The 55684-nt window shown below is 61.0% G+C and carries 57 protein-coding genes (2 of these 57 cut by a window edge); 23 read left to right on the top strand and 34 right to left on the bottom strand.

Translation table 11 applies throughout. The features are described 5' to 3' along the window. A protein-coding gene (locus OOZ52_RS05775) for an NAD-dependent deacylase (RefSeq protein ID WP_274697551.1) crosses the window boundary here: on the top strand, position 1 shows a 1-nt sliver of it. It extends 695 nt beyond the left edge of the window; a 1-nt sliver of its 696-nt coding sequence is all that appears in the window; the start codon falls outside the window, past its left edge; the stop codon is cut by the window's left edge — 1 of its three bases falls inside, at position 1. 80 nt (positions 2 to 81) lie between these two features. Beyond that, positions 82 to 1089, top strand: coding sequence for an alpha/beta hydrolase family protein (locus OOZ52_RS05770; RefSeq protein ID WP_274697550.1), 1008 nt, complete (start codon positions 82 to 84; stop codon positions 1087 to 1089). Here OOZ52_RS05770 and OOZ52_RS05765 read toward each other — a convergent pair. From OOZ52_RS05765 to mutM, 4 genes are all read right to left on the bottom strand, one after another. After that, positions 1078 to 1863, bottom strand: a complete 786-nt coding sequence (locus OOZ52_RS05765) for a HesA/MoeB/ThiF family protein (protein WP_274697549.1) — start codon at positions 1861 to 1863, stop codon at positions 1078 to 1080. The two genes, OOZ52_RS05770 and OOZ52_RS05765, sit on opposite strands and share 12 nt — an antisense overlap. A gap of 173 nt (positions 1864 to 2036) precedes the next feature. Next, the gene (gene dnaA / locus OOZ52_RS05760) at positions 2037 to 3440 is read right to left on the bottom strand and encodes a chromosomal replication initiator protein DnaA (RefSeq protein ID WP_342454936.1); all 1404 of its coding nucleotides are present in this window, start codon (positions 3438 to 3440) and stop codon (positions 2037 to 2039) included. Between the two features lie 518 nt (positions 3441 to 3958). Further along, complete coding sequence (gene rpsT, locus OOZ52_RS05755; protein ID WP_274697548.1) at positions 3959 to 4219, bottom strand: 30S ribosomal protein S20; 261 nt, start codon at positions 4217 to 4219, stop codon at positions 3959 to 3961. Positions 4220 to 4347: 128 nt separating this feature from the next. Then, on the bottom strand, positions 4348 to 5163 hold the full coding sequence (gene mutM, locus OOZ52_RS05750) for a bifunctional DNA-formamidopyrimidine glycosylase/DNA-(apurinic or apyrimidinic site) lyase (protein ID WP_274697547.1): 816 nt from the start codon (positions 5161 to 5163) through the stop codon (positions 4348 to 4350). Between the two features lie 56 nt (positions 5164 to 5219). On the opposite strand from mutM, the gene OOZ52_RS05745 reads away from it, so the two are divergent. The 6 genes from OOZ52_RS05745 to dut are packed head-to-tail and all read left to right on the top strand — an operon-like array spanning position 5220 to position 11997. Further along, the gene (locus OOZ52_RS05745) at positions 5220 to 5951 is read left to right on the top strand and encodes a class I SAM-dependent methyltransferase (protein WP_274697546.1); all 732 of its coding nucleotides are present in this window, start codon (positions 5220 to 5222) and stop codon (positions 5949 to 5951) included. A 3-nt stretch (positions 5952 to 5954) separates the two neighbouring features. Then, complete coding sequence (ubiB, locus tag OOZ52_RS05740; RefSeq protein WP_274697545.1) at positions 5955 to 7511, top strand: 2-polyprenylphenol 6-hydroxylase; 1557 nt, start codon at positions 5955 to 5957, stop codon at positions 7509 to 7511. A gap of 53 nt (positions 7512 to 7564) precedes the next feature. Next, positions 7565 to 8620: a hypothetical protein gene (locus tag OOZ52_RS05735; protein ID WP_274697544.1), complete on the top strand. Its 1056-nt coding sequence runs from the start codon at positions 7565 to 7567 to the stop codon at positions 8618 to 8620. A gap of 40 nt (positions 8621 to 8660) precedes the next feature. After that, positions 8661 to 9764 carry a hypothetical protein gene (locus tag OOZ52_RS05730; RefSeq protein WP_274697543.1) on the top strand — a complete coding sequence of 368 codons (1104 nt, stop codon included), beginning with the start codon at positions 8661 to 8663 and terminating at the stop codon, positions 9762 to 9764. Positions 9765 to 9812: 48 nt separating this feature from the next. Continuing rightward, positions 9813 to 11546, top strand: a complete 1734-nt coding sequence (locus tag OOZ52_RS05725; protein WP_274697783.1) for a bifunctional phosphopantothenoylcysteine decarboxylase/phosphopantothenate synthase — start codon at positions 9813 to 9815, stop codon at positions 11544 to 11546. Further along, on the top strand, positions 11539 to 11997 hold the full coding sequence (gene dut, locus OOZ52_RS05720; protein ID WP_274697542.1) for a dUTP diphosphatase: 459 nt from the start codon (positions 11539 to 11541) through the stop codon (positions 11995 to 11997). The genes OOZ52_RS05725 and dut overlap by 8 nt, the downstream gene beginning before the upstream one ends. Positions 11998 to 12060: 63 nt before the next feature. On the opposite strand, the gene OOZ52_RS05715 is transcribed toward dut, so the two are convergent. From OOZ52_RS05715 to secB, 4 genes are all read right to left on the bottom strand, one after another. Continuing rightward, positions 12061 to 12753 carry a DUF4136 domain-containing protein gene (locus OOZ52_RS05715; RefSeq protein ID WP_274697541.1) on the bottom strand — a complete coding sequence of 231 codons (693 nt, stop codon included), beginning with the start codon at positions 12751 to 12753 and terminating at the stop codon, positions 12061 to 12063. Positions 12754 to 12904: 151 nt separating this feature from the next. Then, positions 12905 to 13933, bottom strand: coding sequence for a tryptophan--tRNA ligase (trpS, locus tag OOZ52_RS05710; RefSeq protein WP_274697540.1), 1029 nt, complete (start codon positions 13931 to 13933; stop codon positions 12905 to 12907). After that, positions 13930 to 15513, bottom strand: a complete 1584-nt coding sequence (gene murJ / locus OOZ52_RS05705; RefSeq protein WP_274697539.1) for a murein biosynthesis integral membrane protein MurJ — start codon at positions 15511 to 15513, stop codon at positions 13930 to 13932. Before murJ ends, trpS begins: the two co-directional genes overlap by 4 nt. 28 nt (positions 15514 to 15541) lie before the next feature. After that, positions 15542 to 16093, bottom strand: coding sequence for a protein-export chaperone SecB (gene secB / locus OOZ52_RS05700; protein ID WP_274697538.1), 552 nt, complete (start codon positions 16091 to 16093; stop codon positions 15542 to 15544). A gap of 252 nt (positions 16094 to 16345) precedes the next feature. On the opposite strand from secB, the gene OOZ52_RS05695 reads away from it, so the two are divergent. From OOZ52_RS05695 to OOZ52_RS05685, 3 genes are read left to right on the top strand one after another with little or no spacing between them, the layout of a single operon-like run. After that, positions 16346 to 17011, top strand: coding sequence for a Tim44/TimA family putative adaptor protein (locus OOZ52_RS05695; protein WP_274697537.1), 666 nt, complete (start codon positions 16346 to 16348; stop codon positions 17009 to 17011). A 57-nt stretch (positions 17012 to 17068) separates the two neighbouring features. Further along, entirely contained in the window at positions 17069 to 18211 is a 1143-nt protein-coding gene (gene mltA, locus OOZ52_RS05690; RefSeq protein ID WP_274697536.1) for a murein transglycosylase A, read from the top strand. Continuing rightward, positions 18208 to 18777, top strand: a complete 570-nt coding sequence (locus OOZ52_RS05685) for a Smr/MutS family protein (RefSeq protein WP_274697535.1) — start codon at positions 18208 to 18210, stop codon at positions 18775 to 18777. Before mltA ends, OOZ52_RS05685 begins: the two co-directional genes overlap by 4 nt. A 4-nt stretch (positions 18778 to 18781) precedes the next feature. On the opposite strand, the gene OOZ52_RS05680 is transcribed toward OOZ52_RS05685, so the two are convergent. Then, positions 18782 to 19342 carry a DUF2306 domain-containing protein gene (locus OOZ52_RS05680; RefSeq protein WP_274697534.1) on the bottom strand — a complete coding sequence of 187 codons (561 nt, stop codon included), beginning with the start codon at positions 19340 to 19342 and terminating at the stop codon, positions 18782 to 18784. A gap of 158 nt (positions 19343 to 19500) precedes the next feature. Here OOZ52_RS05680 and OOZ52_RS05675 point away from each other — a divergent pair, with 158 nt between their 5' ends. Further along, the gene (locus OOZ52_RS05675; protein WP_274697533.1) at positions 19501 to 20304 is read left to right on the top strand and encodes a LytTR family DNA-binding domain-containing protein; all 804 of its coding nucleotides are present in this window, start codon (positions 19501 to 19503) and stop codon (positions 20302 to 20304) included. Here OOZ52_RS05675 and OOZ52_RS05670 read toward each other — a convergent pair. Together OOZ52_RS05670 and katG are read right to left on the bottom strand one after the other, a co-directional pair. Further along, the gene (locus tag OOZ52_RS05670) at positions 20301 to 20930 is read right to left on the bottom strand and encodes a Pr6Pr family membrane protein (protein ID WP_274697532.1); all 630 of its coding nucleotides are present in this window, start codon (positions 20928 to 20930) and stop codon (positions 20301 to 20303) included. The genes OOZ52_RS05675 and OOZ52_RS05670 overlap by 4 nt on opposite strands. A 130-nt stretch (positions 20931 to 21060) precedes the next feature. Further along, a complete protein-coding gene (gene katG / locus OOZ52_RS05665; RefSeq protein WP_274697531.1) occupies positions 21061 to 23265 on the bottom strand; it encodes a catalase/peroxidase HPI in 2205 nt (734 codons plus the stop codon). A 250-nt stretch (positions 23266 to 23515) separates the two neighbouring features. Here katG and OOZ52_RS05660 point away from each other — a divergent pair, with 250 nt between their 5' ends. Continuing rightward, complete coding sequence (locus OOZ52_RS05660; RefSeq protein WP_274697530.1) at positions 23516 to 24280, top strand: hypothetical protein; 765 nt, start codon at positions 23516 to 23518, stop codon at positions 24278 to 24280. A 26-nt stretch (positions 24281 to 24306) separates the two neighbouring features. Next, the gene (locus tag OOZ52_RS05655; protein ID WP_274697529.1) at positions 24307 to 24666 is read left to right on the top strand and encodes a hypothetical protein; all 360 of its coding nucleotides are present in this window, start codon (positions 24307 to 24309) and stop codon (positions 24664 to 24666) included. Positions 24667 to 24717: 51 nt separating this feature from the next. Here OOZ52_RS05655 and aroC read toward each other — a convergent pair whose 3' ends face one another. Then, complete coding sequence (aroC, locus tag OOZ52_RS05650) at positions 24718 to 25794, bottom strand: chorismate synthase (RefSeq protein ID WP_274697528.1); 1077 nt, start codon at positions 25792 to 25794, stop codon at positions 24718 to 24720. Between the two features lie 273 nt (positions 25795 to 26067). Here aroC and ruvA point away from each other — a divergent pair, with 273 nt between their 5' ends. From ruvA to ruvB, 4 genes are read left to right on the top strand one after another with little or no spacing between them, the layout of a single operon-like run. Further along, positions 26068 to 26673, top strand: coding sequence for a Holliday junction branch migration protein RuvA (gene ruvA / locus OOZ52_RS05645; RefSeq protein ID WP_274697527.1), 606 nt, complete (start codon positions 26068 to 26070; stop codon positions 26671 to 26673). An 8-nt stretch (positions 26674 to 26681) separates the two neighbouring features. Continuing rightward, positions 26682 to 27227 (top strand): DsrE family protein, encoded by a 546-nt coding sequence (locus tag OOZ52_RS05640; protein ID WP_342454935.1) that lies wholly within the window; start codon positions 26682 to 26684, stop codon positions 27225 to 27227. Then, positions 27224 to 27895, top strand: coding sequence for a hypothetical protein (locus tag OOZ52_RS05635; protein WP_274697526.1), 672 nt, complete (start codon positions 27224 to 27226; stop codon positions 27893 to 27895). Before OOZ52_RS05640 ends, OOZ52_RS05635 begins: the two co-directional genes overlap by 4 nt. Then, positions 27892 to 28920 carry a Holliday junction branch migration DNA helicase RuvB gene (gene ruvB, locus OOZ52_RS05630; protein WP_274697525.1) on the top strand — a complete coding sequence of 343 codons (1029 nt, stop codon included), beginning with the start codon at positions 27892 to 27894 and terminating at the stop codon, positions 28918 to 28920. The genes OOZ52_RS05635 and ruvB overlap by 4 nt, the downstream gene beginning before the upstream one ends. 577 nt (positions 28921 to 29497) lie before the next feature. On the opposite strand, the gene OOZ52_RS05625 is transcribed toward ruvB, so the two are convergent. After that, entirely contained in the window at positions 29498 to 30790 is a 1293-nt protein-coding gene (locus OOZ52_RS05625) for a hypothetical protein (protein WP_274697524.1), read from the bottom strand. Here OOZ52_RS05625 and OOZ52_RS05620 point away from each other — a divergent pair. Then, entirely contained in the window at positions 30789 to 30887 is a 99-nt protein-coding gene (locus OOZ52_RS05620; RefSeq protein ID WP_274697523.1) for a PEP-CTERM sorting domain-containing protein, read from the top strand. The genes OOZ52_RS05625 and OOZ52_RS05620 overlap by 2 nt on opposite strands. An 86-nt stretch (positions 30888 to 30973) precedes the next feature. Here the strand turns inward: OOZ52_RS05620 and OOZ52_RS05615 are convergent, their stop codons facing one another. Further along, positions 30974 to 31423, bottom strand: coding sequence for a rhodanese-like domain-containing protein (locus OOZ52_RS05615; protein WP_274697522.1), 450 nt, complete (start codon positions 31421 to 31423; stop codon positions 30974 to 30976). 2 nt (positions 31424 to 31425) lie between these two features. After that, positions 31426 to 34098 (bottom strand): aconitate hydratase AcnA, encoded by a 2673-nt coding sequence (acnA, locus tag OOZ52_RS05610; protein ID WP_274697521.1) that lies wholly within the window; start codon positions 34096 to 34098, stop codon positions 31426 to 31428. Positions 34099 to 34265: 167 nt separating this feature from the next. Here acnA and OOZ52_RS05605 point away from each other — a divergent pair, with 167 nt between their 5' ends. Next, a complete protein-coding gene (locus OOZ52_RS05605; protein ID WP_274697520.1) occupies positions 34266 to 34442 on the top strand; it encodes a hypothetical protein in 177 nt (58 codons plus the stop codon). Here the strand turns inward: OOZ52_RS05605 and OOZ52_RS05600 are convergent. Beyond that, on the bottom strand, positions 34439 to 35335 hold the full coding sequence (locus OOZ52_RS05600; RefSeq protein ID WP_274697519.1) for a DMT family transporter: 897 nt from the start codon (positions 35333 to 35335) through the stop codon (positions 34439 to 34441). The genes OOZ52_RS05605 and OOZ52_RS05600 overlap by 4 nt on opposite strands. A 143-nt stretch (positions 35336 to 35478) precedes the next feature. Here OOZ52_RS05600 and OOZ52_RS05595 point away from each other — a divergent pair, with 143 nt between their 5' ends. After that, positions 35479 to 36834, top strand: a complete 1356-nt coding sequence (locus tag OOZ52_RS05595) for a L,D-transpeptidase family protein (protein ID WP_274697518.1) — start codon at positions 35479 to 35481, stop codon at positions 36832 to 36834. On the opposite strand, the gene OOZ52_RS05590 is transcribed toward OOZ52_RS05595, so the two are convergent. From OOZ52_RS05590 to ispG, 6 genes are read right to left on the bottom strand one after another with little or no spacing between them, the layout of a single operon-like run. Then, complete coding sequence (locus OOZ52_RS05590) at positions 36835 to 37608, bottom strand: murein L,D-transpeptidase catalytic domain-containing protein (RefSeq protein ID WP_274697517.1); 774 nt, start codon at positions 37606 to 37608, stop codon at positions 36835 to 36837. A 51-nt stretch (positions 37609 to 37659) separates the two neighbouring features. After that, positions 37660 to 38586, bottom strand: coding sequence for a hypothetical protein (locus tag OOZ52_RS05585; RefSeq protein ID WP_274697516.1), 927 nt, complete (start codon positions 38584 to 38586; stop codon positions 37660 to 37662). 2 nt (positions 38587 to 38588) lie between these two features. Further along, positions 38589 to 39143: a retropepsin-like aspartic protease family protein gene (locus OOZ52_RS05580; protein WP_274697515.1), complete on the bottom strand. Its 555-nt coding sequence runs from the start codon at positions 39141 to 39143 to the stop codon at positions 38589 to 38591. Between the two features lie 31 nt (positions 39144 to 39174). Beyond that, complete coding sequence (locus tag OOZ52_RS05575; protein WP_274697514.1) at positions 39175 to 40116, bottom strand: histone deacetylase family protein; 942 nt, start codon at positions 40114 to 40116, stop codon at positions 39175 to 39177. 14 nt (positions 40117 to 40130) lie between these two features. Beyond that, positions 40131 to 40706 carry a thioredoxin family protein gene (locus OOZ52_RS05570; protein ID WP_274697513.1) on the bottom strand — a complete coding sequence of 192 codons (576 nt, stop codon included), beginning with the start codon at positions 40704 to 40706 and terminating at the stop codon, positions 40131 to 40133. Further along, on the bottom strand, positions 40703 to 41842 hold the full coding sequence (ispG, locus tag OOZ52_RS05565; RefSeq protein ID WP_274697512.1) for a flavodoxin-dependent (E)-4-hydroxy-3-methylbut-2-enyl-diphosphate synthase: 1140 nt from the start codon (positions 41840 to 41842) through the stop codon (positions 40703 to 40705). The genes OOZ52_RS05570 and ispG overlap by 4 nt, the downstream gene beginning before the upstream one ends. Positions 41843 to 41959: 117 nt before the next feature. On the opposite strand from ispG, the gene OOZ52_RS05560 reads away from it, so the two are divergent. Next, on the top strand, positions 41960 to 43705 hold the full coding sequence (locus OOZ52_RS05560) for a cation:proton antiporter domain-containing protein (RefSeq protein ID WP_274697511.1): 1746 nt from the start codon (positions 41960 to 41962) through the stop codon (positions 43703 to 43705). A 13-nt stretch (positions 43706 to 43718) separates the two neighbouring features. On the opposite strand, the gene OOZ52_RS05555 is transcribed toward OOZ52_RS05560, so the two are convergent. From OOZ52_RS05555 to OOZ52_RS05505, 11 genes are all read right to left on the bottom strand, one after another. Further along, entirely contained in the window at positions 43719 to 44969 is a 1251-nt protein-coding gene (locus tag OOZ52_RS05555; protein ID WP_274697510.1) for a sensor domain-containing phosphodiesterase, read from the bottom strand. Between the two features lie 63 nt (positions 44970 to 45032). Next, positions 45033 to 45551: a GNAT family N-acetyltransferase gene (locus OOZ52_RS05550; protein ID WP_274697509.1), complete on the bottom strand. Its 519-nt coding sequence runs from the start codon at positions 45549 to 45551 to the stop codon at positions 45033 to 45035. Positions 45552 to 45598: 47 nt separating this feature from the next. Then, the gene (locus OOZ52_RS05545) at positions 45599 to 46753 is read right to left on the bottom strand and encodes a mechanosensitive ion channel (RefSeq protein ID WP_274697508.1); all 1155 of its coding nucleotides are present in this window, start codon (positions 46751 to 46753) and stop codon (positions 45599 to 45601) included. Positions 46754 to 46841: 88 nt separating this feature from the next. Next, complete coding sequence (locus OOZ52_RS05540) at positions 46842 to 47717, bottom strand: RDD family protein (RefSeq protein ID WP_274697507.1); 876 nt, start codon at positions 47715 to 47717, stop codon at positions 46842 to 46844. 8 nt (positions 47718 to 47725) lie between these two features. After that, the gene (locus tag OOZ52_RS05535; protein ID WP_274697506.1) at positions 47726 to 48775 is read right to left on the bottom strand and encodes a stage II sporulation protein M; all 1050 of its coding nucleotides are present in this window, start codon (positions 48773 to 48775) and stop codon (positions 47726 to 47728) included. Then, positions 48775 to 50127 (bottom strand): DUF58 domain-containing protein, encoded by a 1353-nt coding sequence (locus OOZ52_RS05530; protein ID WP_274697505.1) that lies wholly within the window; start codon positions 50125 to 50127, stop codon positions 48775 to 48777. The genes OOZ52_RS05535 and OOZ52_RS05530 overlap by 1 nt, the downstream gene beginning before the upstream one ends. Positions 50128 to 50133: 6 nt before the next feature. Beyond that, positions 50134 to 51096 (bottom strand): AAA family ATPase, encoded by a 963-nt coding sequence (locus OOZ52_RS05525; RefSeq protein ID WP_446698115.1) that lies wholly within the window; start codon positions 51094 to 51096, stop codon positions 50134 to 50136. Beyond that, entirely contained in the window at positions 51093 to 52358 is a 1266-nt protein-coding gene (locus tag OOZ52_RS05520; RefSeq protein ID WP_274697504.1) for a DUF4350 domain-containing protein, read from the bottom strand. Before OOZ52_RS05520 ends, OOZ52_RS05525 begins: the two co-directional genes overlap by 4 nt. Beyond that, positions 52355 to 53017 (bottom strand): hypothetical protein, encoded by a 663-nt coding sequence (locus OOZ52_RS05515; protein ID WP_274697503.1) that lies wholly within the window; start codon positions 53015 to 53017, stop codon positions 52355 to 52357. The genes OOZ52_RS05520 and OOZ52_RS05515 overlap by 4 nt, the downstream gene beginning before the upstream one ends. Positions 53018 to 53086: 69 nt before the next feature. Beyond that, positions 53087 to 53569 (bottom strand): GNAT family N-acetyltransferase, encoded by a 483-nt coding sequence (locus OOZ52_RS05510; protein WP_274697502.1) that lies wholly within the window; start codon positions 53567 to 53569, stop codon positions 53087 to 53089. Next, the gene (locus OOZ52_RS05505; protein ID WP_274697501.1) at positions 53566 to 54462 is read right to left on the bottom strand and encodes a prephenate dehydratase; all 897 of its coding nucleotides are present in this window, start codon (positions 54460 to 54462) and stop codon (positions 53566 to 53568) included. The genes OOZ52_RS05510 and OOZ52_RS05505 overlap by 4 nt, the downstream gene beginning before the upstream one ends. Before the next feature lie 127 nt (positions 54463 to 54589). Between OOZ52_RS05505 and OOZ52_RS05500 the strand changes: the two genes are divergently transcribed. Then, on the top strand, positions 54590 to 55204 hold the full coding sequence (locus OOZ52_RS05500; protein ID WP_274697500.1) for a c-type cytochrome: 615 nt from the start codon (positions 54590 to 54592) through the stop codon (positions 55202 to 55204). Between the two features lie 72 nt (positions 55205 to 55276). Here the strand turns inward: OOZ52_RS05500 and OOZ52_RS05495 are convergent, their stop codons facing one another. Continuing rightward, positions 55277 to 55684: the 3' portion of an RlmE family RNA methyltransferase gene (locus OOZ52_RS05495; protein WP_274697499.1), read on the bottom strand. Its footprint extends 261 nt past the window's final position; the window shows 408 of its 669 coding nt (coding positions 262-669); the start codon falls outside the window, past its right edge; its stop codon occupies positions 55277 to 55279.

Here is a 55684-nt window from a genome sequence, read left to right as displayed (position 1 = left end):
ACCGACATGCAGGGTCAAGGCAGAGCAAGCGGCGGGGCATCTAATACTGACTGCGGCCATAACCGTAGGAAGAGAGGTATTATGCGGCTTTTTCTGGTGCTTGCGGCGCTGTTGCTTTCCCATCCGGTACAGGCAACCGAGGCTATCACTGCTGACGATTTCGACCATTTCAGCGCACGGGATCCTGCGATGGGTGAGGTGACTTGGCATCTCGACAATGCCAACGTCGAAACACGTGGGGATCTAGTTGTCTGGTTGCCTGGTTCCGGCGCATTCCCGCATTTCCAGAGTTTCGACGATGGCAGTGCCGGGTATTCGTTTCCACGGGAACTGTTCGCGTTCCGTGAAGATGCACACTTCATGCTGATCGATAAACCGGGCCTGCCATTCTTAGCCGACATGATCTTCGATGAAGAGCGCGGGCGCCCCGTGCAACTGGACTCGCCGGATTATCGGGCAGGCATCGAACTTCATAATCTTGTGGAGCGTAGTGCTTTTGCAATAGCCCAGGCGAAGCGTGCTTACCCGGATCGATTTGATCGCGTGATTGTGATTGGTGGTTCCGAAGGTGCGCAATACGTCTTCGCGCTAGCTCGCCTCGTTAATGCCGACAAAGCTGTGGGCTGGGGCGGTCTCGCCTTGCCGCAGTATTTCGATTTTGTGCTCGAGCAGAGACTGATGGCCGAGCGTGGCGAGATCACCCGTGAAGAAGCGCAGAGCAATGTTGAAGACATCTTGGGAGAGATTGCTTCGGTGCATGCCGATCCAACTTCGATCACGCCCGGCTTTTATGGCGAGGCCAACCGTCGATGGTCTAGCTTTGGTCCATACGCCGCCATCGATGACATGCTCGCTCTGGATATCCCGTTGCTACTTGTACAGGGTGGTGCAGACAGGGCCGCGCCGATCATGAATACCGATTTTGCTGCCATCATGTTTGCAGCAAATGGACGGACGAATTTGGATTACTGGGTTTACCCCGAAGCTGACCATTTCATGCGCACTCGCGATCCGGCCAATCCTGCGCAATCGGTTTCCATTGCGCCGGAAGTGTGGGCCAGGATTTGGGAATGGGTTTCAGCCGCCTGAGCATTCCCGACACACCGGGTCCTTAGCAATCGTGATCGGCCGCATGCCGGGTTTCATGCCGTCCATCAGGTGGAGCTTGCCCCACCCGGGATCGCCCATGCTGCTCACATTGCTCACCAAGATGCGGACTGCCTGCATCGCGGCGAAAGTGCCGACCCAGCCGACCATTGCACCCAGAATGCCGTCTTCGGCGCAGGTGTCGCAATCTTCCGCGTCGAACGCATCGCCGACGAAGCATCGGTAGCAGGGCTCGCTTTCGAGATGGCCCTGAAAGGCGGCCACTTGGCCCTGAAAGCGGCCGACAGCAGCCGAAAGCAAGGGGATGCGCGCGGCAACGCAGGCATCGGAAACCGCAAGACGGGTAGCGAAATTGTCGGTCCCGTCGATCACCAGATCGGCCCCTGCAATCAGCGATTGCGCATTGCTTGCATCAATCCGCTTGTCGTGAATTTCAACGCTCAGCTTATCGTCAAAGTTGGCGAGCCAGCGGCGCGCGGAGACGGCCTTGCCGTGACCGATATCGCGCGTGGTGTAGATCGTCTGGCGCTGCAGGTTGCTCGCCTCGACATCGCCATCATCGACCAGCGTGAAGCGTCCGATGCCTGCGCCCGCCAGATACTGCAGGACCGGCGCACCGATTCCCCCGAGGCCGATTATCGCGACATGGCTTCGGGCCAAGGCCATCTGTCCGGCACCGCCAAGTTCTGGCAACACGATATGCCGCGCAAACCGGGCGAGGCGCTCTTCAGATAGCGGGTGTGGATGATCGCTCATGCAGCGCGTCTAGTCCCAATTATCGCTCAGGACCAGTGCGTGGACAACTATGTGGAAAGGCGGTGCACATACTGTGAACTTCGGGCATAGCCTGTGACTATCCCGTGCAAATCATGTTGGTGGGTTGTGGTCCGGCGACGCGGTTCGATCCGCGCCACCGGTAGCTTGTCCATTCAGCTTTCGAGCTGTCTCAACAGGCTGCGCACATCGCCGTCCATATCGGCATCGCGCTCGCGCAGGTCTTCGATCAGGCGCACGGCGTGGATCACGGTCGAGTGATCGCGGCCACCGAACTTACGCCCGATTTCGGGATAACTGCGCGGGGTTAGGACCTTCGCCAGATACATCGCCACCTGGCGCGGACGAACCACGGCACGCGCACGGCGCTTGCTGCTCATCTCGCTGCGGTCGATGCGGTAGAACTGGCAAACCGTGCGCTGGATCTCGTCGATCGTGATACGGCGGCGATTGGCCGACAGGATATCGGTTAACTGCTCTTCGGCGAGCTGTAACGATACTTCCTGCCCCGTCAGTTGGGCATAGGCGATCAGCTTGTTCAGGCCGCCCACCAGTTCACGCACATTGCGGCTGACGGTGCGGGCGAGGAAGTCGATCACGTCTTCGGGCACTTCCAGCGGAGCAAAGCGGGTGAGCTTCGATTCGAGGATCGCCCGGCGCAGCTCGATATCGGCGGGCTGGATGTCTGCCACCAGGCCCATCGACAGGCGTGAAAGCAGGCGCGGTTCGACACCGTCGAGAGCCTGCGGTGCGCGGTCGGCGGCAAACACGAGGCGCTTGCCCTCAGCCAGCAGCGCGTCGATCGTGTAGAGCAGCTCTTCCTGTGCGGCGGCCTTGCCGATGATGAACTGGATATCGTCCACCAGCAGCAGGTCGAAAGCGCGCAGGCGAGCCTTGAATTCGATCATCTCGTTCGACTTCAGCGCCTGGACAAACTCGACCATGAAGCGCTCTGCCGAGCAGTAGAAGATGCGCGCCCGCGGGAAGGCCTGCAGGTAGCTGTGGCCGATGGCGTGCAGCAAGTGTGTCTTGCCCTGGCCGGTGGCGGCCTTGAGATAGAGCGGGCTGAACTGCGGCTTCTCGGCCTTGGCCATACGCTCCGCAGCATTCTTGGCGAGCACGTTGGTGCTGCCGGTTACGAATGCGGCGAAGGTTTGGCTCGGGTCGAGACCGACCGAGCTGGTGAAGCCGTCATCGCCAATGGATTCCATCGCCAGCGTTGCATCGTTTGCCGCGCGGTGGCCAAAGCCATCGTCCCCGCGCAGGCTGAAATCGGCAATCTTGCGGCGGCCCGGGTGCACTTCGATTTTTACGTGGCGCACTTCACCGCGGGCAATCTTCCAAGCGAGCGACAGACGATCATGATAGCGATCGCGTACCCAGTTGGCAGAAAACTCGGTCGGCAGGAAAAGCTGCAGCGTGCCCGTTTCCTTGTCGATCTTGCCGAGCTGGATCGGCTTGATCCACTGCGTGAAAAGCTGGTGACCAAGATCCTTGCGGAGGCCCTGGCTGATGTCTGACCAATCGGCTGCCAGGTCCACTGCTTCTTGATCTTCCATATTGTCCTCTGATGCCTCTTGTTTGGTCGCTGCTGACCGGCCGCTGTGCGGTCCCATCACAATCATCGCCTGAACCCAATCCCTTAATTTTTGCCTTGTTAGGCAGCCCCATCCTCTCACCGATTGAAGGCAAAACTTCCCCCCTCCCGCGAACCGTCATATGGTCACAGGATGCCCCCGGTCGATGTCTCAATGTTTGATGGCCGCGCACTGATGAATCGCGTCCACAACCCTGTTATGAACGTCCTGCGGATTGGCACAAGGGTATGATGACGAATTTATTAAAATTTTGGTTCTTGACTCGCCGCAAACCCGCAGACTTCCGTTCAAGTAATTGGTTTTACGCAAGAACCATGTGACAGTTCTGCGAATCGTAGGATTTCCGCCATTCTCGTCGCGAGCTATAGCTGCACTTCGCGGCTGCACAAAAAAGAGGCCCGGGGATAAGCCGGGCCTCGTTCCGAATTCGTTCCGTTTTTCGAGGTCGGGTCAGCGTATTTGGCGACCCGATCTGCGAATCAGAGAGCAGCGACTCGCTTGCTCAGACGGCTCATTTTACGAGCCGCAGTGTTCTTGTGCATCACGCCGCGTGCAACACCGCGAGCGATCTCCGGCTGTGCAGCCAGCAGGGCTTCCTGCGCAGCCTTCTTGTCGCCATCGGTGCAGGCCGTCTCGACCTTCTTCACGAAGCCACGGATGCGGCTCTTGCGGGCACCGTTGATCTCGGCGCGCTTGTTGTTGCGACGAATGCGCTTCTTGGCTTGCGGCGTATTGGCCATGTAAAAATCCTGTTTCTCAGCCGTCCGCGAACGGCCGGTCCATTGTCTCGTTAGAATCGGTAGTTGGACGCAAAAGCGTCTGATCGCGGGCGCACATAATGGGGTGAGTGGGATAGGTCAAGGATTCGCTACGTTTGGCAAACAGGGCAAAACCACGTGCTTCGCCCACCCTGCACGATCCGCCTGATCACACCGCCATCGCCGCGTACGCATGGCTCTCCTTCGTGGCCATAGACCTGAAAGCGCGTGGCGAAGTAACCGAGCTCGCCATCGGGTCGCGCGTAATCTCGAAGTGATGAGCCGCCATCGACGATGGATTGCTCGAGCACCTGCTTGATGGCAGGCACCAGCTTCTCGAGCGCCGGCTTGTAAACCCGGCCACCGGCCTTGCGTGGATGAATGCCAGCCCGGAACAGCGCCTCGCACACATATATATTGCCTAGGCCTGCCACCACGTGCTGGTCGAGCAGCAGCAGTTTGATCGCCTGCTTGCGGCCTTTGATGGCGGCGCGCAGGTGATCCACGGTAAACGCATCGCCCAAAGGCTCAGGTCCCATCGCTGCGAAGGCAGGCCACTGATCTAGGGCAGGCGTATCGACCAGATCGACATAGCCAAAGCGGCGAGGATCGTTGAGCGCGAAGCGGTTCTGCGCGGTCTCTATGACAAGGTGATCGTGCTTGTCGTCCGTCCCCGGATCGATCCGCCAGCGGCCGCTCATGCCGAGATGGAAAATCAGGGTGCTCTCCCGGTCGGTATGGATAAGGCCGTATTTGGCGCGGCGACCAAGGCTGCTGACCCGCGCTCCGGTAAGCGATTGCACCAGCCCTTGCGGAAAGGGAAAGCGCATATCGGGACGGTTGAGCTGTACGCGGGTAATACGCTCGCCCTCCATAAAGCGCTCCAGTCCGCGCACGGTTGTCTCGACTTCTGGAAGTTCCGGCATGGCTACAGCCTTTAACACCCTTTGCCTTGGGCACAATTGCCACTAAGTGGACCGCCATGAGTGATACGGTGTCCTTTGGCTACGAAGACGTAGCCCCCGAAGAGAAGACACAGCGCGTTGGCGGTGTCTTTTCCAATGTCGCGAGCAAGTATGACATCATGAATGATGCCATGTCGGGGGGTATGCACCGGTTGTGGAAGGACCAGTTCGTGCGCCGCGTTAAGCCGCAGCGAGGCGAGGCGATTCTCGATATGGCTGGTGGCACGGGTGATATCGCTTTCCGCATGGCAGAGCACGGCGCGGAAATCGTGGTTGCCGATATCAATCAGGACATGCTCGACGTTGGTATCGAGCGCGCGATGGATCGTGGAATTGATGGCTTGTCATGGTCGTGCCAGAATGCCGAAGAGCTGAGCTATCCTGATCGCCAGTTTGATGCCTACACCATCGTGTTTGGCATCCGGAACGTAACCTACATCGACAAGGCATTGCAGGAAGCACATCGCGTGCTGAAATTCGGCGGACGGTTCTTCTGCATGGAATTCAGCAGCACCGAATGGAGCGGCTTCAAAGAAGTCTACGATCTCTATTCGCACAAGCTGATGCCGCAGATCGGCAAGGCAATCGCGAACGACGAGGACAGCTATCGCTACCTTGCCGAGAGCATTCGCCGCTTCCCGAAACCTGCCAAGTTTGAGGCAATGATCAAGAGTGCCGGTTTCGCGCACACGAAGGTAGAGCAGATCTTGGGCGGCGCGGTGAACATCCATTCGGGCTGGAAGATTTAACGCGTGACGCGCCCTTCAACGCATATCTGGCGGCTCTTGAAATGGGGCCGGACCCTGGCGAAGCACGGTGCGCTGCGCGGGATCGAGCGCGATCCCAACACGCCTGCGCCGGTAAAGCGACTGATCCGGCTTGCGCGGTTTGGAACATTCCAGCCATCCGAACCCGACTATGCCGGCGCATTCCGTGCGGTCGGTCCGGCAGCGATCAAGCTTGGCCAGTCGCTAGCCACGCGGCCTGACCTTGTCGGGGATGAGGCAGCGCAGAACCTTCTCAGCCTGCAGGACAATCTGCCGCCGGTGCCTTTTGCGCAGATCAAGCAGCAGATTGAACTCAGCTTCGAGAGGCCGCTCGAAGAGCTGTTCAGCGAAGTCGATCCCGAACCGGTAGGCGCGGCGAGCATCGCGCAGGTGCATCGCGGAGTCACCACGGACGGTAAGCAGGTCGCCATCAAAGTGCTGCGCCCGGGCATTCGCGAGAAATTTGCGGAAGACATCGCGACCTACGAATGGGCCGCCGCACATGTCGAAGCGATGGGTGGAGAGGCCGCGCGCCTGCGCCCGCGGTTGACGATTGCCAATTTCAAGCGTTGGACCAATCGGGAGCTCGACCTGCGGCGCGAGGCTGCCTCTGCATCCGAGCTGGCGGAAACGATGCGCGGTGTCGAAGGCTATCATATCCCGGATATCGACTGGGATCGCACCAATGGCCGGGTGATGACCATCGAATGGGTCGATGGCGTGAAGATTTCAAATCGTGAAGCTCTCGTTGAAGCCGGACACGACCTGCCCGAACTAGCCAATCGCCTTGTGCTGGCTTTCCTGACGCAGGCGATTGCTGGCGGGTTCTTCCATGCGGACATGCACCAAGGGAACTTGTTCGTGAAGGATGATGGCACCATCGTTGCCATCGATTTCGGGATCATGGGGCGTATCAACACGCAGGCGCGCCAATGGCTGGCTGAGATCCTATACGGTCTCATCACCGGCAATTACAAACGCGTCGCCGAGATCCATTTCGAAGCGCAATATGTGCCCAGCTATCATGATGTCGGCGAATTCGCGACGGCGCTGCGTGCGGTCGGCGAACCGATGCGCGGCAAGCCGGTGAGCGAACTTTCGGTTGGCCAAATGCTCGACGGGCTGTTCGCCATCACCCGCGATTTCGACATGCAGACCCAGCCGCACCTGCTGCTGCTGCAAAAGACCATGGTGATGGTCGAGGGGATCGCCACCCAGCTCAATCCCGCGATCAACATGTGGGAGACCTCTGCTCCCTATGTCCGCAACTGGATGCGTGACGAGCTGGGTCCTGAAGCCGCGATTGCCGACCGCATTCGCGAGGATGGCGAAACTCTCCTGCGCATTCCCAGGCTGGTTCGCCGACTGGAAGAGCAGTTTCCCCCGAAAGGTGGCGCTCCCGATCAGCCTCCGCTTGATGATGTGGAGCTGATATGGGAACGCCGTGAACGCAGAGGGCGCGGCTGGCTGGGCTATGTTCTGGCGGCGCTTATCGGGGGCGCATTGGTTTTCGGGGGCATTGAAACAGGGTGGTTGGGCTAAGGTCACGTTCGAAGGAGTGGGACAGGTTCGCGCATTGGGCGCCGGGTGCCGCAATGCTGGTGCTTGTCCTGACGTTCGCCATACTGGTCGCGGCGGCGCTGACCGCGCGCGATACGCAGGCCGACATTCCTGTAACATCGCCCAATAGTGCCGAGCCCGTAGTCCTGGCCGAAGAGAGTGCAACGAACGGCCCTGAACGCGACACCGATCTCCAGCTCTATGATGCCATCGCAGAGCGTGTGGCAGCCGGTGAGAGCTATTATGAAGTCGCGGTAGAAGAGCAGCGCGCGCGTGATTTTCCAGTCCGTCCCGGGCTGGCGGTGCGCTTGCCGACGCTCGTCTACGTCACCGCGCTTTTGGGCGAATGGGGGATGATTGTCCTCGCGGTGGCACTGGCTATTGCGACCATTGTCGCATGGCATTTCCGCTTGCGGGACGAGCCCGGCGGTCCCGGGCGTCTGCGATACCTGTTGCTGCTCCTGATCATCGGTGCGGTGAGCGGTTTCAAACCGCAGTATCTCGCTCTGCATGAAGTCTGGGCGGGTATGCTGATTGCGCTCTCGATCGGGCTTTACCGACCGGATCGCTGGGGCTGGGCGTTGCTGGCAGGAATACTGGCGCTGGCCGTGCGCGAGCTGGCGCTGCCATTTATCCTGCTGATGGGCTGGCTCGCCTTGTTGCGTGGAAACCGTGGTGAAGCGGCAGCTTGGCTGGGCGTTGTTCTGCTGTTTGCCGGAGTGCTGACCGCGCATCTGATCGCTGTGTCCGGCGTGACCAGTGAAGCCGATCCCGCGTCGCCAGGATGGATGGCACTGCGCGGCATCGGCGGCTGGACGGCAAACATCGTACTGTCGAGCCCGCTGCACTTGCTGCCGCCTTACGTGGCTGCCCCGCTGGTTCTGCTCCCGCTGCTCGGCTGGGCCGCGTGGCGCAGTTGGTTCGGGGTGACAGGCTTCCTGCTCTGCCTTGGCTACGGAGTTCTCTTCATGATCGCGGGGCGCGACAACAACTTCTACTGGGCGCTGATAGTGATGCCGGTGTGGTTCGTCGGCTATGCCTTTGTCCCGCGCGCGCTTGCCAGCCTGTGGAATTCGGCGCGCGGTCATTGAGGATGGGCTGGTCGCGGTTCACAAGGTCTCCATGAGCATAATGCGCGATCCGATTGGCTGGTGGACGGGGCTGGAGCGCCCCTTCCGCCATCTGCCACGCGGTGTCGCGATCACCGTGTTGGCACTGCTGGTAGCGGCGATGGCGTGGAGCGGTTTCTCCATGGTCCCGGGTGATGAGCCGACCGAGATCCTCGAAATTGCCGATGAAGACCTCGAAGAAGGTGACGGCGATCTCGCGCTCTACGAACGGATTTCGGATCGCGTGATCGCGGGCGAGAACTACTACGCTGCGGCGATGGATGAGCAGCGCGCGGGGAACTATCCGACCAAGCCATTCGTCACCGTGCGTTTGCCCACGCTGGCCATGCTCCATTCTTGGATCGGGAGAGACGCGTTTGGCATCGTGCTGCTGCTGGGGCTGCCCGCGGCAATCTTGCTGCTGATGGCGCAACTTACTGGCAAGGTCGCTCCGTCCGAACGCGTTGGTGCGGGTATTGCGATGCTGTTGGGCGGGGCAGGGCTGATCATTCCCGATGCGCCTCTGATCCATGAGGTCGTGGCGGGGTTACTTTTGTCACTCGCCCTCGCGATCTATCGCCCGGATCGCTGGTGGCCTGCACTCATTTTTGCCGCAATGGCTCTCGCTATCAGAGAAATTGCTGCACCATTCGTGTTGCTCTGGCTGGCTTTCGCGGTGGCTGAAAAGCGCTGGAAGGAGGCTCTGGCGGTTGCCGCGCTGCTCATCACCTTCGCGGTTGGCATGTACCTGCACTATCTCGGCGTGGAGGCGCAGCGCCTGCCCGGTGATGTCGCCTCACAAGGTTGGGACGCACTCGCAGGGCCGATCCTGCCGCTCACTGCGCTCTCTCTGCTGACCATCCTACTGGTCCTTCCGCCGTGGCTCGCGGCGCCGATTGCTATCCTCCCGCTAATGGGGTGGATCGGGATGGGGCACCGCCTCGGCCTGTTCGCTGCGCTGTGGTTTGGCGGCTTCTTCACCGCAATGGCGCTCTTCGCCCGGCCGGAGAACTTCTACTGGGTGCAGCTTACGCTCCCCGTTTACCTCGCCGGACTGGCTCTTGCCCCCCGTGCAATTGCTGATTTACTTGCCTCGGGAAGGGGTAAATCCGAAAGGCATTCTTAACCAAGATTTGCGATGGCGCTCGCTTGGACTACATAACGGGTGAGAACCGTGCTCCAGCAGCGCATCAACAAGGACGGAGAACAGGACATCTCGACCAATCCCCGCATCCTGCTTGTCGTGGGTGGCGGCATTGCCGCTTACAAGAGCTGTGAACTGGTCCGCCTGATCAAGAAAGGCGGGGCCGATGTGTCCTGCGTGCTGACAGAGGGCGGGGCGCAATTCGTCACCCCGATGTCGCTTGCTGCGCTTTCGGGCAATCAGGTTTTTACCACACTGTGGGACCTGAAAAACGAGGCCGAGATCGGCCACATCCAGTTGTCGCGGGAGGCTGACCTTGTTGTCGTATGCCCCGCCACGGCAGACCTGCTTGCCAAGATGGCCGCGGGCATTGCCGATGATCTTGCCACGACCATGCTGCTCGCCACGAATACGCCGGTGATGACCGTGCCGGCGATGAATGTGAAGATGTGGCAGCATGAAGCGACCGTGCGCAACGTGCAGACACTGCGCGATAGCGGTGTGAAGGTGATGGAGCCCGACATGGGCAGCATGGCCTGCGGCGAATTCGGACCCGGCCGCTTGCCTGAACCCGAAGCCGTGTTCCTCGAAATTGCCGATGCGCTGGGGCTCGATGCGGCTGCTGCCAGCAGTAACATCGCCGCCTATCTGGCGCGCCGCAACGATGAAGAGCTGGGCGACGAAGAAGAGGGCGATGGCGGCGGAGGCATGGGCCTTGGCGGTCTGCTGTCCTCGATCATTCCGCGCGCTGCCGCGAAAGAGCAGGACGAGTTCGACGACGAAGAGTTCGCCGATATGGAGCTGCCCGATGGCGTGGTTCCGGGACCCGAGCTGCCCGAACCCGATATGACCGGCGCCGAACATCTCTTCGCCAAGAAGGGCAAGGCGAGCGCGGCTCCGCCGACCGACCGCGAGGCGATCAATCACGAGGTCAACGCCAAGCAAAGCGCTCCGCAGCCGTTTGAAGGCGAGGATGCTGCTGCACCGGTTGCGCCGATGGCCAGGGCACCGTCCAACCCTGTCGATGCTCCGTCCGAAAGCGGGCTTGGCCCGGCGCATGATGAATTCGATCCGCTCGAAGGCCAGCCAGCCTTTGATGACGATCCCAAAAAGCGTCCGCTCTACGGCAAGCACGTTCTGGTTACCGCAGGCCCGACGCATGAGCCGATTGATCCGGTGCGCTATCTCGCCAACCGTTCGAGCGGCAAGCAGGGTTATGCCATTGCCGCTGCTGCTGCTGCCGCAGGGGCCAAGGTCACACTCGTTTCCGGCCCGGTCAATCTGCGCACGCCGCTGGGCGTTGACCGGATTGATGTCGGCAGCGCGCAGGAAATGCAGGATGCAGTGAAGAAGGCGCTTCCCGCCGATGTCGCGATCATGGTGGCTGCAGTCGCCGACTGGAAACCGCGTGACTACATCGACAAGAAAATCAAGAAACGCGGTTCTGCCCCGCCTGCACTGATCCTTGCCGAAAACCCTGACATCTTGGCGGGCGTTGCGGCCAGCACCGACCGGCCAGAGCTGCTGATCGGCTTTGCGGCTGAAACCAACGATGTCGTCGATAACGCGCGCAAGAAGCGCAAGAGCAAGGGTGTGGACTGGATCGTCGCCAATGATGTCTCAGAAGATGTGATGGGCGGGGATGACAACCAGATCCACCTTGTGCGCGAGAACAAGGTCGAGCACTGGGATGAAATGACCAAGCAGGACGTAGCGATGAAGCTCGTCACCCAGATTGCCGAGAGACTGACTGAGGATGCCTGATAAAGTTCCGGTGCAGATCAAGCGCCTGCCACACGGCCACGGCCTCGATTTCCCCGTTTACGCAACGCTGGGCGCTGCCGGTATGGATGTCGTTGCCGCCGAAAGCCTGACGCTCCGCCCCGGCCAGCGCTATGCCGTCGCCACCGGCTTCGCGATTGCCATTCCCGATGGATACGAAGTGCAGGTCCGCCCGCGCTCCGGCCTCGCGCTCAAGCACGGCATTACTTTGCCCAACACACCGGGCACCATCGATTCAGACTATCGCGGCGAGCTGAAGGTGATCCTGATCAACCACGGCGAAGACGATTTCGCCATCGAACGCGGAGACCGCATCGCGCAGCTGGTGCTGGCTCCGGTTACGCTGGCGGCGTGGGAAGAAGTTGACGAACTCAGCGACACCGCCCGCGGTGAAGGCGGCTTCGGTTCGACTGGCGGGCACGGGAAGCTTTAGAGTCGGCAAAGAAAAAGGGCCCCGCGATGGAGGCCCTTTTCATTATCCTAATTGATCCTGCGATCAGTCGCGATCTTCCGGCGCTATCGAGATGCGCACCGTCTCGCCCGAATTGCCCGGGAAGTCGGTGAACATCGCTTCGACCAGGTTCGGCACGAGGTATTGCAGGTTGTTCGAGCGCGAGAGGGCCTGTGCCTGGCCTTCGAACAGGCGCTCACCCGTAGCGTTGTTATCAATCTTCAGATCGATGCCGCTTGTGAATACCGTGTAGCTTACGACATCGCGGCCGCCGAAGAACGGGTCATGCCAGCCATAGCCCCAGCGGCGCGTCGGGACATAGGCCACGCGGGTGCGCCCGCGGCGGTCGCGGTAGAAGACTCGGCGACCGTAACTACGCCATGGGCTAAAAAACGGATCGCGACCGAAACCGGTGGAGCGGACACGCTCGCGGCCATTGTCCACGCCGTAATCGAAACGAACCAGCAGGCTCGCGTCCTCGGCAGAAGCTGCCTGCGCGTAGCCGAGCTGCGCCATCTCTTCCTCTACTTGGTCCGCATAGAGAGCGAACTCGAGACCGCCTGCGAGTGCAGGATCATCAGCGACCACGAAGAAGCTCTGCCCCTGCGGTGCAGGAAGCTGGCTTTCAAAGCGTGATACGTCCGCGCGGAAGGGCGTGGCGCAGGCCGCAACCATCAGCGCGAGCGCCGGAATAGTCGCGAGCTTGAAACCGCGCGTAAGGGATGAGGTGCGAGCCATAGCTAACCTTTCAATCATAGCGCGCGGGGAATCGGTCAATGCGGCCTGTCCCCGGCACGCAGTAATCTTGACGATGAAACGTGCTTTAGCAAGGGCGTGCTGAACCCCGCTTGAACCGTATTATGTAAAGTCTTCTAAAGCACAGAGCGACTTAGGCCGGGCGTCCGCGCACCAGACCAAGCGCTTGGTAGGCCGAATCGAGTGTTGGTGTGGCCAGTTCGCGCGCTTGCAAGGCACCGCGCGCCAGAATGGCGTCGAGCGCTTCGCGATCTTCCTTCAGCTCTACAAAGCGATCGCGGATCGGGCCGAGCTTCGCCACGCACAGATCAGCCATCGCAGGTTTGAACTTGCCAAAGCCCTCACCGCCGAACTCTGCCAGCACCGCATCGGGTGTAGTCTCCGCGAGAGCAGCATAGATGCTGACGAGGTTCAGCGCTTCCGGGCGTTCGGCGAGGCCCGCGACTTCGCTGGGCAGCGGTTCGGGATCGGTCTTCGCCTTCTTGATCTTCTGCGCCATCGTATCGGCATCATCCGTCAGGTTGATGCGGCTCATGTCCGAAGGTTCGGACTTGCTCATCTTCCGCGACCCATCGCGCAGGGACATGATGCGCGCGGCCTCTTCCGGAATGTAGGGCTCGGGCAGGGTAAACACGGGTGCGTCTTCGTTGGCGAAATCGTTGTTGAACTTCTGCGCTATGTCGCGCGCCAGCTCAAGATGCTGCTTCTGGTCTTCACCCACGGGCACGTGCGTTGCCTGATAGATCAGCACGTCAGCGGCCTGCAGCACCGGATAGGTGAACAGAGCGACCGACTGGCCCTCTCGGTTCTTGCCCGCCTTGTCCTTCCACTGCGTCATGCGGTTGAGCCAACCCATGCGCGCGGTGCCGGTCAGCAGCCATTGCAGCTCTGCGTGCTGCGGAACCTGAGCCTGGTTGAACAGCACACACTTGGCCGGATCGAGCCCACAGGCGACAAGCGTGGCGACCATTTCCAGCGTGCTGGCGTGAAGATCAGCCGGATCGTGCGGCATCGAGAGCGCGTGCAGATCGGCAAGGAAGATAAGGCACTGGCCGCCGTTCGCATGCGCCTCGTCCTGCAACTTCACGTAGTTGCGGATGGCGCCGAGGTAATTGCCCAGATGCGGCTTGCCGGTGGGCTGGATGCCGGAAACGACGATCATGATGCTTCGGGTTCTCTCTTCCTGGTGAATGCTTTCAGCTGCTCCCGTCTGACCGCGCCGATCACGAAGGCGACGGTAAAGTAGACGAGAGCGGCACAGCCGACGAGTGCGCCTACTGCCACGAGCCGCGCGAAGAGGCCAGCGGAGTAATAGTCGGCTAGATATCCTTGCATGTAATAGAGCGCGGCACCCATCGCCGCAGCGGCAATCAACTGGCGCGCGATCCGGCCGATCAGGGGCCAGTCGGCACGGTAGTATCCGCGCAGGCGAAGCACGGCGTAAAGGATGCCAGCGTTAAGCCAGGCACCAATAGCTGAAGCCGCCGCGACTCCTTCCACACCAAAGCGCTGGAGGAAGGCCAGGTTGAACCCGATGAATACCGCCAGCGCTGCAAAGGCAGCATAGACGGGCGTTCGCGTGTCCGACCGTGCGTAGAAGCTCGGCACAAGTACTTTCACCAGCACATATGCGGGTAGCCCCATGACCAGCACTGCAAGAATGCCGCCGGACATGGCTGCGTCTTCGGCTGTGAAGCGTCCACCCTCGAAAATGATCGTGATGAAAGGCACTGCGCAAATCGCCAGGGCAATTGCAGCGGGGATCGTCAGCAACATGCCCAGCTCGATCGCGTTGGACTGGATGCGCGCGGCGCCATTGGTGTCATTCGCACCGATGAAACGTGACAGGCTCGGCAGGATCGCGGTCGAGAGGGCAATGCCGATTATGCCGAGCGGAAGCTGGTTCAGCCGGTCGGCGTAGTTCATCCAGCTCACGTTGCTGCCGTCCAGCTGATTGAGGAAATAGACCTGCAGCAGCGTATTGATCTGATATGCGCCGCCGCCAATTGCGGCAGGCAAGGCGATGATGCCGAGGCGCTTCACTTCCGGTGTCAGACGGGGGCGAGTGATCCAGCGCGGCCGGAAACCCTCCTTGTGCGCCCAGTAGATAAGCCACGCGAGCTGCAGCACACCCGCCGCAGGCACGGCCCAGGCGACTATATAGCCCATCGCCTCCACCCCCGAACCGGTGGTCTCGACATAGAGCAGCGTGCCAATCAGCACGAGGTTGAGGATGATGGGGAAGCTCGCTCCGGGCCCGAAGCGGCTTACCGAATTGAGCATGCCTGTCAGCAGCGTCACAATGCTGACAAGGAAGATGTACGGAAACATGATCCGCGCGAAGTCGACCGAATAGTCGAAGCTTGCCGGGTTGACAGGCTTGTCTGCCAGCAGCCAGATCACGCCCGGCATGGCGATCTCGAATATCGCTGTCAGCGCAATCAGGACGGGTACGAAAACGCTGATCACATCCTGCGAGAATGTGCGCGCCGCCTCCATATCCTGCGCGCCGCCTTCTCCGGAATGCAGACGCTTGGAGAACATCGGCACGAAGGCGGCCGAAAATGCGCCCTCGGCAAACAGGCGGCGAAACACGTTCGGAATGATGAGCGCCTGGAACCAGGCGTCGGTGACTTCATTCGCGCCGAGGACGCGGCTGAAGATCATCTCGCGCACCATGCCGGCCACCCGGCTGACCATGGTCAGCGAGCCGATTGTCCCGACATTCTTGAGCAGGCTCATCGTTCAGCCGCCCCCGTGGTAAGGCCGCTTAGCCTTCACCGCCCGGTGCATTACCTGCGGCAGGTGCTGCGCCACCCGCAGCTTCACCGGCACGCTGTGCCTGTAGCTGCTGGACGTAGAGGCCGTTGAAATCGATCGGATCGAGCATCAGCGGAGTGAAACCGGCATCGCGCACAGCGTCCGAAATCACCCGGCGGGCGAAGGGGAACAGGATGCGCGGAGCCTCTGCATACATGAAGGCATGTTGCTGTTCTTCGGGCATGTTGCGCATGCCAACCAGGCCGCAATAGGCAAGATCTACGATGTAGGCGGTGCCCTGCGCGGTCTTGCTGGTGGCGGTGATCTTCAGCTCGACTTCGGTCAGCTCGTCATTCACCTTCTTGCCGCCGATATTGAACTGCACGTCCATTTCCGGCTTGTCGCGCCACTGGAAGCTTTCCGGAGCCTTCGGGTTTTCGACCGAGAGATCCTTCACATACTGCGAGACAATGCCTGCCACAGGCTGGTTGTCCGCGCCGTTTCCGACAGGGGCAGCATTGTTGTCGTCCAGGTTCTTCAGCACGTCGCCTTCATCGGCCATGATCTTGTTCTTTCACTCTATCTGGTTGAGGTGCGGCATGGGTGCGCGCACCGCTTGAAATTGCGGCTGCGCGCCTATCACCCTTGGGGCGAGTATTCAACGCCGCTTACGAAGGGGGCAGGGAAATTGTCCCCCCGTGCTTCAGCAAGGCTTAAGTCGCAGTTGTCTATTTGCTATTGCCACCTATCTGGTTCACAAAGGTTGCGGTCCTGCGACGCGTGTTTTTCGCAGGGGAAGTTAGGAAATTTATTCGTGATTTGGGAAATCGTCATCCTCGCCATGATCGCCGCATTCCTCGGGATGCGGTTGTATTCCGTGCTGGGCAATAAGGCCGAGCATGAAGAAGAGATGATTGCCACCCGGTTGGAGCGTGCGCAGCAAGAGGCAGACGCAGAGGCTCAGCAGCAACAGCCTGCGCCAGCTGCAGAAGCACCGCGGCAGGATCGCCCGCTCGCCACATTCTCACCAGCGATTGAATCGGGTCTGCGCGATATTTCTGCGGCGGACCGCCAGTTTCAGCTCCTGCCCTTCATGGAAGGCGCGAAAGGCGCTTACGAAGTCGTGCTCGACGCTTTCTGGCGCGGCGACAAGGAAGAGCTGCAGCAGCTGTGTGACGATGATGTCTACAGCAGTTTCGTAGCGGCCATCGATGATCGCGAAGCCAACGGGCTGACGCTCGACAATCGTCTGATCCGGATCGAGGATACGACGATCCATTCTGCCGTGCTTGATGGCAAGACCGCGCGTATTGCGGTGCGTTTCGTGGCCGATATCGCCAGCGTCACGCGCGACAAGGATGGCAACGTCATCGCCGGTTCGCTCGATGATGCAATCGAAAGCCGCGATGTGTGGACCTTTATGCGCGATACGCGCAGCGATGACCCCAACTGGCTGCTCGACGAGACCGACGCAGGCTGATAGCCACACGGCGTGAGAAAATTACGCCGCCTTGTTCTTCCGTTATTTGCATTGGGAATGCTGTCCGCCTGTGCGCGGCTCATTCCCGAAGGGTCGACGATTGATCATCCGCCTCCTGTGGGCGCAACGGCTGCCGAGATGGGGGCGGTCGACCTTTCGTCGCCGCCGCTAAGAGACTTCGGCAATGCCCGGTTGCTCGCCGCCTTCGATGCTTTCCGCCTGTCATGCCCGGTTGCTACATCGCGCGAGGATGTGTCCGGCCTGACGCGGACAAGCGATTGGGAAGTTGTATGCAACGCCGCATCAACCTGGCCGCGCGATGACATCACGGACTATTTCCTCACCCATTTCAGGGCGGTACGCGTGGGCAATGGTGAGGCCTTTGCGACAGGCTATTTCGAACCCGAGATCCTCGGTAGCCGCACGCGCCGCTCCGCCAGCGACGTGCCCGTCTATGCCGTGCCCCGCGATCTCGAACGATGCTGGCGCGATGATATGCCCGAAAGCGAGCGGACGGGCCGCGCGCCGCTGAGCCGGCGGATGCCGGATGGGCGCTGCGTCCCGCACTATACCCGAGCCGAGATCGAGCAGGGCGCACTGGATGGCAGTGCCGACGTGCTCGCCTATGCCGCAGACCCGGTGGAATTCTTCTTCCTGCAAATCCAGGGCTCGGGCCGCATTCGCGATCCGCGCACCGGAGACGTTATGCGGATCGGCTATGCCGGGCAGAACGGCCATGCCTACACCGGCATCGGCGGAGTGATGCGGGAGCGTGGCCTGCTGGGCGATGGTCCCGGGCAATATCCCGCTTCCATGCAGGGTATCATGCAATATATCCGTGAGAATCCGCGCGACGGGGCTGACCTGATGCGGCTCAACGAAAGCTGGGTCTTTTTCCGTGAGCTGACAGGAGAGGGGCCAATTGGCTCGATCGGCGTGCCCGTCCGCCCGCGTCTGGCTGTGGCGGTTGATCCCAAGTTCGTGCCTTATGGCGCGCCCGTACTGCTCGATCTGGACCGCGACGTAGCAGACGGCATCTGGATCGCGCAGGACACGGGCGGCGCCATTCGCGGACCTAACCGCTTCGACACCTTCTGGGGGGCAGGCGAAGAGGCGCGCGAGATCGCCGGAGGTATGAGCGGTCGCGGTAGCGCCATGATTCTCCTGCCCCGCAGCGCCGCGCAACGCCTTTCCCGATGACCGACACACCGCGTGGTCTGACGCCCGAAGAGGCAGCGCTATGGGCGAAGGTGGCAGGAACGGTGAAGCCTTTGCATCCCAAGCGGGTCGCGCAACCCAAAGCTATCGCCGGTGGCAGGCCCGCCGAAGTGATCAAGCCCACGCGCCAAACAACACCCGGAGCCGTTCGGCAAGTATCGCGCATTGTGTCTCCGTCGCAGCCGATCGCCACTAGGGCGCCGCAGGGTCTCGATTCCCACTGGGAGCGACGCTTGTCGCGCGAGCAGACGCAGCCCGATTTCACGCTCGACCTGCACGGCCACAATCTTGATCAGGCCTACCGGCGGCTTGATGCCGGGTTGACACAGGCCAAGGCAATGAATGCGCGGCTGGTGCTGGTCGTCACCGGAAAACCGCGCCCGGTCGATGCGGCAGACCGGGGGGAACGGCGAGGCGCAATCCGGGCGAAGATCCTCGACTGGCTTGCCGCCGGTCAGCATTCGTCAGACATCGCCGCGATACGAAAAGCGCACCGCCGCCACGGGGGCGAAGGTGCGCTCTACATCGTGCTCAAGCGGCGGCGTTAGCGCTTTAATACCCCTGCCAGCCAAACAGCATGGCGTTCATCAGACGGCCTTCGATGGCGAAAGCCCAGACGCCGGGGATCATCAGCGCGCCGAGATAGAGGCCGACGATTTCGTTGCGGTGTTCCTTGATATCGCCGCGGCGTGCCTTCGCGATAATCAGGTAGGACGCGCGCAGCGTCAGCGGCACGAAGATATGGATCCAGGTCAGCTCCATGTTCGGGCGGATGAAAACCGTGCTGATTGCGGTCACCACCATCAGCGTCACCCACAATTTGCCCAGCTGCTTGTGCATCGCTGTGCCCTTTGGGGCGAGCAGTAAGTAGAGGCCGAGCGGCACACAGGGCAGTACCGTAGTCACATGGAACATGATCACAAAGTGACGCAGATGCGGCAGGTCGCCTGAAAGACCGAGTGCCGCGCGGGAAATGGCGATCAGGCAGATGGCCGTCATCAGCGTGCCGGAAACAATCACCAGGCCCTTGATTAGCGGATTGAGGTCAAGTGCACCGGCGGGACGGTGATACGGGTTGAGATATTGCAGCGGATTTGCGGTAGTGCCGGTCATGAAAGGTCTCCCCTCTGGATGTCGTGAGAGCCTGTCTGCCGCATGCCCGTTCGCGTGCAATGAGTCATGCGCGTGCTGGTGCTTGCCTTCGTGAAAAGCGCGGATTTACGCCTGATTGCCACTTTACGAAGCGCGAACGGGCGTTAGTTTCATGTGTGATGGACGCTGCCCAACCCAAACCGCTCGCCGCGCGAATTCTCACCGACCTGGGGGTGATGACTGTGATTGGCGTTGTGCTCGCGCTGATCGGCCCGATGGGCAGTTTCAATGATCCGCTGCCGCTACGGCTTGTCGTATGGCTTGGCTTTGCATGGCTCGGCTATGCTCTCTATGCGCCGATAGACACCTTAGCGACACGCCTTGCGCCGAGCCTGCAATTGCCGCCCTGGTCCCTGCGTATTGTCGGCGTGCTGGTATCTTCGATACCGATGTCGGTGGCGGTCTTTGTCCTCGTGCGTGATCCGGAGTTCTGGAAATGGCCGGGTCTTGAGTTCGCAATGACGCACTATTTCTATGTCGTGATGATTGGTGGCTTGATCACTCTAGTGAATACCCTAATCCAGCGCCCGCGTGTCTTGGCAGAAAGAGAAGCCGCCGTAGCGAGGGCCACTTCGACACCAACTCCGCCTGTTGTGGAGCCCCAACGTTCCGCCATGCCATTCCTCGATCGCCTGCCGCCTGAACTGGGCACCCAGCTGATCGCGCTGGAAATGGAAGACCACTATGTCCGCGCGCACACCGCGCTCGGCAGCGAGCTTGTGCTGATGCGCATGCGCGATGCGGTGGCCGAACTGGACGGGCTGGAAGGCGAGCAGGTCCACCGCAGCTGGTGGGTCGCACGCGCTGCCGTGGCCGACGTAAAACGAGAGGGTCGCAATGTGCGCCTTGTGCTCGATAACGGTGTAGAGGCGCCGGTCAGTCGCGCGAACGTAACGCCGCTGAAGGATGCGGGCTGGTTTTAGCCCGGCGACAGTCGGCCGCCGCGCAGCCGCACTGCAAAGACCAAAAAGGCTGCCAGCGAGATGAAGAACAGCGACAACCCGATCAGGTTGACGATAATCTCGACAATGCCCAGCTCGTTCGCATCGAGGAAGAAGTAGGGATAGGTTCCTTCCCACATTCCGCGGGGCAAAGCATAGGCGGTGTAGGCTACGGGCCATACCATCGCCAATGGCACATGTCGCCAATCGAGCTCATCTTCAGGGGTGAAGGCAAGGAACCATATCATTGTCAGAGCCGGCGCGGCAGTATGTACGCCGTGATCTGCCCAGATGCCCAAGCCGACCGGATTGTTCAGGTGTGCCAACGCGATGTGATAGACCAGTCCAACGCCGAGAATGGCTGAGGTAAGCGCCAACAGGTATGCAGTGCCAAGCTTGCGGCCCGATGCGATTAGCGCAAAACTAAGACCGACCAGCAGGTTGGTGAGTATGGTGAAGTATTGCGCCATTCCCCAGCTCGCTTCCGACCACTCTTGGCCGTCCATCGTCCTGAGCGTGAATTGCAAGGTAATGCTGCCAAGGGCGATAAGGGCGATCAGCGCAGCGCAAAGGCGTTGGTTGCGGCTAGGTGAAACTTCGCGATCCATTTTCGGTGTCACTTCCCGGCGGTGGTAGAAAAAGGCCCCCGACAGCGAACTGCCGGGGGCCTTCCAGCGACCCGAAGAAAACTTGGGGGGCAAGCTCTCCGGGTTTTTGTCAGTTTAACTGACGATGACGTCAGCCGTTATACTTTGCGTTGGCGATGTCAAATCTGTCTGCATCCATGACCTTCGTCCAAGCACGGATAAAGGTTTCAACGAACTTCTGCTCGCCGCCGTTTTCCGCAAACACTTCAGAGATCGCGCGCAGCTGCGAGTTCGAGCCGAACACCAGATCGGTGCGTGTGGCGCGATACTTCTCGGCACCCGAAGTACGATCGCTGCCGACGAATTCCTCGTCACCGCTTTCGTCGACTACTGTCCACTTCGTACCCATGCCGAGCAGGTTCACGAAGAAGTCGTTGCTGAGCGTGCCTACATTGTCGGTGAAGACGCCGTGCTTGGTGTTGCCGGTGTTGGCACCCAGAACACGCATCCCGCCGACCAGTGCGGCCATCTCGGGGATGGACAGGCCGAGCAGGTGGGCCTTGTCCACCAGCATGTCCTCGGTCTTCACGCTTGCCTTGGTCCGCAGGTAGTTGCGGAAACCGTCAGCGAACGGTTCGAGCGGCTCGAAGCTTTCGGCATCGGTCTGCTCTTCGCTCGCATCGCCGCGACCGGTGGTGACATCGACGCTCACGTCAAAGCCGCCATCCTTGGCTGCCTTTTCAACCGCAGCCGCACCCGCCAGCACGATGGCATCGGCCATCGAGAGCGAACCGCGCAGCTCGTCCAGTTTGGCGAGGACCTTACCCAGCTCTTCCGGATCGTTCGCCGCCCAGCCGTTCTGCGGAGCGAGGCGCACGCGGGCACCGTTGGCGCCGCCACGACGGTCCGAATTGCGGAAGGTCGAGGCCGAAGCCCATGCTGCCTTCACCAGCTCGCTGACCGTCAGGCCGCTATCGAGCACGGCAGACTTGAACGCCGAAACGTCTGCATCGGAAGGCGTCGAGCCAGCCGGCACCGGATCCTGCCAGATCAGGTCTTCTGCCGGGACTTCCGGGCCCATGTAGCAGGCCTTCGGACCCATATCGCGGTGGCACAGTTTGAACCATGCGCGGGCGAATGCGTCATCCAGCTGCTCAGGATTCTCCAGAAAGCGCTCCGAAATCTTGCGGTATTCCGGATCCATTTTCAGCGCCATGTCGGCGGTGGTCATGATGGTCGGGACCTTCTTGTTCGGGTCACGTGCGTCAGGTGCCATGTCGGCTTCTTCTGGATTGACCGGGGTCCACATCTTTGCGCCAGCGGGGCTTTCCGTCAGCTCATAGTCATACTTGAATAGCAGGCGGAAATAGTCGTGGCTCCACGAAGTCGGGTTGTTCGACCATGAACCTTCAATGCCCGAGGTCGTGATATTGCCAGCGGCAATCTCTTCCTCGTCGGTCAGCCAGCCGAAGCCCTGCAGGGCCAGGTGCTCACCTTCCGGAGCGCCGCCAAAGCTGTCTGCCGGAGCAGCACCGTGAGCCTTGCCGAAGGCATGACCACCGGCGGTCAGAGCAACGGTTTCTTCGTCATTCATCGCCATACGGCTGAAGGTTTCGCGCATGTCACGTGCCGAAAGCAGCGGATCGGGATTGCCGCCCGGGCCTTCCGGATTGACGTAGATCAGACCCATCTGGATCGCCGCGAGCGGGTTTTCGAGCGCCTTGCCTTCGTCAGGAATGATGCGTGTTTCAGCGCCGGTATCGACCCACTGTTCTTCGGTGCCCCAGTACACGGTTTCCGGTTCGAAGACGTCTGCACGCCCGCCGCCAAAACCAAACACCGGGCCGCCCATGCTTTCGATGGCGACGTTACCGGTCAGGATGAACAGGTCAGCCCAGCTGATGTTCTTGCCGTACTTCTGCTTGATCGGCCACAGCAGGCGACGTGCCTTGTCCAGGTTGCCGTTATCGGGCCAGGAGTTGAGCGGTGCAAATCGCTGCTGACCGCTGGAGGCACCACCGCGTCCATCGCCGGTGCGATAGGTGCCTGCAGCGTGCCATGCCATGCGGATGAAGAACGGGCCGTAGTGGCCATAGTCCGCTGGCCACCAGTCCTGACTGTCGGTCATCAGCGCGGTCAGGTCTGCTTTCAGCGCAGCATAGTCGATGGTGTTGAACGCTTCTGCATAGTCGAAGTCTTCATCCATCGGGTCGGCCGACTTGCCTTGCTGGGTCAGAATGTCGAGCTGCAGGGCATCGGGCCACCAGTCACGGTTTGTGCGGCCGAGCAGATCGCGCGTGCCGCCGTTGCCGCTGAACGGGCAGCCACCCGAAATTGAACCAGTCTTAGCGTCCATAACTTGAAGTCCTCTCTAAACGAATCGCAGCCGAGTGGCCGCAGGATGGGGTGGGAATGGGCTTTGGCGCATAATTAGTCCAATCGATTAGTTGGCAATCAATGATCGATTTTGGTGTTTTGTCGACGAGGCGTTTTCTGGGCTCGTCCAGCCGCTTCTGCGCGCATTCTCCTATCTTGCAAACGATGCCGCCCTAGGCATGTTCCATTGCAGATATGACTCGGGCGGAAAAACCTGCTAAACCACTGCAATGGCGAAGGTTCATCCAACCTATCCGCAATACTTTGTGCTTCGTGACGAGCGCCCGCATCTGCGTATGTTTGGCGCTGCGCTTCTTCTGGCGACTGCCTTGCTGCTGTTTATCATGGCTGGCCTTGGCGTTTCATCTGATGAGCGCGTGCCCACAGATCCGCCACTGGAACTTGTTGAAGTTCCGCCGCCTACTGTCGCACCACCCCAGGCGGCTGTCATTGTTCCGGACAGGGTTGCCGAACCGAGCGATCCGCCCCCTCCGGCGCCGGCATCACCCGTGTTTGTCACGCCGATGCGCCTGGTGGTGACCGATATGGAGGTCGCCTCGACCGAATTGGTGCCGATGGCACCCTCCCGCGTGGTTGGCGAAGGCATGGCATCATCGTCCGCTGATGGAGATGGGGCCGGAAATGGAGGGCCCGGGGGCAACGGTGCAGGCGGGCAGCAGGCCCTTCCCCCAGCCAATCTGCGGGTTAGCTGGGCCCCGGGAATGCGGATGAGCTGGCTTCGCGAATATTATCCCGAACAGGCACTCGCCACCGGAACACGCGGCCTTGCAGTCCTCAACTGCGAGGTTCTGCCCGATGATCGGGTGCGCGATTGCCGGCTGATGAGCGAGAGCCCGCGCGGACAGGGTTTTGGAGAGGCCGCACTGGCGGCGCAGCACGTCTACCTCGTGCGCGTGCACGACCAGGATGGCAACCGCCTCTACAACCGCCGCTTCAGGCTGCGCGCACTGTTCTATCCCGAAGCGATTGATTGAGGCACCAATTCAAGAGAGAAGACTGAATGACGAAATTATTTCATGCGTTTGTATTGCCTGTTGCTGCCCTTGCCCTGGCAGGTTGTGAGCAAGCGGCAGAGGCGCCGGAGGTTGAACCAGTCGAGCCGACAGAGGATGTTGTCCTCGAAGAAACGCTCGATATCTGCGACGAAAACGGCAATCGTTATGCCAGCAACGAAGAAGCTGAGGCAGCTGGCCTGGAACCGGCGCAATACGGCGCGACCTATTGCCAGTATTTCGAAGGCGAGACAGCAGGCATGCACCCGACGTGGGACGCCGATGGCGACGGTATCAACGACTGCGAAGACGACGGCAGCTGCGATCACACGGTGGACTATAGCCAACCGCGGCCTGAAACGGAGTAACGCTTCGCTTCTGCGCTACCGGCTAGCCTACCTGCGCGCCTTCTTGTCGCGCTACCGCTTCGCTACTTGAGCACGGTGCAGCAGTTTCTGGTCGGCTAGCACCAGCGCCATCATCGCTTCCACAACAGGCACGCCGCGGATGCCCACACATGGGTCGTGGCGGCCTTTGGTCTGAATTTCGGTCGCTTCGCCTTCACGCGTGATCGTCTCAACCGGAGTCAGGATGGAGCTGGTCGGCTTGAAGGCCACGCGGCAGGTGACGGGTTGGCCGGTCGAGATGCCGCCCGCCGTGCCGCCTGAATGGTTTGCCGCAAACGCCACTTCGCCATCGGTGCCGGGGCGCATGGCATCGGCATTCTCTTCGCCTGAAACGCGCGCGGCGGCGAAGCCATCGCCGATTTCGACGCCCTTGGTGGCGTTGATCGTCATCATCGCGGCGGCGATTTCGCTGTCGAGCTTGGCGTAGACCGGCGCACCCCATCCGGCGGGAACGCCCTTGGCCTCGCAGGCGACGGTTGCGCCGAGTGACGAGCCGGCCTTGCGCGTCGCGTCGATCACGCCTTCCCACGCCTCCGCCGCTTTGGCATCAGGGCAGAAGAACGGGTTGGCGCGGATTTGATCGGCGTCGAAATTGGCGTAGTCCATCGCGTGCGGGCCCACGGCTTCGGTCCAGCCTGTGATGGTGACCTCGGGGATGACGAGCCGCGCAATCGCTCCTGCGGCAACGCGCGCCGCCGTTTCCCGCGCGCTCGACCGGCCACCTCCTCGATAGTCGCGGAAACCGTATTTCGCGTCGTAAGTGTAGTCCGCATGGCCGGGGCGGTATGCCTTGGCGACTTCGGAATAATCCTTGCTGCGCTGGTCGGTGTTCTCGATCATCAGGCTGATCGGCGTTCCGGTGGTCTTTCCTTCGAACACGCCTGACAGGATGCGCACCTCATCCGTCTCGCGCCGCTGGGTGGTGAAGCGGCTCTGCCCGGGTTTGCGCGCATCGAGGAAGGGCTGGATGTCGGCTTCGGAGAGCGCGATGCCCGGCGGGCACCCGTCCACCACCACGCCCAATGCAGGCCCGTGGCTTTCCCCCCAGGTGGTAAAGCGAAAGACGCGTCCGAATGTGTTCCAGCTCATGGGGTGTTCTCTAAGACGACATTTGAGGCCCTGTCGAGCGTATCGAAACTTTCCTACAGCGAAGCTCGTGTTGCATGGATGGGGCATGGCCACCGTCACGATCCCTTTTGCGCCGCCGAACCGCAGAATTCTGCGGATTTCAGACGCATCCGCTTTTTCTCTCCAGAACACTGTCACACCTGTCACACCCCTGTTGGGAATCGGTGCTCGCAAATCGCGGACAAGCGCACGGCAGGGCTGGACCAACAGCTTGGAGTGGGGCAGGAACAAAACATGATTGCAAAGCTCTCAGGAAGGCTCGACGAAACCGGCGAGGACTGGGCCATCGTCGATGTGCAGGGCGTGGGCTACCTCGTCCACTGCTCGACCAAGACGCTCGCTGCATTGGGCGAAGTGGGGGAAGCCTGCACCGTCCACACCGACCTGCAGGTGAGCGAGAACGACATGCGCTTGCTCGGTTTTGCCGAAAGCAGTGAGCGCGATTGGTTCCGCTTGCTGACACAGGTGCAGGGCGTAGGGTCCAAGGTGGCACTCGCGATCCTCTCCGCGCTCTCGACCGGCGAACTGCGCGATGCCTGCGCGGCGCAGCATGCAGCGACGGTGGCGCGCGCTAACGGTGTCGGCCCGAAGCTGGCCGGGCGGATCGTCAACGAGCTGAAGGATAAGGCAGGGGCATTGCCGGGCGGCGGAGGCGTTGGCGGTGCGGCTGCGGTCTCGCCCGCCGGGGGAGCAAGCGCCGATGCCGTGAGCGCACTGCAGAACCTCGGCTTCAAGCCTGCCGTGGCGGCTCAGGCAGTGGCGCGAGCACAAGATGAACTTGGCGAGGGCGCCAGCGAGGGAGACTTGATCCGCGTGGCACTCAAGAAGGCTTCAGGATAGGAGACAAGATGATGCGTTACCTGATTGCACTTGCGGTTCTCGCCTTTGCCATCCCCGCCACCGCGCAGGACTTGCCCGAGGGCTTTGCCACCGGCCCGGTATTCGAGGACTTCGGGCCGCATGCGCCGGTGGAGGGCATTGCGACTTTCCCCTTGCCGACCGCGTTCCGCCACAGCTTCGATGTGGTGCAACGCTCGCCCGAGCGCCGCAATCGTGGGTTTGAAAGCGCCGCGCGCTTCATCAACATGCACGCCGCCAATGGCGTCGACCGCTCGCGGATCGATACTGCGGTGGTGGTGCATGGCGGTGCGGTTCTCGATCTGTTGCATGACGAAGCACTTATGGCGCGAGAGGGTGAGGAAGGGCCCAATCCCAGCGGCGACATGGTGCGCGAGATGCTGGACAAAGGCGTCCGCTTCATCGTCTGCGGCCAAAGCGCCGCCGCCCAAGGCGTAACCCGCGAAGACCTGATCCCCGGTGTGGAAATGGCGTTGTCGGCGATGACAGCGCATGCCTTGCTGCAACAGCGTGGCTATACGGTGAACCCGTTTTGATGACTTTGAAACGGTTTGGAACTTGGACATTCAGAGTGATCTTTGTGATCACAGTCACAACGCTCGCTTGGTTCAACATAGCCGCGTCGATCATGTTCGTTTCCGCGGTCATTCTGCTGGCAATCTCAGGGAAACTTGAATCCTTGGTAGAGTTCTCCTTTGGGCCTTTGCGAGCGAAAATTGAACGGAATCTATCGGAGTCTGAGGAGCTGTTGCAGAATTTGAAACAGTTGGCGGTTGTGCAAGCGAGGGCTGCTAATTCAGCAAGTGTGAATACTGGGCGCTTCGCTTCTGGTGATGATTGGATATTTCAAAGTGTGAAGCGAGTAGAAGCCGCACTGATTGAGATTGGCATCGATGAGGTGGCCCTTAGTGAAGCTCGTTCGGACTTCGTGCGACTAACGATAAGAGATGCAGGAAATGCGGCTTTAGGTTTAGGAAGGGTGCCAACCAAACTCGGAGATGAAGCGTCAAGTGAGTGGAGGGAGGTTGATCGAAGTTCACCAGATGAAGTCGAAGCTTTCCTGCAAAAATGGAGCGTGCTCACTGAAGAGCGCGAGGAACGGCTTTCCGACATGCGCTGGATGATTGAAAATCAAGATGTTCGAGATTCTGATCAATACATGAGGGCACATACTGCGGTCGAATGGGGCGACCTTTCGGCATGACTGACCAACCCATCCATTCCCCTGATCGCCAGCCGGATGATCCTGACGCCGCATTGCGGCCCAAGTCGCTCACCGAGTTTATCGGGCAGGAGGCTGCGCGGGATAACCTGCGGGTGTTTATCGAGGCCGCCAGGAAGCGCGGCGAGGCGATGGACCATACGCTGTTCTTCGGACCGCCCGGGCTGGGCAAGACGACGCTTGCGCAGATTATCGCCAAGGAGCTGGGCGTGGGTTTTCGCGCTACTTCGGGTCCGGTCATCGCCAAAGCGGGTGATCTTGCCGCGTTGCTCACCAATCTTGAGCCGCATGATGTGCTTTTCATCGACGAGATCCATCGGCTCAATCCGGTAGTCGAGGAAGTGCTTTATCCGGCCATGGAGGACCGTGCGCTCGATATCATCATCGGGGAGGGGCCATCCGCGCGCTCTGTCCGGATCGACTTGCCACCGTTTACTCTGGTCGGCGCAACCACGCGGCAGGGGCTGCTCACCACGCCGCTTCGTGATCGTTTCGGCATCCCTGTGCGGCTGGTGTTTTACACCGAGGGCGAGCTGTCCGAAGTCGTGCGGCGCGGCGCGCGGCTTCTCGATATCGCGATGGCGGACGCGGGCGCGCGCGAGATTGCCCGCCGTTCGCGCGGTACGCCGCGTGTCGCCGGAAGGCTTCTGCGCCGGGTACGCGACTTTGCGCAGGTGCAGGATGCGGGAGAAGTCACTGCAGATATCGCCGATGAAGCATTGACCCGGCTGGAGATCGATTCACTCGGCCTCGACGCGATGGACCGGCGCTATCTCACCATGATTGCAGAGACTTACAAAGGCGGCCCCGTGGGCGTTGAAACGCTGGCAGCGGGCCTTGCCGAACCGCGCGATACGGTGGAGGAAGTGATCGAACCGTTCCTTATCCAGCTGGGCCTGATCGCGCGTACTGCGCGCGGGCGTTGTCTGAATGATGGCGGATGGAATCACTTGGGAATCACCCCGCCTTCCGGCTCGCAGAGCGGTTTGTTCGGAAGCGAAAAGTAGGCCTGACCGGCCTCGGGACGTTAAAGTCTTGTTCTTATTTGGCCCCGTTTCGGTTCCATTGTGGGACAACCCGGTGCTGCACCGCAGAAAACCGCCACTTTTTTGCGATTTGACAAGCTGAATCGCGGTTAAGGGGATTGCCGGATCGGCATTTACAAGTCTCTCTGGCACGAAGCGGAAAAGGCCGTCGGCACCACTGAGGGGGCTGCAGGCACTTCCGGTGAATTGAGAGAGACCAGCGCATGTCTGTACGCATGGCTATTGCGAAACTGAGCGCCGCCGCAGCTGGCGGGGCGATCATTGGCGGGGGCGCGGTGCACGTTGCCGAACCCCAGACTTCGCACGTTCGTTACAAGTCCGATGAGAACGAGGCAGGGGAGCCCGTACTTGTCGACGTGAAAACCGAAGGTACGCCGACGGCGCGCCGCGAGATTCCGCGTGAACCGCGTGCCCAGCGCCGACTGCGCCGTACTATCGAGCGTCCTGATGAATGCTGCGAAGAAGAGTATGCACTGGCCGGTGTGCCACTGCCTCTCCCGCAGCTTCCGTCTGCTCCCGTTCGCGGTGGCGGCAGCGGTCAGCCGGTGGTGATTGGCGGCTCGGGTGGCTTTGGCGGCGGCTTCGGCGGTGGTTTCTTCGGTGGCTTCTTCGGCGGCAGCGGTGGTGGCGGCAGCGCCACTGCAGTAGTCGACATGAGCACCACGACCACGACAAGTGGCGAAGGCACCAGCGGTTCGAGCGGCGATATCATCATCGATATCGACAACAGCTCGACAGGTTCTTCGACTTCCACTTCGGGCGGCTCGACCTCCACCTCGACTTCGGGCGGTTCGACTTCGACCTCAGGCGATGTCAGTAGTTCGGGTGACGTGAGTAGCTCCAGCTCCGGCGATGTGAGTAGCTCTTCGGGCTCGGTGACCAGCACTAGCTCGTCCGGTGATTTCTCAAGTACGACTTCGACCGGTGGTATCACCAGCACGACGTCGTCTTCGACCGGCGGTGTTACCAGTACGACTTCGTCCTCCACCGGTGGCGTTACCAGCACCACAGGCGGCGTCACGAGCACCACGGGCGGTGTTACAAGTACCTCGTCTTCCTCGGGTAACGTGACCTCTTCAACCAGCGGATCGAGCTCGTCTTCCGGATCCTCCTCGACCAGCAGTTCCACTGGCGGCAGCACCAGCACGGGCAGCTCCACGAGCGGTTCGTCCAGTGGCTCCAGCAGTGGTTCCAGCGGTACGTCTGGAACCAGCGGAACATCTGGCACCAGTGGCACGTCCGGAACGAGCGGTACGTCGGGAACGACCACAACCAGCTCGACCACATCGGGCACGACGACGACGGGCGGTATCAGCAGCACGGGCGGTTCGACCACGTCGACCAGTTCGGGCACAACCAGTTCAACCACTACGACCGGTGGTGTTTCGACAACGACAAGCGGTGGCAACACTACGTCAACCACGACCAGCGGTACGACGACCACCACGGGTGGATCGACGACCACGGGCGGCTCGACCACGACAACGACTGGCGGTAGCACAAGTGGCACGACCACTTCTGGTTCGACGACCAGCGGCGTTTCGACCACGACGTCTACGTCGACAGGCGGTGTTTCGACGACCACGGGTGGCGTGACAACAACTACGGGTGGCGTGACTTCGACATCGTCCAGCTCGGGTAATGTCAGCACCTCGACATCTTCGTCCACGTCAACGTCGACATCGTCGTCATCGAGCACTTCGACGTCATCGTCCACCTCGACCTCGACTTCCACGTCGAGCTCGACTTCGGGTTCAACCAGTACCAGCGGCACCTCGGGTACGAGTGGCACTTCGGGTACGACCGGCACGCCGGTTCCGGCTCCGGGCATGCTGCTGCTGTTCGGTGCGGGTGCAGGTGCAGTCTTCCTCCGCCGCCGCCGCAAGGATGGCAGCGAGGCTGAAGAAGGCGAAGTGGCCGAGGCCTGATTTCACAAGATCGTCTGGCAAGACGAAGGGCGGCCCCTCGAAAGAGAGGCCGCCCTTATTGTTTGCGAATGCTATTCGTAGAAGCGTCAGCTCTCCGGCGATGTGATCACTTCGCCGCCTGCTTCCCCCCACGCGATAATACCGCCTTCGAGGTGGCGCACAGTGCCACCGCTATGCTCTGCCAGCATCTGCGCGGCGCGTGCGGAACGGCCGGCGGAACGGCAGTAGAGGATCGTCTCACGCTCAGCTTCCATCGGGATGCTTGCCGGATCGAAGGTCTCGACTGGAGCGTTGAGCGAGCCGGGCAGGCGGCCTTCGCCAAATTCGGCCGGAGTGCGGACGTCTACAAGCACAACTTCGCCGTGTTCGATAAGGCCCATCAGCTCGATCGCGTCGAGGGTTTCGACTGCCGCAGCCTGTGCCACGCTGCCGCCATCGCTCTGTTCCACGACAGCCAGCACGGGCGCGCCCGGGACGTTCTCTCCCGAACACGCGGCAAGCAGAGCAAGCGGAGCGATGGCGATAACAGCGCGCATTGTTACGAAGCCAGCTTGCGCAGTACGTAGTGCAGGATGCCGCCGTTCTTGTAGTACTCAAGCTCGTTGGCGGTATCGATGCGGCACAGCGCGGTGAAGGTGAAGGTCGTGCCATCGGCGCGGGTCACTTCGACTTCGACATCCTGACGCGGGGTTAGATCGCCAAGGCCCTTCACGGTGAACGTGCAATCGCCGGTCAGCTCCAGCGTATCGCGAGTATCGCCATCCTTGAACTGTAGCGGAAGCACGCCCATGCCGATCAGGTTGGAGCGGTGAATACGCTCGTAGCTTTCCACGATAACGGCACGCACGCCGAGCAGGATGGTGCCCTTCGCGGCCCAGTCACGGCTCGAGCCCGTGCCGTATTCCTTGCCACCGATGACGACGAGCGGAGTGCCATCCGCCTTGTGCTTCATTGCCGCGTCGTAAATCGGCATCTGCTCGCCATTGTAGACGGTTTCGCCGCCTTCGACGCCCGGAACCATTTCGTTCTTGATGCGGATGTTGGCGAATGTGCCGCGCATCATGACTTCATGGTTGCCGCGGCGCGAGCCGTAAGAGTTGAAGTCCTTCTTCGGCACCTGATGGCTGACAAGGTAGGAGCCTGCGGGTGAGTCTTCCTTGATCGCGCCAGCAGGCGAGATGTGGTCCGTGGTAACCGAGTCGCCAAGGATCGCGAGCGGCTTTGCGCCCTCAATATCGGTGACCGGAGCCGGCTCCATTTCCATCCCGTCAAAGTACGGCGGGTTGGCGACATAGGTGCTGGCGGGGTTCCAGTTGTAGGTGTCGCTGGCTTCGACGTTGATCGCCTGCCAGTGCTCGTCACCCTTGTATACGTCGGCATAGCGCGCTTCGAACATCGAGCGGTCGATATTGGCAGCGCGGTGCTCGGCAATTTCCTGGTTGCTCGGCCAGATGTCGGCGAGCATCACGTTGTTGCCGTTCTGGTCCTGTCCGATCGGGGTTTCGGTGATGTCCTGCGTCACCGTGCCCTTCAGCGCGTATGCGACCACGAGCGGCGGCGAGGCGAGGAAGTTGGCACGCACGTCCGGCGAAACGCGGCCTTCGAAGTTGCGGTTGCCCGACAGGACCGATGCGGCAACGATATCGTTGTTGTTGATCGCCGCACTGATCGGCGGGGCGAGCGGGCCCGAGTTGCCGATGCAGGTAGTGCAGCCATAGCCGACGAGGTCGAAGCCGATCGCGTCAAGATCGTCCTGCAGGCCGCTCTTTTCGAGATAGTCGGTGACCACCTGCGAGCCAGGTGCGAGCGAGGTCTTCACCCAAGGCTTGGGCGCAAGGCCTTTCTCACGCGCCTTCTTGGCGACGAGACCGGCGGCGATCAGCACGTCGGGGTTGGAGGTGTTGGTGCAGCTGGTGATGGCCGCGATCACAACGTCGCCATCGCCAACATCGTGGTCCTTGCCTTCGACGGCCACACGCTCGGGTGCAGACTTGGAGTAGACCTTGGCGAGATCGCCATTGAACAGCTCGTCCACTTCAGGGAGCGCAACCTTGTCCTGCGGGCGCTTCGGGCCAGCAAGGCTGGGCACAACAGCGGCCATGTCGAGCGAGAGCGTGCTCGAGAACACGGGTTCATCCGAAGGGGAGAACCACATGCCCTGTTCCTTCGCATAGGCTTCAACCAGCGCGATGGTCTCTTCCGGGCGACCGGTGAGACGCAGATAATCGAGCGTTTTGTCATCTATGCCAAAGAAGCCGCAGGTCGCGCCGTACTCAGGAGCCATGTTGGCGATGGTCGCACGGTCAGCAAGGCTGAGGTTGGCGACGCCTTCGCCGTAGAACTCTACAAAGCGACCGACCACACCGTGCTCGCGCAGCATCTGCACGCAGGTGAGCACAAGGTCGGTAGCTGTCACGCCTTCGGCCATCTTGCCGGTCAGTTTGAAGCCGACAACTTCGGGGATCAGCATCGAAATCGGCTGGCCGAGCATTGCTGCTTCAGCCTCGATCCCGCCAACGCCCCAGCCAAGCACGCCAAGGCCGTTGATCATGGTAGTGTGGCTGTCGGTGCCGACGCAGGTATCGGGGTAAGCGACCGTTTCGCCGTTCTGGTCTTCACTCGACCACACGCCCTTGCCGATGTGTTCCAGGTTCACCTGGTGGCAAATGCCTGTGCCCGGAGGCACAGCGGAGAAGTTCTGCAGGCTCTTTGCGCCCCACTTCAGGAAGTCATAACGCTCGGCATTGCGCTGGTATTCCAGCTCCATGTTCTTCTCGAAGGCCTGCGGGTGACCGAATTCATCGACCATGACCGAGTGGTCGATCACGAGGTTCACGGGAACCTGCGGGTTGATCTTCGCGGTATCGCCGCCAAGCTTGCCGATGGCATCGCGCATCGCGGCCAGGTCGACCACGCAAGGCACGCCGGTGAAATCCTGCAGCAGCACGCGGGCCGGACGGTACTGGATCTCGTCACCCGTCGCCGGGTTGTTCTGCCAGTCGACAATCGCCTTCACATGCTCTTCGCCGACGGTGAAGCCTTCGTCTTCAAAACGCAGCATGTTTTCGAGCAGCACCTTCATCGAGTGCGGCAGACGCGAAACATCGCCGAATTTCTCACCTGCAGCCTTGAGCGAATAATAGGCGTAGCTCGTACCGTTTACGTCGAGTGTCTTGCGGGTTCCGAGCGAATTGGCGCCGACCTGGGTCATGAAGGATGGATCCTCGTAAAAAGTGTTGCGAAAACGGCCGTCACGCGCGAGGGGAAAGCCGTGTTTGGGGGCGAGTTGCGCGTTTGGCAGCTAATCGTCAAGTGGCACGGCCAATAATGGCCAATTGAACAAGAATGTTACACCATTCGATAAGGAAAGTTTAGGCAATGGCACTTGGAAATCCGGCACCGAAGAAAGCGCCGCTTGGCGTGTTCTTTATGCTGTTGGCTCTGGTGACCGCAGCCTTCTTCGGCGCAGCTGCAGGGCTGATCTGGCAGAGCGTCGACTGGTTCGATGAAGTGCCCGAAGAAGAAGTGCTCGTGAGCGAAGGTGCCGACGCCTAGGCGGCCTGCACTGGCTCTTCCGGCTGCTTGCGTCGTGGCGCGGCGATCCAGCATCCGATCACAATCAGCACAACGCCCACGATAGTAGTGAACGTCACCTGCTCTTCGAAGAACAGCCAACCGAACAGCGCCGCCCAGAGGAAGCCGGTGTACTCCACCGGCACCAGCATCTGTGCTTCGGCGCGCGCATATGCCCAGGCAAGCGCCATCGATGCGATCACGGTCAGGAATGCGGCAACTCCGATGTTACCGAGCGTTCCGGTATCCGGCATCACGAAGAAGAACGGAGCGGCGAGCAATTGCACCAGTCCGCCGACACCCGAATGGAAGGTGGCGACCTCCAATGGCCCGGCGACTTGCGACTGGCGGCGGATGACCACGAAATTGTACGCATAAAGCAATGCCGAGAAGATCAGCGCGAGCAACCCCAGCGCCACGCCCTCGTCAAAATCGCTGCGGCCAAGCCGACCGCTGATGATCACGATTGTCCCGGCGAACCCGATCACAGAGGCCCAGATTGCACTGCGCTGGATTGTTTCTCCCAACATGATCCGCGCCAGATAGAGCGCGATCAGCGGCGCGACGAAACTGATCGCGATGGCCTCTGCAATCGGTAGTTTGGTCAGCGCGTAGAAGAAACTGAGCGCCATCACTGCAGAGACGATGCCGCGCTCAAGGTGCAACCGCATCACGCGACCGCGCGGCCATACGAAACCACTCGCCAGCCAGAACGGGGCGACCATCGCGGCAGCGATCAGCGAGCGCAACAGAGAGGCAGTATAGACACCCGTGGCCAGCGAAGAGCCTTTCATCAACGCATCCATCAGCGACAGGAAACCTACCGCCACAATGGCTGCCAAAAAGGGCAGGATAAGGCGTTGCGGCTGTTCCATGAGCCGCTGCTTTAGGGGGCGATACGCGCCCCGTCACCAGTCTTTACGACCGGTTCAGCCCCGTGAAAGCGCCATTGAATCATAGCAAAAAGCGCAAATCGGCATTATCTGTCGATATTATGGTTAATGGGGACTCGATTCTGATGCGTTTCGTCGGTTTGAGCGGCGCACTTGCCACCGTGGCGGTCATGGCAGCGCCGGGTATGGCGCAGACACTGTTTGCGCAGGATATTTTGGAAAGCGATGATGCTGCCGAAGTCACGGCAACGCCGGGGCTGCAAAGCAACGAGATCGTGCAGGAAGACCCGCGCTTTGCAGCAGTGCAGCACTGGTCGATCGATAATGCCAACGCATTGCTCGCGGTGATCGAGGGTATCGGTGCAGAAGGCCTCGACCCCGCCGATTACCGTCCAGACTTGCTGCGCGAAGAAATCGCCAATGGCGAAAGCACCGCCCTTAACATTCGCGCCAGTGGTGTTTTTGTATGGCTCGTGGAAGACCTGCGTGATGGCCGCACGCCAATGGAATCGCGTCGTCAGTGGTTCGTGGTCGATCCTGATCCCGATCTGATGCCAACCGGATCGCTGATGACCGAAGCGCTGGAAAACGGCGATGTGGCCGGTGTTGTCGCGTCGCTCGCGCCTGACCATGCTGACTACGCTGCCTTGCGCGAAGCGCTGGCGAATACGCCGGAAGAAGCAACCGATCGCCGCCGGATCATCCGCGCGAATATGGATCGCTGGCGCTGGCTGCCGCGTGACTTGGGCGGCCAATACCTGATCACCAACGTGCCCGAATATCAGCTGCGCCTGATGGTCAATGACCGTATCATCAGCACCTACCGCACGATTGTCGGCGCCCCGGGCCGCACCGCAACGCCGCAGCTGGCAGAAACGGTCGAAGGCGTCGTCTTCAACCCGACCTGGACAGTGCCGCAGAGCATTGTGCGCGGGGAAGGGCTGGGCAACCGCGTGCTCAACAACCCGCAGTGGGCGCGCTCGCAGGGCTACACCGCCACGCGCGGCGCCAATGGCTGGATCAGCGTGGTGCAACAACCGGGCCCGACCAACTCGCTAGGCGAAATGAAGCTCGACATGCCCAATGCGCATGCGATTTTCCTGCACGATACGCCGCAGCGTCACCTGTTCGACAGCAGCAACCGCGCGCGCAGCCACGGCTGTATTCGTGTGGAACGAGCGCTTGAGCTGGCGATGACCGTGGCGATCCTTGGCGGCGGGGCGACGCGGCAGGAAGCCGTCGATATCCACGTGAGCGGCGACTACACGCGCGTGCCGGTGCAGCGGACCATGCCGGTCTACATCACCTATTTCACGATGGGCCTCGATTCAGAGGGCAATCTGCGCAGCTATGAAGACATTTATGGCCGCGATGCCCCTGTGCTCGCTTCGCTTGACGAGCCACGCCAAGGCAACCGTGCCCGCGCGACGAGTGAGGAAGTGATCGAGATCGTAGAGGACGCTCGCACCACTGCGAGCTGATCAGTCGCTTTCGGGTGCCAGGCCCGGATTGGCCTCGGCGTAGATTTGGGCCAGCGTATCTTCGCTTGGCTCTTCTTCGGGCGGCGCGTTACGCGCTCTCCGCTCGGCAATTGCCGTTTCGAAGTCGACCGGCGCTTGCTCGGGCATGGCCACGTCTTCGCCGTCACCTCCAATGCCGAGCGTATCAGCAAAGATCAGTCTGCCACCGGACAGGCGATAGAGCACTTCGGGAAAAGTCTCGGTGCCGAATGCCGGACAACCGTTTGATCGGCCAAGTCGTCCCCAGCGCTCGACGTGTGCGGGCGTGGCATAGTCTGCAGCATGAAGAACGATGGCGCGTGGAAGGGCATTGGAATTGGTCTCGTCCAGCCCGCCCATGCGCACCGAGGTGCCATAGCGTCCTTCGTACCATTCCCACGTGATGTAGGCGCCGCGGCTGGTCGCCCAGCTGTCGTGAAGGTTGGAGTACTCGTTGAGCCATCCATCGTGCTCGGGGTCTGACCCGCTGCCGTGCGAGACGAGCGCGCTGTTCACGCGGCCTGCGATAAGGTCTACGAAATGGAAACGTGGCAAGCTGGAATGCAGGCCGAAGTCGGCGATGCCCACCACGTCGCTATGCCACAAGGCGGCAGCATTGCGCTCGACTTCGCGCCGGGCGATTTCAAGCAGGCGCCGCGTGCGTGCATCAGGCCCGGCCTGCGCAAAAACGCGAGTAGGCGTCGCAATCGCAGCACTGGCGGCAATACCGGAGGTGAGAAGCTGACGGCGGTTCATTCCGGCACTATTGCGCATGCTTGATGAACCTTGTCCATATGCAGCGGCGGATCAGGAGCCGTTTATGCGATCAATCGCGGCAATGCTCGCGTCAATATAGGCGCCGTTATCGTGGCGATGCGTGCCGACAAAGTGGACAAAGGCGGTGTCATCACCCCACGCTTCGTTCCAGTAATTCATATAGCGATCGTAGGGCAGCACAGCAGGCTCGCGCTCGTTGGCGAGCTGGAAGTTCGAAGTGACCTGTTCGGTGCCCCAGATGGTCACATCGTCCTCACCGATCATGCCCTTCATCTCGGTGAGAAAAGCAGAAGCCAACGGACGGCCTGCGCCCATCGCGGCAAAGCCGGCAAAACCCGAACAGCCGCGCACGTATTTCCATCCGCGCGATCCATCGACGCGGTCGAGGCGGGATTCGATGCGGGTTTGCACATGCCCTTCAGCCTCGCCCTCAGGGTAGAAGTGTTCGCGAAACTCCTTGAGCGGCAGCGGGCCCATTGAAGCGTCCTCTCCACCAAGGAAAACGAAGCTACGATTTCGCGCGATAGCATCGGCGATCTCGGGCACAGGCCCGATGGTCACCGTGTCACTATCCAACTGGATCCAGTATTCGCCCGAACGCCGGTCAAGAATGGTGAGCAAACGCTCCCATGTGCCGCCAGCGGGAAATTCGTTCAGCACGACATCGGAAATGCGCATGATTTCCGGATCGCCGCAGTGGTGGGCAAGGATTGCGCGGTCCTGTGCGGTCAGGGTGCCATCATCAAGGATTGCAATGCGGCCGCGCTGCAGCTCGTTCCACAGGCTCTTCACCGCGACCAGATAAGGCAGCAATACCGCCGTGCCGATCATGGAGAATAGCACCACGCCATCCTGCTTGGGCACGATGGGCGGGGTGTTCAGAATGCCCTGAATCGCCTCGGCATGGGCGTTCGCCTCTTTCTTGGCGCGCCAGCGGCGGGGGAGGAGAGAGTTCATGTTCATTGTTGTTGGTTCGCCAGCACCATCTGGTTGTCGGCGATCTCCACCGAGTTGATCGTGGAAAGGAACGATTGGCCGAGCAGCGAAATGCCGAGACCTTCGGGAATGATCATCGCCTCAACATCGCTCGCTTCGAAGTTACCGAGGCGCACGTTGCGCAGCCTGGTGTGCACGCCATAGACCGTGCCATTGGCGCCTTGGGCAACCGGGCCGACTTCGCTGTCATCCCAGAAAAGGCCTATCGCCATCGCGTCCTCTCCAGTAAGCGCAATCACACTGGCCCCGGTATCGACGAGCATGCGGCTGGAAACACCATCGACGCTTACGTCCGCGTAAAAATGCCCGTCCGGCTCGCGGTCGAGCGCTACGTCCTCTGCCCAGGAGACCGGCTCCGAGGTACTGCTGAGCGAAGCGAGCTGGGCGGCATCCATGCCGTCCTTGTCGTCGGAGCCCGCAGCAAGGGTATCGCCTGTGGCCGGATCATTGCTGATCACGGGCCAGGCAAGGCCGACGAGGCCTCCGGCAAGAAGCACGCAGGCAAGGGGAATACGCATATCCATCGCACGCCAGCTTAGGCGAAGGGCCTTAAACCCCGGTAAAGACGGATGTGGCGGCGATGAGGTCTTCCGGTTCGGTGTCAGGGAAGGCCATTGCGAGCATGGATCTTGCGTGCCGAGCTGCGACTTCGCATTGGTCCTCCCCATATCCACCGCCAAGCGCGCTGGCTATGGGGAGGCCGAGAAGGCGCACCTGTTCAAGCACATAACGGTCACGGTTGATCAGTCCTTCATCGCTCAGTGAGAGCCGCCCGAGCTTGTCATCGCCATGCGGGTCAACGCCTGCCTGATAGAGCACGAAATCAGGCGCGAACGCGCTGAGAACGGCGGGAATATGCCGCTCCAGCTCGGCCAGATATGCTTCGTCACCGATCTTGTCCTGCAGGGCGACATCGAGCGTCGAGCGGGCCTTGCGCGCCGGGAAGTTCTTTTCCGCATGGAACGACAGGGTAAAAACATCCTCGCGCCCTGCCAGCAGGCTCGCCGTCCCGTCACCCTGATGCACGTCGAGGTCGATAATCAGCACGCGCTTCGCTTCTCCACTGGCAATCAAGCGATTGGCGGTGACAGCAAGGTCATTGAACACGCAATAGCCTGCGCCTGTATCGTGCAGCGCATGGTGGCTTCCGGCAGCCGAATTGGCGGCATAGCCGTGCTCTTTCGCGAGCATCGCCGCGAGCCACGTGCCGCCGTTGGTATGCCTCACGCGGCTGGCGATGTGCGGCGTCACGGGAAAGCCGATCCGCCGTTCCTTCTCCCGCGGGACAGAGGCGGTGAAGACCTGTTCGACATAGTCCGGACAATGGACCGCTTCGAGCCATCCGCGAGGGGAAGGTTCGGGGGCATGCTCGGTCACAGCGAAGCCGCTCGTCCGCAGCGCTTCCATGACAAGATAGTATTTGTCGAACTTGAAGGTGCCGCGCTCCGGCTTTGGAGCCATGTAGTCAGCGTGGTGGACGACGTGGAGCATGCCTTCGCGATGCGCTACTCGGCAGCAATCTCGATACCCTCGACCGGCTCGATACCCGCTGGACGATGGGCGAGTTCGTTGAGCTCTTCGTAAATAGCATCCTCGCTGCGGCTGGCGCTGTTGCGCCATGTGCTCGCCGTGTCGCCATTAACGAGCATGCCTTCCGGAGTGACGACCAGCACATTCGGCGTGCCTTCCTGCTCGTGGCCGAACCGTTGCCCGATCTCCAGATTGTGCCCGTCGCCTGATTGGGGGAGACCTACGTTGACGAAAACCAGCTCGTAATGCCCTTCAACCAGTGCCTGGAAACGCTCGGTTCCCAGCCATCCGGCGAGCGCGCGGCTGTCGTGGCACCAGTTGGCACCCATGACGAGCAGCAGCCGCGTATCGAGCTCTGCCGCGCGGGCGAGGGCGGCGTCGACTTCGGCCATCGGGTCATCCGAAACGGCGTAGGATCGCGCTTCGGGATAGTCGTGGTGGTCGGCCGCTGCTTCAGTAGTGGAAGCACTGTTGTCCGACACCGAAATGGCGACACAGCCCGACAGCGCGACGCTCATTCCGATCATGGTGATGATTGCTGGTTTCATCATTCTGCCGCCTCCGCATGTGGATCGAAAGCAGTCGCGGTGCCAGCTTCAATGGCCGCCGCTTTCTCCTCGACCAGTTTCACCACATGATCGAGCATGTCTTCGCTCTGCACGTGATGATCGGTCAGTCCCGAAAGATAGACCATGTGTTTGCCATTGCCGCCGCCGGTGATGCCGATGTCCGTCTCACGCGCTTCGCCGGGGCCGTTGACCACGCAGCCGAGGACCGAAAGGCTCATCGGCGTCTTGATATGCTCGAGCCGCGCTTCGAGTGCTTCCACGGTGCGGATCACGTCGAAACCCTGCCGCGAGCAGCTGGGGCATGAAACAACACGAACGCCGCGCGTGCGCAGGCCGAGTGCTTTCAGCATTTCGAAGCCGACTTTGACCTCCTGCTCGGGCTCTGCGGAAAGCGAGACACGGATCGTGTCACCGATACCCGCCCACAGCAACGAGCCCATACCAATTGAGCTCTTCACTGTGCCGCCGATCAGTCCGCCCGCCTCGGTAATGCCAAGGTGCAGCGGACAATCGACCGTTTCAGCAAGGCCATGATAAGCTGCCACTGCGAGGAATACGTCGCTGGCCTTCACCGCCACCTTGAATTCGTGGAAGTCGTGATCTTGCAGCAGCTTGATATGATCGAGCGCGCTTTCGATCAGGGCTTCGGGGCAGGGCTCGCCATACTTTTCGAGCAGATCTTTTTCGAGGCTGCCAGCGTTCACACCGATGCGGATCGCGCAGCCATTGGCCTTCGCCGCGCGGACAACCTCGGCCACGCGATCAGATGACCCGATATTGCCCGGATTGATGCGCAGACAGGCCGCGCCCTTGTCGGCCGCTTCGAGCGCACGTTTGTAGTGGAAATGGATGTCCGCCACGATGGGGACATTGGCGGCCCTGGTGATCTGGTCGAAGTTCTCGGTCGCCTCTGCCGTGGGGCAGGACACGCGGATAATGTCTGCGCCAACATCCTCGCACCGGCGGATCTGGTCGATGGTCGCGCCAACATCTTCGGTTGGCGTGTTGGTCATGGTTTGCACGGTGATGGGAGCACCACCGCCGACAGGAACATTGCCCACCATGATCTGGCGGGACTGGCGACGTTCAATGTCGCGCCAAGGACGAACAGAAGACATGGCGCGCATATAGTCTGCGCAAGGTGAAGGGGCAATGACAGCGCCGCCGAATTGCGGCATGGAGCCTTGGTAACGCACTCGGCAATCAGGGGAAGCACTTTGGAACACGCTCATGGAATGGATCTGCGCGACACGCTGCTGATCTTAGGATTTGCGCTTGTTTCGGTGCTGATCTTCCGTCGTGCGGGGCTGGGGGCGACGCTGGGATACCTTGTCGCTGGGGCCCTGCTGGGTCCGCAAGTCTTCGGCCTTGTCGCCGGTGCAGAGCAGATGGCTGTCGTCGCTGAACTGGGCATTGTCATGCTGTTGTTTGTGGTCGGTCTGGAACTGAGCCCGCAGCGGCTCTGGCGCATGAAGTCGGCGATTTTCGGGCTGGGTCTTGCTCAGGTGACCGCTTGCGGTCTGGCAGTAACGGCAACGATCCTCGCGCTGACCGGCTATACGCTGGAGGCGGCCTTGGCGATTGGTCTGCCGCTCGGCCTCAGCTCGACCGCGCAGGTGTTGCCCATGCTGCAATCGGCGGGCCGGTTGCGTACGCCGTTTGGTGAACGCGCTTTCTCGATCCTGCTGTTCCAGGATCTCTCCATTATCCCGCTGATCACCATCGTTGCCGCGATGAGCCGCAATCCCGCAGCGCAGGAAGGCCCTGCTGGCTGGGTACTGGCATTGATGGCGGCCGGTGCGATCATCGGTCTCGTCCTTGCCGGTCGACTGTTGATCCGCCCGCTCTTCCGCCTGATCGGAGGGCTGGGCGAGCGCGAGCTGTTTATCGTCGCTGCGCTGTTCACCGTCGTCGCGAGTGCGGCACTGATGCAGGCACTTGGACTGTCGGCGGCGCTGGGCGCATTCATTGCAGGTGTAATGCTTGCCGATACGCCTTACCGGCACGAGCTGGAGGCCGATATCGAGCCGTTCCGCTCGATCCTTCTCGGCCTTTTCTTCGTTTCTGTTGGCATGCTTCTCGACCTTAATGCGGTGGCAGAGCGGCCGTTCTTCGTGGTCGGCTTTGCCGTGCTGCTTATCGCGGTGAAAACTGCGATTATCTTTGGCCTGGGCAAGCTGGTGGGTATGACCTGGCGCGGTGCACTCGCGCTTGGCTTATTGCTTAGTCAGGGCGGTGAATTCGCCTTCGTACTCTATACGCAGGCGCAAGCAGCATTGCTCATCGAGCAATCATCGGCGAGTATTTTTGGAGCTGTTGTCACGCTTTCCATGGCTGCAACTCCATTCCTGATGATGGCGACCCGGCGCATCCGGGAGGAGCCGAAGGGCGCGGAGGAGGAGCGCGAGGCGCCCAGCGATCAGGCGGCCAGCGCGGTTGTGGTCGGCTATGGCCGGTTCGGCCAGAGCGTTTCGCAGATGCTGCGTTCGGCGGGGCTTTCTGTCACCGCAATCGACCGCAAGGCCGAGCAGATCGACATCGCGGAGGAGTTCGGCAGCAAGGTCTACTACGGCGATGGCACGCGCATGGACTTGCTGCGGCAGGCGGGCGGGGCCGAAGCACAGTTGATCATGTTCTGCATCGATGAAGCGCCCGAGGCTGGCCTGATCGAATCCGTGCACGATGCCTTTCCCGATGCACTGGTCTACGTCCGCGGGTTTGACCGGAGATCGGTAATCGAGCTGGCGAATACGCCTGCCGAATATGTCGTACGCGAAGTGTTCGAATCCGCCATTCGCATGGCGCTGATGGCGCTCGAAAAGCTTGGCGTGAGCGAAGGCGAAATTGCCCGAGCAGAAGACAAGTACCGCAAGTTCGATTCCGACCGGATGAACGTGCAGGTGGAGGCTGGCGATATCTATGCTGCGCAGGAAATGACGCGCGAGCAGCAGCGCGCCATGTCAGATCCGGACGAGCATTAGAGCTCTAAGGCGATTAGTGTGTGGCTTCAGGATTGAGCAGGAATTGCTGCGCCGCGACCACCGGTAGCGGACGCGAATAGAGATAGCCCTGGCCGCAATCGACGCCGAGTTTCTTCATCGCCCGCGCTTCATCCTTGGTCTCGATACCCTCGGCAACGACGGTGCAGCCGATTTCCTTGGCCAGCTGGACAAGCGCTGCGGTCATCGCCTTGCGGGCAGGATCGGCTTCGATACCGCGCGTCAGAACCATATCCATCTTGAGGATATCCGGCTGCAGATCGACAATATGGCGCAGGCCTGCATAGCCGGTGCCGACATCATCAATGGCAATTTTTGTGTGGGGTTTGAGCGCAGCGATTTCGCGGGCCAGCTCTTCAAAGTCATCGACCTGGCAATGCTCGGTAATCTCGACGACGAGGTTCTTCGCGTCCGATGCCTCCAGCAGTTCACGGACCTTGCCCGATGCAACCGTTTGCGGGGAGACATTGATGGTGGCGTAGAGACCTTCCGGAATGTGGGAGAGCGATTCCAGCGCGCAGCGGACCGCAGTGAGTTCGAGCTCCTGTCCCAGTCCCACCAGCTCGGCATCCTCGAACCACGCATCGGGGCCGCGCTTGGTCAGATCCGGGAAGCGCGAAAGGCATTCGACGCCCACCGGCAGACCGGTCTCGAACGAGATAATCGGTTGCTGGAAGGTGGAAACACCGTGCCCGTCAAGCATGGATTCGACGCGTTTGCGCGCCTCTTCCAAGAGGATATCGCTTTCCAGCGCGCTCTCGATGCGTTCGGCGGCGAGGCCGGCGAAGCTTTTGAGTACGTTGAGATCCCGCTCTGTCAGCGTGCGGTCAGGCGTGCGACCCAGCGCGCAAAAGCTGCCCCACACGGTGCCGTCGGACAGACGCAGAGGGGTGTTCACGTGGCAGCCAACGGGCAGAAAATCGGTAATCGCCAGCTCTTTGGTGAAAGGAAAATCTGCCGGATCCTGGATTAGTTCGGGCAGGCGGCCATTGAGGATGTGCCAGCAATATCCGGCCTCACGCGGCTCACGGAAACCCGCGCCCATCGGCAATTCCAGATCGGTGCTGACATGTGTCAGCTCGCGCTCTTCGCCCTCGACATAGCGGGAAACAAAGGCGATCTCGACGCCCAGATGTCCGCGAACGGACTGCAGAATGCGTTCGATACCGTCATTGTGCACCAGCTCGTCTGGGAGCGGGGCAACCGGTGCCTCGAAATCGGGCAATTGGGGTACAGCTTGTGCCATCGCCGTCTCTATGGCGGAAAAGCCCTAAAGTCAGCTTAACCCCGTTTTTGCCGGAAATGGTCGTTAGAGCCGCAATTCAAAGAGATATTCATCGTCGCGGTGCTTGCCGACCATGAAGAAAATGTCGGCAATCTTGATGAACCCGTAACGTTGGTAGAACCGCTGCGCGCCGGGATTGTCCGAATAGACAGAGAGCTGCATTGCATCGCAACCGCGCGTGCGGGCTTCGGCCAGCGCCCAATCGGTGAGTACGGCACCGATGCCTTCGCCGGTGCGATCGGGGTCGCAATAAAGCTGTTGCAGGGCGATCGGCTTTTGCGCATCGGAATAGTCTGCGTAACCGCTCGGGTCCTTCAGCTTGATGAATCCCAGAAGCGCACCGTTATCTTCCTCCACAGCCAGGCGATGGGTCAGGAGAGGGTCGGCGATCTCTTCGGCAACGGCTTCCTCCGAATAGACCTCGTCCAGAAACGCCTTGAGGTCAGCCGGATCATAAAGGTGCGCGAACTTGGCGCAAAAACTATCACGCCCAAGCTGGGCGAGCGGTGCGGCATCTGCCAAAGAAGCGGGGCGCAGGATCATAACCCTGCGCCCCTACTCTTTTCACCGTCTGGGGTGAAGCGCGAAGCTTACTTGCGGTCCCACTCTTCCAGCTTGCGAGCAGCCCATTCGCGGCCACCAAGACCGAAGGCCAAGGCGCCCGCAACAGCGATACCAATCACCAGCGCACTGAACGCGGTTTCGGGAATCATTTCGCCCACACCGGTGTAGCTCAGCCCCATGAAGGTGAAGATAATGATGGTTGCCCACCGCACGATGGTTCCTGCGGTCCCGTCGATTAGCTTTCCAAGCACGTTGGCAATCAGGAAGCCTGCGCCAATCACAACCGCGGCGAAGACTACGCTGCCGCCAAGCGCCAGCACCTCGTTGAGGATGCCGGTCAGTTCTGGGAAGCCCAGCAGGCGGGTTGCCGCGATGGCGAAGAACAACAGGATCGCAATCTGCACGACGCGGGCGATGATTGCGGATGCCTTGGTATCGTCACCCGTCAGGCCGGTCGCCGCAATGGTGCGGTCTACTCCGAAACCTTCGAGCAGTTCGGTCAGCAGGCCAACAATGAACTTGCTGATGACATAACCGAGGCCGAGCAGAACGGCTGCCGCGATGATCCGCGGAATGGCAGCAAGGATCATGTCCAGCATGTCGGTCGCCGGACCGGAGATCGCCGCAATGTTCAGCACGCCCAGCGCACCGATGGCGACCGGGATGGCGATGAAGATATAGGCGATCGTCCCCAGCGTTTTGCTGATTGCGGTGCTGCCTGTGACTTCCTCGACATTGCCGTTGCTTGCCATGTTGGCGAACCGATCGACATTGAGCGTCTGTGCCGTCGTAGTGACAAGGTCGCGCACGATGCTTGCGATCATGAAACCGACATAGGCGAGAATCCCTGCGCCAATCAGGTTCGGAACAAAGCCCATGATGTTGTTGAGCAGCTCGTCAATAGGCCCTGCAACGGCATTAAGGCCAAGCACCTGAAGGATGCCTAGCAAGCCGAACAGCCAGATGAGCAGCGACACGATCTTGCCGATCGACAGGCCCACGCTCTGGCCGCTGCCCGTTTCCCGCTGCAACAGCGGAACGGCATCCACCACCTTTGCAGCAGCCCATTTGGCGGCCTTGGCCAGCAGCCAGGTGATGACAAGAATGAGAAGAGCGACTCCGACCTTTTCCGCGATCTGCATCGCCAGGTCGGGGTCGAATTGGTAGTTTCCGATAGACATGTTTTTATTCCCCCGAAAGTTGAACGGGCAGAATGTAACATGCGCGGGTACCAGCGCGAAACCCGCCTACCGGAGAATTTACAAAGGCTTACGAGTGCTTGTCTTTCTTGCGTTTCCCGAAACGCATGCCGCTTTCCAGATGCGCGCGTAGGGCGGCATAGAAAGCCTCCAGGAACTCGCGCTCGTCTCCGTTGCCCAATTGCCAGCCGATCTTGTAGGTGATCGCCGCGGCAACATCGCGTAGCGCATCGGGCTGGTCCTGCCGCAGAACGCGTTCCAGCACCTGCAACTCATGTTCGCCATAGACTGCCAGCTCTGCCTCCCCGAACTGGTAGTCGTTGCTACGATCGGGGGCGAGCGACATCGCTTCCTTCAGCTTGGCTGCCTTCGCTTCGACAACCCACGTGCCCGCAACAACGTCGCCTGCGCGCAGCGCGTCCTTGTTAAAGAACGGAAACAAAACGAAGATCATTATCCAGATGAAAGCCGTGAACCCGGCGATGCCCGCCTGCTGACCACCGCCTAGCCAGAAGAACAGTGGGATGAACACCTCGACATCGCGCATCAGGTTGCGCGCGATCACCATTTCCGCTGTCAGCCGTCCGCCATCACGCGCTGCCACTCGCAAGCCGAGCAGGCGTTTGCCGGGGGTCGCGGCCTTGGGGCCAAGCTCGAAGTAGAGAAAGTATCCGTACCTTGCGAGGAACAGGAACAAGATGAGGATAACGAAGAAGAATTCGACCACCGGATTGATCTCGTCCGATGATCCCAGGTCGAGCAGCTGGACGCCGGTAAAGCCCAGCACGATGAAGAACACGATCAGCCCGATGGTGATGAAGGTGAGATCGAGCAGCAATGCTCCCGCGCGCGCGCCCTTGCTGCCCACAACCAGCGGCAGCGCCAGCCCTTCGGGTGTCACCAGCATGCGGTCCCGCTTGCCCGGCTCGCCGCGGATATAATTCATCGCCGCGCTCATGCGTCACGCTCCCGTAGACGACGGACCAGAATGAAATAGGCAAGCCAGACCGCCAGCATGAAGCCGCCGATGGCGAAACGCGCGGTCGTATCGGTGATGAGCTGGCGGCCATAGCCTTCGATCAAGCCGGCGATGATCATCATGATCGTGCAGCCCATCATCACCTGCGCAGCGCGCACACCCGAATCCTGCATGGCGGCAAGGATGGAGCGATTGCCCGGGAACGCCATCGTTCGCCCGATATGCAGGCCCGCCGCGCTTCCCAGCAGGATCGCGCCCAGCTCGGTCGTCCCATGGATCGAGAGCCAGCCGACGAATTCCCAGCCGAGGCCGGCATCAAAGAACACCCACAAGATCGCGCCGATGGTCGCCATGAAATAGAGCAGCAGCAGCAAAGTCGGCACGCCGAAGGCAAAGCCAAGCGCGAAGTACATGATGGTAACGCCGGTATTGTGCGAGAACAGCGAGGCGGCGAACAGCGTCAGCCCTTCGCCCCCTCCATCGTGCCCCAGGCTTTCCAGCAACACCTCGCGCGGTGCACCGGGGACGCGTCCACCTGCCAGTTCGGCAGGCATCAGCGAATAGTACCAGTCGGGATCACGCGCGACGAGCAGCCAGCCGACCACGGTGCCCGCTACCATGACAGCGAATGCGATACAGATATCCAGCCAGATATCGCGCACCGACTGGCTCCATCCACCAGCGAAGAAGCTCCGCAGCCAACCAAACAGTCCGGTGCGCGGACCGTAAATCTGGAACCATGCGCGCCGCACCAGTGCTTCGAGATAGTCGAGCGTTGCGGCATCGAGCGAGGTTTCCCGCGCCACTGCGAGGCTCGATGCGGTCTTGCGATAGAGAACGGGCAATTCGAGTAGATCATCGTCACTGATGCGGCCAGGGCGGCCTTTTTCCAGCGCAGTGACAATCTGTTCGAGCCGCTGCCAGTCGACCTCGCGCTCCAGCCGGAACTTGTCCGACCGCAGGCTAGCCTTCTCGATATCGGCGGGCGGCGTGATTTCATTGCTGCGGAACAGGGAAAGCGCCATCAGCCGATTGCCTCCGCTCGCTTGGTTTCGAGGTACAGGTCGATCAACTGATAGCCGATCTTGTCATGCGGAGCCTCGATTACGTTGACGCCCAGACGGCGCAGCCGTTGCAGCACGATCGCGCGCTGGTGAGCGAGTGCATCGGCGCTCACCGCGACGGCGATATCGCCCATGGAGTCAGGCTCACGCGAGGCGAGGTCTTCCAGCTCGGTATCGACTAGCGTGACGAAGATGACGAGGTGATGGCGCACCAGCCGCTCGACGCTCTCGACCATCATTTCCGCCGATGTCGGATCGGCAAAGTCGGAGAACAGCACTATGAGCGAGCGGCGTTTGAGACGCGCGGTTAGCGTAGCAAGCGCAAGGGTGAAATTGGGCTCTCGCGGAACGTAATCGAGCTCGGCTGCCGCACTCTGAAGGCGATGGAAGGCGCGGGTATCGGTCACGAAGGGCGTCATCAGCTGCGGCTGGTCGGCAAAACCGAACAGGCTCACCTTGTCGCCGCCTTTGAGCGCCACATAGCTTGCGGTGAGCGCCGCCGACACCGCGCGGTCGATGCGCGGCATGCCGTCCACCGGCTCGCACATGTTCTGTCCGCAATCGAAGGCGAAGACGACCTGATTGTCGCGCTCGCTTTCGTTCTCGCGGGCATAGAGCGCGGTGTGGCGCGCGCTGGCCTTCCAGTCGATACGACGGCGATCCATGCCGGGCTCGTATTCCGATAGCGCTTCAAACTGGGTGCCTTCGCCGCGGATGCGCCGCGCGACGAGGCCGAACTGCGCATCGCGCATGAAGGTTTGCAGTACCGGAGAGCGCACGGGTGAGAGGTCCGGCCAGACGCGCATGCTGCCGCTTAGCGGAATATAGCTTTGCCGCACGGCGAGGCCCAATGGCCCGGACCAGCGCAGCCACATATCGTGCAGATCGCCTGTCCCGCGCCGTACAGGAAGGACCGTGCCTTCACCGGAGAATTGCCCCGATTTTCCGGTCGGCTTGAGGGTAAACTCCGTCATCCCGTGTTCGCCAAGTCGCGGGTCAAAGCCAATTGCGGCTTCGGGCAATTTGGCGTCGGAATCGCGCAGGATCTCCGCATCGACGCGGATTGCGGTGGGTTGGCCGACTTCGATATCAGAGGGCACGAAGTATTCGAACTTCGCCATCGATCCTGCCAGCCAGCCGTCGATCAGCGTGACCAGCAGAATGGCCGCCGCCGCTGCCGGGGCCACGATCCATGCGCTGGGAGCGGTCGCTGCAATCATCACCGCAATGGGCGCCAACAGCGCCAGCAGCGCCAGCGCGCGGCCGGTCGGCACGATGGGAATGGCAGGAAGGTTGATGGCGGGGAGCTTCATCGGGCTCTAGCGCGGTGCCTCGGTCTGATCGATCATTTGCTCGACCAGGTCCTCCACCTGCTTGCCTTCGATCTCCGCGGCGGGCGACAGCAGTAGCCGGTGCCGCAGCGTGGCGGTGGCGAGCGCCTTCACATCGTCAGGGATCACATAGTTGCGTCCCTGCAAGGCGGCTCGGGCGCGCGCCGCATTGGCAAGCAGCACGGCAGCGCGTGGGCTGGCGCCGCTGGCAAGGTCAGGGTTCTCACGCGTTGCGCGGATCAGCGATACGGCATAGTCGACGATATCCTGCGCCAGCGTCACGCTTTTGACCGCTTCCTGCGCTCCGGCGATCTGCTCTGGAGAGGCAACTTGCGCAATGCCGAAATCGGCAGGCTTTTGCGGACCACTGCGTTCGCCAAAACGTTGCACGATACGCGCTTCTTCTTCGGCGCTGGGGTAAGGGATCAGCAGCTTGAAGGCGAAACGGTCGAGCTGTGCTTCGGGCAGCGGATAGACGCCCTGGTTTTCGATCGGGTTCTGCGTCGCAACGACCATGAACTGGCTGGAAAGCTCGTGTGTCTCCCCGTCCAGCGTGACCTTGCGTTCCTGCATGGCTTCGAGCAGCGCTGCCTGCGTCTTGGGCGGCGTGCGGTTGATCTCGTCCGCCAGCAGCAGCTGGCAGAAGATGGGTCCGCGCGTTAGTGTGAACTGGCTGGTCTGGAAGTTGAACAGATTGGAGCCGAGGATATCGCCCGGCAACAAGTCCGGCGTGAACTGGATGCGCCCGAAATCGAGGCCCGTCGCGCTTGCAAAGCAGTTGGCGAGGAATGTCTTCGCCGTCCCGGGTGGTCCTTCGAGCAGCACGTGCCCCTGCGCCACCAGCGCGATCAGCAGATGCTCCACCGTCTCGTCCATCCCGACGACAGCTTTCGCCACCTCGTTGCGGATTGTCCCCGCCAGATTGGCGGTATCTTCCAGCGTCATGCTCATCGCTTCAGCATCCTTTCGATTGATTTCAGTGCGCCCGCGGCGCGAATAATGTCTCTCGGCCCGTTCGCTTCGCGCAAGGCCTGCCTGCGGCTGGCAAAGCCCGGACCGTCAAACCCGCGCCGTTCCAGTGCGCGGTCGATAGCCACATCGCGCGCTTCGGGGTTGGTTTCACGAATTCCCAGCGCCTCGGCAATGCGTTTGCTCATCAGCGCGGCATAGGGATCGGACAGCAGGTGGAAGCGCTTGACCCGTGCCACCAGCGCGGCGCCGTTCTGCGCCAGCTGCTGCTTGCCGCGCGCCATTGCCGGCGCCTCTGCTATCGGCGGGCCAAACCTGCGGAACGCGCGCCATGCGATCACCAGCGCGGCAAATATCAGGCACAGCGTGGCAGCGAGGAACGGCGGGCGGAAAGCGAGGGTCAGCAAATTTTCCGAAGCGCCGAGACCGGGCAGGGTGAGATCGAAAATGATCGGCATGTCTTCACCCTCCGTCGCGGTGGCAATGATGCCCATCGCCACCTCGGCGCGGTTCCGGTCAGCGAGACCAAAGTTGTTCATCAGGTCGGGTTCGAATACCACGATCACGGGCCAGGGCGGGTAGTCGTCGTAAAACTGTTCCTGCTCAAGCGCCCCGACGAGAACGTCCGTCTCGCTGTCGACGACGAGCGAACGGAATGCCTCTTCACCCTGGCTGGTCAGAGCTTGTACGCTTTCGCTCTGCGGAAGTTCGCCCGACTGACCGAACCCGTTCCAGCCATTGGTCTGACCGACGTCGATTTCGCCGCCTTTGGTAAGCGCGAACTCCTCGGTCCACACCGGGCCCATCGCGCCGCCCAGAACAACCCAGTCTTCTTGCGCTTCGGTGTCCCACTGCTCGGGCACGGGGAAGGCCATCCACTTGGGCATGATGATCAGCGTGGGGCCGGCATCGAGATCGCGCCGTTCCTGAACGATTTCGTTGAGTTCATCGATATTGCCGAACATGCCCGGCGTCAGGACCACCAGACCATACTCGTCCGTCCGACCGCGGTTGCGCGATAGTTCGACAGTGTAGCCTGTGCTCTCAAGCAGCTGGGCAAGTCCGGAAAAGCCGGGCAGTCCATCCGATGCGGCGTGCGCCTGTCCGGCGCGCTCCTCGTTGCCCGTCCATCCCTGACCGAGCGCGTAGAGCATTAACAGGAATGCGCCCGCACCCACCAGCAGCACGGCGAGCACAACGCCGGGGCGGAAGGGGTTGCTGCGTCTCTCTGCGACCTGGCTCATGCGGCGAGCGCCTTTTGCTGGAGCGCGAATTCGGCATAGGCCTCGCGCGCGGCCTGCCAGTCATCCAGATTGAGCTTGGTCAGCGCGAACAGGCTGCGTTCCACTCGTGTTGCGATGATGGAAAAGGCGTTGCGTGCGCCCTCTGGCAGGCGGGTTTCAGCGGAAAGCTCCCGCGCGGTTGACGATGGCTCGACCAGATCGGGCCGCGCCGCTGCAATCTGCCCGACGGAGCGCTTGAGCAACAGGTGTGTCGCCTCGTCATACCTGCCTTCGGACGCGAGCCGGTCTGCTTCTTCGAGCAGCGCCAGCGCTTCGCCCTGATCGGGAGACCACTCTTCTTCCCCGGCTTCACCCTTTTTGCGGCGACGCAGGAAGTCTGGCTGGATCAGCCGGACGAGCGCGATAAGCAGCAAGGCCGCACCACCGATGATGAGCACCCACATCAACACAGGCCATATCGCCACGAGTAGCCGTGCGATCGGCGCAAAGAGCGAGCCCAGAGCATCGAGCAATTGCACCAGCCAGTCAGGGGGAGGCTCGACTTCGGGTGTAGGCACTTCGGTGAACTGGATCGACTCGCTTGCGCGCAGCTCTTCATAAGCCTCCGCGAAGCCTTCCCGCTGCGGCGGAAGCACGTCTTTCCCTTTGACCCCGGTCACCGGAGCAAACTGGCATGGCAAGGGTTACGAAGCAATGACTTGGCGCGCGTTTCTGGCGGTAAATTCCGGCTATTTCAGTTCGAGCGACATACACATGCTGAAATCGTCGCTCTCATAGTCCTCAAACGCCTCGCATTCGGCAAAGCCGCGAGAGGAATAGAGCTTTGTCGCGGGTTCAAAAACAGGATGCCTGCCCGTTTCCAAACCGACCCATGTGCAGCCTCTAGCCCGCGCCGTATCCAGCAGGTGGTCGAGCATGGCTTTGCCGGCCCCTTTGCCACGCCAGTCGGCTGATGCGCGCATGGATTTGATTTCGCAACGCTCGGCATCAATCCGCTTCAAGGCACCAATGGCTGCGAGATCATCCCCGCCGCGAGCAGCGAAAAAGGTCACACCCTGTCCTGCAAGCTTTGTGGCGGGCAGGGCATTCACTTTGCACGATGGGGAGTAGCGGTGCATCTCTTCCAGATGCATGTGCAGCAAGGCCAGTATGTCCGGTCGGTTCGGCTGCTCGACTGCGATGCGCAGGTCAGGATGCGCTTCCTCGCTCATCCGCGCTTGCGCGCCAGCGGATAAGTGCCGAATTGCGTCACGCCCTTGCAGTGGAAGGCGAGCTCTTCCATCGCCCGGTCGACCGCCGGATCGCCCGGCGCGCCGATGATGTCGGCGTAGAACATGGTGGCGGCAAAGCTCGCGCCCTTCTGGTAGCTTTCCAGCTTGGTCATGTTGACCCCGTTGGTCGCAAAGCCGCCCATCGCCTTGTAGAGCGCAGCAGGGATGTTCTTCACTTCGAAGACGAAAGTCGTCATCGTTTCCTGATCGGTCAGTGTCGCCGGGTCGAGCGCTTCTTTCGCCAGAATAACAAAGCGCGTGGTGTTGTCCGCGCTGTCCTCCACATTTTCTTCGACGATCTTGAGACCATACAGGTCCGCCGCGAGCGCTGGGGCGATCGCCGCGATCTTGTCGTTGCCGCTTTCCGCGACATAGGCGGCAGAGCCCGCTGTATCGATGTGGCTCATCGGCACGATACCGCGTTCCTGCAGATAGGCGCGACTCTGGCTGAGCGCGTGCGGGTGGCTATAGGCGGCCTCGAACGGGCCTTCCTTGTCCAGCGCCATCAGCGCGTGATGGATGGCGAGGAAATGTTCGCCCACGATGGACAGACCGCTCTCGGGCAGCAGAAAATGAATATCCGCCACGCGCCCTGCTTGCGAATTTTCGATGGGAATCATCGCGCACCCGGCCTCGCCAGACTTCACCGCTTCGATGGCGCCGGCAAAACTGAAGCAAGGCAGCGGCAGGGCTTCGGGTGCCCATTCGACAACAGCGCGATGCGAATTGGCACCGGGTGCGCCCTGAAAAGCGATAGCGCGCTCGGGCTGCTCGGCGGCAGCGGCGCGCATTTTCTCGACCATTGCGAGGGCGGGGGCGGGAAAACTCTCCATAACAAGGCCGCGACTAGCTTGGCTCTTGTACATGGACAAGCGATTATGACCCACTGACCCCTTGCGCGCGTGGCCCGAGACAACTAGAGCGCGAGCCATATTCCACACACGTTAGAAATGACCTGTCATGAATGATCGTATGAACACCATTTTCGGCTGGGTACTGGGCAGCGGTATCGTCGCGCTTGGCGGTGCCATTGTTTCCGGCATGTACTTCCACTCCATCGAAGGCACCGGCGCGGGCTATCCCATTGAAGCGGCGGAAGAGGGGGCTGGAGCGCAGCCCGCAGAAGACATGCTGCCGATTATTCGTGCGGCCAACGCGGAAGATGGCGCTTCGGTGTTTGCCCGCTGTGCATCGTGCCACACGGTCGAGCAGGGCGGTGCCGATGGTATCGGTCCTAACCTTTATGGCGTGATGGGAACGGGCGTTGGCGGTCACGCAGCGGGCTTTGCCTACTCTGAAGCGCTTACCGGGCATGGTGGCACGTGGGATTACGACACGATGGATGCGTGGCTGGAAAATCCGGCGGCATTCGCTCCGGGCACTAAGATGACCTTTGCCGGCCTTTCCAGCGCACAGGACCGTGCGAACGTCATCGCCTATATGCTCAGCAACGGCGGTGACATGGGCATGCTGGAAGCCAAGGCGGCTGCGATGGAAGCAGCCGCTCCGGCAGAAGAGCCTGCGGCTGAAGAAGGTGCGGAAGAAGCTCCGGCTGAAGAAGCCGCTGCCGAATAAAGCTCGCGCACAAGCGAAACAAAAAAGCCCCGGTTCGCGCCGGGGCTTTTTTGTTATGCGGCCTCGACAGCGTTAGTCGCTGCGCCCCTTGAAGCCTTGCGCCACCACGTACCACTCGCTCGAACCCTTGCGGCTGGCGGGTGGCTTGGCGTGTTTTACGGTCTTGAAGTGCCGTTTGAGCAGATCCAACAACTCCGCATCGGTGCCGCCAGCAAAGCCTTTGGCAACAAAAGCGCCGCCTTCGGTCAGGTTCTCGACCGCGAACCATGCGGCGGCCTCTACCAGCGCCATCGTGCGCAGGTGATCGGTTTGTTTGTGGCCGACCGTGTTCGCCGCCATGTCTGACAGAACGAGATCGGCAGGGCCACCCAGCGCCTCTTCCAGCGCACCCGGTGCAGCATCGTCCATAAAGTCCATTTGCAGGATGGTGACGCCTTCGATGGGTTCGGTTTCTAGGTAATCGATGCCAACCACAGTCGC

Origin of the sequence: Aurantiacibacter sp. D1-12 (assembly GCF_028858515.1) — a bacterium.
Lineage (GTDB): Bacteria > Pseudomonadota > Alphaproteobacteria > Sphingomonadales > Sphingomonadaceae > Alteraurantiacibacter.
The sequence above is the reverse complement of the archived record's forward strand: the minus strand, read 5'-3'. Positions and strand labels throughout refer to the sequence as shown.

Coding starts and splice junctions, on each gene's coding strand:
- OOZ52_RS05640 (WP_342454935.1), top strand. CDS start 26,682: ATGATGCGTTACCTGATTGCACTTGCGGTTCTCGCCTTTGCCATCCCC.
- rpsT (WP_274697548.1), bottom strand. CDS start 4,219: ATGGCCAATACGCCGCAAGCCAAGAAGCGCATTCGTCGCAACAACAAG.
- dut (WP_274697542.1), top strand. CDS start 11,539: ATGCCTGATAAAGTTCCGGTGCAGATCAAGCGCCTGCCACACGGCCAC.
- OOZ52_RS05660 (WP_274697530.1), top strand. CDS start 23,516: ATGGCGAAGGTTCATCCAACCTATCCGCAATACTTTGTGCTTCGTGAC.
- OOZ52_RS05575 (WP_274697514.1), bottom strand. CDS start 40,116: ATGCTCCACGTCGTCCACCACGCTGACTACATGGCTCCAAAGCCGGAG.
- OOZ52_RS05540 (WP_274697507.1), bottom strand. CDS start 47,717: ATGAATTATATCCGCGGCGAGCCGGGCAAGCGGGACCGCATGCTGGTG.
- dnaA (WP_342454936.1), bottom strand. CDS start 3,440: ATGGAAGATCAAGAAGCAGTGGACCTGGCAGCCGATTGGTCAGACATC.
- OOZ52_RS05730 (WP_274697543.1), top strand. CDS start 8,661: ATGCGCGATCCGATTGGCTGGTGGACGGGGCTGGAGCGCCCCTTCCGC.
- acnA (WP_274697521.1), bottom strand. CDS start 34,098: ATGACCCAGGTCGGCGCCAATTCGCTCGGAACCCGCAAGACACTCGAC.
- OOZ52_RS05530 (WP_274697505.1), bottom strand. CDS start 50,127: ATGAAGCTCCCCGCCATCAACCTTCCTGCCATTCCCATCGTGCCGACC.
- mutM (WP_274697547.1), bottom strand. CDS start 5,163: ATGCCGGAACTTCCAGAAGTCGAGACAACCGTGCGCGGACTGGAGCGC.
- katG (WP_274697531.1), bottom strand. CDS start 23,265: ATGGACGCTAAGACTGGTTCAATTTCGGGTGGCTGCCCGTTCAGCGGC.
- OOZ52_RS05615 (WP_274697522.1), bottom strand. CDS start 31,423: ATGCGCGCTGTTATCGCCATCGCTCCGCTTGCTCTGCTTGCCGCGTGT.
- ruvA (WP_274697527.1), top strand. CDS start 26,068: ATGATTGCAAAGCTCTCAGGAAGGCTCGACGAAACCGGCGAGGACTGG.
- ruvB (WP_274697525.1), top strand. CDS start 27,892: ATGACTGACCAACCCATCCATTCCCCTGATCGCCAGCCGGATGATCCT.
- OOZ52_RS05595 (WP_274697518.1), top strand. CDS start 35,479: ATGCGTTTCGTCGGTTTGAGCGGCGCACTTGCCACCGTGGCGGTCATG.
- OOZ52_RS05685 (WP_274697535.1), top strand. CDS start 18,208: ATGACCGACACACCGCGTGGTCTGACGCCCGAAGAGGCAGCGCTATGG.
- OOZ52_RS05600 (WP_274697519.1), bottom strand. CDS start 35,335: ATGGAACAGCCGCAACGCCTTATCCTGCCCTTTTTGGCAGCCATTGTG.
- secB (WP_274697538.1), bottom strand. CDS start 16,093: ATGGCCGATGAAGGCGACGTGCTGAAGAACCTGGACGACAACAATGCT.
- OOZ52_RS05570 (WP_274697513.1), bottom strand. CDS start 40,706: ATGATGAAACCAGCAATCATCACCATGATCGGAATGAGCGTCGCGCTG.
- OOZ52_RS05500 (WP_274697500.1), top strand. CDS start 54,590: ATGAATGATCGTATGAACACCATTTTCGGCTGGGTACTGGGCAGCGGT.
- trpS (WP_274697540.1), bottom strand. CDS start 13,933: ATGATCGTCGTTTCCGGCATCCAGCCCACCGGCAAGCCGCATCTGGGC.
- OOZ52_RS05555 (WP_274697510.1), bottom strand. CDS start 44,969: ATGGCACAAGCTGTACCCCAATTGCCCGATTTCGAGGCACCGGTTGCC.
- OOZ52_RS05735 (WP_274697544.1), top strand. CDS start 7,565: ATGCTGGTGCTTGTCCTGACGTTCGCCATACTGGTCGCGGCGGCGCTG.
- OOZ52_RS05715 (WP_274697541.1), bottom strand. CDS start 12,753: ATGGCTCGCACCTCATCCCTTACGCGCGGTTTCAAGCTCGCGACTATT.
- mltA (WP_274697536.1), top strand. CDS start 17,069: ATGCTGTCCGCCTGTGCGCGGCTCATTCCCGAAGGGTCGACGATTGAT.
- aroC (WP_274697528.1), bottom strand. CDS start 25,794: ATGAGCTGGAACACATTCGGACGCGTCTTTCGCTTTACCACCTGGGGG.
- OOZ52_RS05675 (WP_274697533.1), top strand. CDS start 19,501: ATGGACGCTGCCCAACCCAAACCGCTCGCCGCGCGAATTCTCACCGAC.
- OOZ52_RS05520 (WP_274697504.1), bottom strand. CDS start 52,358: ATGAGCCAGGTCGCAGAGAGACGCAGCAACCCCTTCCGCCCCGGCGTT.
- OOZ52_RS05545 (WP_274697508.1), bottom strand. CDS start 46,753: ATGTCTATCGGAAACTACCAATTCGACCCCGACCTGGCGATGCAGATC.
- OOZ52_RS05535 (WP_274697506.1), bottom strand. CDS start 48,775: ATGGCGCTTTCCCTGTTCCGCAGCAATGAAATCACGCCGCCCGCCGAT.
- OOZ52_RS05670 (WP_274697532.1), bottom strand. CDS start 20,930: ATGGATCGCGAAGTTTCACCTAGCCGCAACCAACGCCTTTGCGCTGCG.
- OOZ52_RS05620 (WP_274697523.1), top strand. CDS start 30,789: ATGCTGCTGCTGTTCGGTGCGGGTGCAGGTGCAGTCTTCCTCCGCCGC.
- OOZ52_RS05550 (WP_274697509.1), bottom strand. CDS start 45,551: ATGATCCTGCGCCCCGCTTCTTTGGCAGATGCCGCACCGCTCGCCCAG.
- OOZ52_RS05625 (WP_274697524.1), bottom strand. CDS start 30,790: ATGCCCGGAGCCGGAACCGGCGTGCCGGTCGTACCCGAAGTGCCACTC.
- murJ (WP_274697539.1), bottom strand. CDS start 15,513: ATGAGCCTGCTCAAGAATGTCGGGACAATCGGCTCGCTGACCATGGTC.
- OOZ52_RS05770 (WP_274697550.1), top strand. CDS start 82: ATGCGGCTTTTTCTGGTGCTTGCGGCGCTGTTGCTTTCCCATCCGGTA.
- OOZ52_RS05765 (WP_274697549.1), bottom strand. CDS start 1,863: ATGAGCGATCATCCACACCCGCTATCTGAAGAGCGCCTCGCCCGGTTT.
- OOZ52_RS05680 (WP_274697534.1), bottom strand. CDS start 19,342: ATGACCGGCACTACCGCAAATCCGCTGCAATATCTCAACCCGTATCAC.
- OOZ52_RS05590 (WP_274697517.1), bottom strand. CDS start 37,608: ATGAACCGCCGTCAGCTTCTCACCTCCGGTATTGCCGCCAGTGCTGCG.
- OOZ52_RS05560 (WP_274697511.1), top strand. CDS start 41,960: ATGGATCTGCGCGACACGCTGCTGATCTTAGGATTTGCGCTTGTTTCG.
- OOZ52_RS05745 (WP_274697546.1), top strand. CDS start 5,220: ATGAGTGATACGGTGTCCTTTGGCTACGAAGACGTAGCCCCCGAAGAG.
- OOZ52_RS05505 (WP_274697501.1), bottom strand. CDS start 54,462: ATGGAGAGTTTTCCCGCCCCCGCCCTCGCAATGGTCGAGAAAATGCGC.
- OOZ52_RS05585 (WP_274697516.1), bottom strand. CDS start 38,586: ATGAACTCTCTCCTCCCCCGCCGCTGGCGCGCCAAGAAAGAGGCGAAC.
- OOZ52_RS05580 (WP_274697515.1), bottom strand. CDS start 39,143: ATGCGTATTCCCCTTGCCTGCGTGCTTCTTGCCGGAGGCCTCGTCGGC.
- OOZ52_RS05510 (WP_274697502.1), bottom strand. CDS start 53,569: ATGAGCGAGGAAGCGCATCCTGACCTGCGCATCGCAGTCGAGCAGCCG.
- ispG (WP_274697512.1), bottom strand. CDS start 41,842: ATGTCTTCTGTTCGTCCTTGGCGCGACATTGAACGTCGCCAGTCCCGC.
- OOZ52_RS05655 (WP_274697529.1), top strand. CDS start 24,307: ATGACGAAATTATTTCATGCGTTTGTATTGCCTGTTGCTGCCCTTGCC.
- OOZ52_RS05605 (WP_274697520.1), top strand. CDS start 34,266: ATGGCACTTGGAAATCCGGCACCGAAGAAAGCGCCGCTTGGCGTGTTC.
- OOZ52_RS05525 (WP_446698115.1), bottom strand. CDS start 51,096: ATGAGCATGACGCTGGAAGATACCGCCAATCTGGCGGGGACAATCCGC.